Genomic DNA, 56,258 nt, shown 5'->3' on the forward strand with positions numbered 1-56,258 from the left:
CATCATCTTCCATACGGTCCGGCACGTGCTGTTGGGGCGGGGTGCTCGGTAGCCAGGTTCAGTAGTAGGCGTTGATGACCATCCGCGGCCTCCGGTTGTCGGGGGAGGCCGGGATGCCAAGGGTGGGTAGCCATGGATTGGGATGGGCGAGGGGGTCGGAACATGGTGGGCATGGACGTGGACGCACCGTTCTCAGAGCAGTGGAGCCAGGACGACGCGCGCAACAAGCAGCAGGGCGTGGAGCGCAACGAGCTGCTGCAGGCGCCGAAGAACCGTCCCACGCGCATCGTCGCGATGGGCGGCGGTACGGGCCTGCCCATGGTGCTCAAGGGGCTGGCCCGCCGAGCGGCCCCCAAGGGCGGCCAGCCAGGCGTGGACATCACCGCGGTCGTGGCGATGAGCGACGACGGCGGCAGCTCCGGCCGCCTGCGCCGCCAGCACGGCGCGCTGCCTCCGGGTGACATCCGCAACTGCCTGGTGGCGCTCGCGGGCGGCAAGAGCGCGCTGAAGGACGTGTTCCAGTACCGCTTCGGCGGCGCGAAGGGCCTCGCCGGCCACGCGGTGGGCAACCTGCTCATCGCCGCGCTCGCGGAGCTGAAGGGCGACTTCCTGGAGGCGGTGCGGCTGTCCGGGGAGCTGTTGGGCGCGAAGGGCCAGGTGCTGCCCAGCACGCTCGCGTCGGTGCAGCTCGTCGCGCAGATGCATGACGACACGGAGGTCGTGGGCGAGCGCAACATCTGCCGCGCCCAGGGCCGGGTGCGCCGCGTGTCGCTCAGCCCCCGTTCTCCGCCGCCGGTGGACGGCCTGCTGGAGGCCATCTATTCGGCGGACCTCATCGCCATCGGGCCGGGGTCGCTGTACTCGAGCGTGCTGCCCAACCTGCTGGTGGACGGCGTGGCCCAGGCGCTGAAGGAGACGCGCGCGCTGAAGGTCATGGTGGCCAACCTGATGACCCAGCCGGGTGAGACGGACGGCATGAACTGCCTGGACCACGTGCAGGCCGTCATCGACCACGTGGGGCCGGTGCTGGACGCGGTGCTCGTCAACGGCCGGGCGCCCTCGGATGAGTCCATCCAGCGCTATGCGCGCAAGGGCTCCTTCATGGTCACGGCGGAGACGCGGGAGCTCTTGTCCTCCGGCGTGATTCCGGTGCAGGCGGACCTCCTCAAGGAAGGTTCCAAGATCCGACACGACAGCCGCAAGGTCGCTGCCTGCCTGCTGAAGATGGCGCGCAGCGGGTTGTAGGCCGCGCCGCCCATCACCACCTTGGGGCCCTCTCACATGGAAGCCATTCAACTTTCGGCCGCCTCCCAGGTCGTGGAAGTCAACGACCGGGCGGTCTTCATGTCCCTGGAAGCCGAGTGGAACCAGCTCGTGGAGACGACCTCCCACGAGCTGTTCTACCGGCACGAGTTCCTGCGGCTGTGGCTGGACAACTTCGCCGCCGGGGCACGCATGCGCGTGCTGCTCTTGCGCAGTGAGGATGGAACGCTCACCGCCGCGCTGCCGCTGGTGGAGGAGCGCACGTCGATGTACGGCGTGCCCGTCCGTCAGCTCACCTCCGCTGCCAACGCGCACTCCTGCCGCTTCGACATGCTGGCGCGGGAGCCGGATGCCGCGGCCCAGGCCTTCCTCGCGCACCTGCGCGCGACGGGCGGCTGGGACGTGCTGCGGCTGACGGACGTGCCGGACGGTGGCGCGGGCTTCCGCCTGCTGGAGGCCGCGAAGCAGGGCGGTCTGCCGGTGGGCGAGTGGGAGTCATTGCAGTCGCCCTATGTGCCGCTGCCCGCGAAGAAGGACGCGTACTTCGCGAAGCTGCCGTCCAAGTTCAAGGCCAACTGCCGCCGCCGGCGCCGCAAGCTGGAGGAGCGGGGCAAGGTCACCTTCGAGCGCGTCTCCGGCGGGTTGGATTTGGAGGGCACGCTGGAGGAGGGGCTGCTCCTGGAGCAGAGCGGCTGGAAGGGCGCGAATGGCACGGCCATGGCGCAGGACGCGAAGACGCGCGGCTTCTACACGGAGCTGGCGCGGGACTCGGCCTACCGCGACCGGCTGGCGCTGTACTTCCTGCGCGTGGACGGGCGCGCGGTGGCGTTCCAGTACGGCCTGGAGTTTGGCGGGCGCTACTTCCTGCTGAAGCCCGGCTACGACGAGTCCTTGAAGGAATGCAGCCCGGGGCAGCTCCTGATGGAGGAGGTGCTGGCGGACTGCCTGGACCGGGGGCTCACCGAGTTCGATTTCCTGGGGCCGGACATGGTGTGGAAGCGCGACTGGACGGATCAGGTCCGCCGGCACACCTGGCTCTACGTGTTCAACGACACCGCCTTCGGCCGGGCCCTGTGCGCGGCGAAGTTCCGGTGGGTACCGGCGGCGAAAGAGGTGGTGGCGCGATGGAAGAAGTGAAGACGACCGAGAAGATGTTCGTGCCGTCCCTGCCCACGCTGTGGCCGGGCATGCTGATGGCCCCGCCGCGTCCGGGGGCGCTGCCGCCGTTCTCGTCTCCCAACGCGCGGTACTTCTACTTCGCGCGCAACGCCGTCTGGCTGACCATCAAGATGCTGCGCCTGGATGGCGGCGAGGTGCTGATGCCCGCCTACCACCACGGCGTGGAGGTGGAGGCGGTGGTGGACGCGGGCGCCATTCCGCGCTTCTACCGCGTGGGCAGCCGCTGGGACGTGGACGTGGCGGACGTGGCGAAGCGGATTACTCCGAAGACGCGCGCGCTCTACCTCATCCACTACGCGGGCTTCCCGGGGCCGGTGGACGCCATGCGCAAGCTGGCGGACGAGCACGGCATCCCGCTGATTGAGGACTGCGCGCTGTCGCTCCTGTCGTCGGACGGCGCGACGCCGCTGGGCACCACGGGCGACGTGGGCATCTTCTGCCTCTACAAGACCCTTCCGGTACCCAATGGGGGTGCGCTGGTCGTCAACGGCAAGCGCGCGTACAGCCTGCCGGAGCCGCCAGCGCCGCCCTTGGCGTCCACCTTCAGCCACACCGTGTCCGCGCTGCTGCAGAACCTGGAGCTGCGCGGTGGGACGGTGGGCCGGGGGCTGCGCGGCCTGGTCCGTTCGGTGGGGCACGGCACGGTGAAGGCCGCGAGCATCGAGCGGGTGGCCACGGGCACGCAGCACTTCGACCGGAGGCACGTGGACCTGGGCATGAGCCCGCTGACGAAGCGGATTGCCCTGGCGCAGGACCTGGAGTCCATCGTCGAGGCACGCCGCCGCAACTACTTCCTCCTGCTGGGCCGGCTGCGCGACGTGTCGCCGCCGCTCTTCAACCAGCTGCCCGCGGGCGTCAGCCCCCTGTTCTACCCGATGGTGGTGCAGGACAAGGAGCTGCTGTTGGCGAAGCTGCGTGAGAAGGGCATCGACGCCATCGACTTCTGGAAGCGCTTCCATCCCGCGTGTGACCCGTCGGAGTTCCCGGAGGTCGCGCAGCTGCGGCGCACCATTCTGGAGATTCCCTGCCACCAGGACCTGTCGCCGGAGGTCATGGGGCAGGTGGCGGACGTGGTCCGGGAGGCGCTGAAGTCCGAGCGCCGGCCGAGCAAGCGCGCGTCGTGAGGGAACAGGAGCTGGCTCCCGGGTTGCAATGGTCCCCGGGGGCCGTGGCAGTGCTTCGGGAAAGGCATCAGGGTGACGCGGTGATCCGCGAAGACGAGTTGACGTCGGGGCCGAGGTTGACGCCGCGGCTGGACGTGGCGGCGGTGGGCAGTGCCTCGCGGCTGGCGGGGATGCGGGCGGAGTGGAACTCGCTGCTGGACGCGAGCACGGCCGGTCCGTTCAACGCATGGGAGTGGCTGTATCCGTGGTGCCGGCGCATCGCGCCCGACGTGCGGCCGCTGGTGCTGACGGCGCGCGACAGGCTGGGCACGCTGGTGGGCCTGTTGCCGCTGGGCCTGGAGCACCGCTGGGTGAACGGCGTGCCGGTGCGGCGCCTGGGCTTCCTGGGTGAGACGCACGTGGGCAGCGACTACCTGGACGTGGTGGCGCGCAAGGGCCGCGAGGCGGAGGTGTCCCGGGCGTTCTTCAACGTGCTCCAGGGGCTGCGCGACGAGTGGGACGTGCTGGATTTGACGGACCTGCGTGAGGGTTCGACGACGCTCGGCGTGGCGCGCGAGGTGTTTGGCGACGTGCGCGTGACGGAGCGCTACGTGTGCCCGTACGAGACGCTGGTGCCGGGCGAGCCGTTCGACGCGTTCCTCAAGCGCACGGGGCGCCGGGACAACTACCTGCGCCGGCGCAAGTGGCTGGAGAAGCAGGACGGCTACCGCATCGAGCGCACGGACGCGCCGGGCGCGCTTGCCGGGCCGATGACGGACTTCTTCCGGCTGCATGCGCTGCGCTGGTCCTCGGATGGCGGTTCGCAGGGCATCAAGGGCGCAGGGGTGGAGGCGTTCCACCGGGACGCGACGCAGTGGCTCGCGGAGCGGGGCCGGCTGCGGATGTACACGATGAAGGTGGGCGGCCAGGCGGTGGCGTCCGTGTACGGCATCCTGCATGGCCAGACGTTCGTGTACTTCCAGTCCGGCTATGACCCGGCGTGGCGCAACCGCAGCGTGGGCCTGGTGCTGGTGGGCGAGACGTTCAAGGACGCCATCGAGATGGGGCTGACGGAGTACGACTTCCTGCGAGGCACGGAGACGTACAAGTCCGACTGGGTGACGAAGCAACGCCAGACGGTGTCCCTGCGCGCGCACGGCGCGGGCTTCACGGGCACGTGGTTCACGCGTTCCGAGGAGTGGGCCCGCCAGACGCGCAACGCGGTGAAGGGCGTGCTGTCGGATGAGCTGGTGGAGAAGGTGCGCCGGTTCCGCCGGCGGAAGGCCGCGGTGAGTTGACGCTCGGGGGCGGCGCGGCGGATCCTGGCGGGTGCCATGGAGAAACTGCGCTGCGCCGTCTTGGATGACTATCAGGGTGTTTCCACGCGGCTCGCGGATTGGTCTTCCGTGAGCGGACAGGTCGAGGTGACGGTGTTCCGCGAGCACTTCTCCGGTGAGGAGGAGTTGGTCGCGGCGCTGTCTCCGTTCGACCTGCTCGTCGTCATGCGGGAGCGCACGCCGTTCCCGAAGGCGCTCCTTGAACGGCTGCCACGGCTGCGGCTGCTGGTGACGACGGGGATGCGGAATGCGTCCATCGACGTGGCCGCGGCCACCGCGCGCGGCGTGACGGTGTGCGGGACCGCGAGCGCGACCGAGCCTCCCGTGGAGCTGACCTGGGCGTTGATATTGGCGCTGGCGAGGAACGTGGTGGGGGAGAGCACCGCGTTCCGGCAGGGCGGCCCGTGGCAACACTCCGTGGGCGTGGATCTGCACGGGAGGCGGCTGGGGCTCCTGGGCCTGGGGAAGATTGGGAGCCGGGTGGCCCGCGTGGGTGCGGCGTTCGGGATGGACGTGGTCGCGTGGAGTCCGAACCTCACGGATGCGAGGGCCGCGGAGGTGGGCGTGACGCGGGCCGTGTCGAAGGAGTCGCTCCTGGAGACGAGCGACTTCGTGTCCATCCACCTGGTGCTGGGGGAGCGTTCGCGGGGGCTGGTGGGCCGCGCGGAGCTCGCGAGGATGCGGCCCACGGCGTATCTCATCAACACGTCGCGCGCGGCCATCGTGGATCAGACGGCGCTCGTTGAGGCGCTCCAGCAGGGTGTCATCGCGGGCGCGGCGGTGGATGTCTTTGAAACAGAGCCGGTGCCCGCGGACGACGTGCTGAGGACGCTGCCGAACCTGCTCGCGACGCCGCACCTGGGCTACGTGTCCCAGGGGAACTACACGACGTACTTCCGTGAAGCCGTGGAGGACATCCGCGCGTTCCTCAAGGGCGAGCCCATCCGAAGGCTGGGGTAGGGCTCAGGGAGGGTTTCTGGAAGTTCCAGTCCCCGCCGTACTCAAACACGACCCGGTACACCATTGCCCTGGCCCGCTGCACGTGCGGCGCGGGCCAGTCGGTCCGCGCAGGCCGCGAGCCCGAACAGCACGTAGAAGTGCACGGCCACCAGGAAGCCCGCGAAGAGACAGGACACCAGGTGGCCCACCACCGCCGCAGCGAGCGCCCGCACCAGCCAGCCGCGCTCCTTGTCTCGCGCAAGCGTCCACAACGGCCCCAGCGCCGCTCCGATGAAGGACAGGAAGATCGCCAGACCTATGAAGCCCAGGTCTGAGATGACCTGGAGGAAGACATTGTGCGCGGCGTACACCCGTGTCTGGCCCGGAGGGCCATATATCCGCCACGCATAGGGGAAGGTGCCCGCGCCCACGCCTAGCAGCGGGTGCTCCACGCTCACCCGGGAGGCCACCGTCCAGGCCCCCACGCGGCTCATCGCCGAGGCATCCTCCTCATAGGTGCCCACCGTGCGCGTGCGGTTCCAGAAGCTCTCCGGGGAGAGCAGCAGCATGGCCCCCGCCGCCACCAGCACCACCAGCGTGCGGGCCAGGTTCCGCTCCAGCAGCACCCACGTGCCCGCGGCGGCCACCAGCCCGAGGAAGCCGCCGCGCGAGTAGCTCAGCACCATGGCGGTGATGGCGAGCGCCGCCGCGAGGCCGCACGTCAGCCGTACCAGCAAGGTGCTCTGCTTTCGCACGAGGAAGGCCACCGCCAGGGGCACGATGATGCCCACGCTCATCGCCATCCGGTTGGGGTCCGCGTACACGCCCACCCAGCGCGAGCGGTAGCCCTCCACCAGGTCCACCCCCGCCTGGTGCCAGGCGATGACTCCGCGCGAGGTGAAGAGCGAGCCCAGGATGAGCGCGAGGCAGGCCCACAGCAGCCGCCGCTCCGTCGTCACCAGGTTCACCAGCGTCAGGTAGACGAGCACCCACTTGAGGAGCTCCACCGCGGTGAACTCCGTGGCGTCCAGGTACAGCGACCAGCTCAGCGAGGCGAACACCAGGCCACAGAAGGTGAGCAGCAGCAGCCCGCGATATCCGTCCACATGCCACAGCTTCTCCCGGCGGCCCACGCGCCCGATCAGCATCAGCCCGGTGGACAGCGCTGACAGCAACAGGGCCGGACGGAACTGGGCGAGCCCCGGAATCCACTCACCAGGGCTGATGTAGATGGCGGCCAGGAACGCGAGCAGGAATCCGAAGGACCAGCGACCCTGACTCCGCACTGCCTTGCTTCCCGTTCCCATCCCCGCACCTCCCCCTTGTGGAGCCAGCTCGCCGGCACCGCACGGCGAGCACCCTCACTTCCGGACGTGACTGCCCGAAAGGCGGTTCCTCCCCCGACACTCTTCATTGCCCGACGCGAGGCATGCCGGCGGACGGTCTCTCGTCACTCCCCCCGGGGCCTCTTGCTCGCGGCGGAATCATCCGCGCGGCCCTGCTGTCCCTACTCACTCAGTTTCCGCTTTCCAACAGGGTCCTCGCATGCGTCTCCGATTGACTACTCTCCTGCTGTCCACCTCGGTCCTGCTTGCCTCCGCTTGTGGCGGGGGTACTTCGTCTGGACCGCAAAGCCCCGCTGGTTCCGGGGACACGGCCTCTCCAGGCTACACTCCGACGGACGGGGCGCCGGGCGCTTCCCCGTCTCCCACGCCAGAAGCGTCCGAGACTCCAGAGCCGACCAGCTACGCGCATGAGTGGGTGGTGAGCCCCACGGGTGATGACGCGGCGGCCGGCACCGAGTCGGCTCCCGTGCGAACCCTCGCCAAGGCCCTCACCCTCGCCGGGCCGGGCGATCGCATCCGGGCGCTCGCCGGCACCTACGCCGAGCGGGTCCTCATCACCGGCAACGTCCGTGCCGGCACGGCCGAGGCGCCCATCACCCTCGAGGGCGTGGACACGCCGCACATCGTCCCGGGCTCCGCGCAGGGCGCGCTCGTCGTCGTGGAGCGGCCCCATTGGCGCATCAAGGGCTTCGACATCGACGTGCAGAACAAGCCCTCCTTCGCCGTGGCCTTCTCCGGTGACACCGAGGGCACCGTGCTCTCCAACTCGGAGGTCCACAACGCCCAGTACGGCGCCGGAATCAGTTTCCACAATGGTGCTCACGGGGCCACTCTCGAGAAGAACCACATCCACCACATCTCCATCCCGAACAAGGATGGTCACGGGGTGATGATCCAGCCCACGGCGCGCAACATCACCGTGCGCGACAATGTCATTCATGACAATTCAGGGGACTCCATTCAGTGCTACAGCACGGATGGCTCCGACCCCAGTGCACCCGCGGATGGATTGCTCATCGAAGGCAACGACCTGTACGGCAATATCGAGCAATCGATTGACATCAAGACCTGCTACAACGTCACCGTCCGCCACAACAAGATGCACAAGGCCCGCCGCCATCCGACGCTCGGAGGCAATGGCGCCATGGTGGTGCACCTGTCGGCCCGGGACGTCCTCATCGAGGAGAATGACTTCTATGACGCGGGTCTGGCCATCGGCGTGGGTGGCAACCGCTTCGGCCCGTACCCCTCGGGCATCGTCATCCGCCGCAATCGCATCCGGGACATGATCACCGAGGGCGGCATGACAGGCGGGGGCTTGCAGATGGCGGTCTCCACCGGGACCCAGGTGGTGAACAACACCTTCACCCGGTTGCAGGGTCCGGCGATCATCATGGGCAGCGGCGATGGCGGGCCCACCGAGAACATGGTGGTGAAGAACAACATCATCGACGCGGCCCAGGCGATGCAGGTGGGGAGCCAGTCGCCCGGGCTGACGACGGGCAACAATCTCTACCAGCCCGGAGCCACCTTCCTCAAGGCGGGCGCGGCCCTCAATCTCTCTCAATGGCAGGCGCAGGGCCAGGATGGCAACTCGCGTGAGGATGCGGCCCTGGTCGACCCGGATACCCTGTCGCCCGGGCCCGCCGCCGTCGACCGCGGCGAGCACCTGGACTTCGAGGCAACTTGTGGTGCGGGGCCGGACATTGGCGCGGTGGAGTCCGGCTGCTGATGCGCAGCCTTCATCCGTGGAACTTGCGAAGCGCCGGTCCTGAACTCATCTCAGGGAATGGGGAGTGGGCTGTTCGCTGACGGTGAGCGAGCAGGGGGAGCGAGGCCTCGGACCGGGGCCTCGCGCGCGCATTCCGTCCGGAAGGACGGGTGCGAGGGGGAGGGCGTATGAAGGGGCTTCGCATCGCGCTGCTGATAAGCATGGCTCCACGCAAGCAGGGCTCGTTGGAGGACTGGATTCACGCTTTCTGCTGGGAGGCCGCGCGGCGCGGTCACCAGGTGGATGTCTGGCTTCACCAGCCCATGCTTCCGTCCTTCGTCACGGAGCTGAAGGCGAGTGGCGCGCGGGTGGATGACCTGGGGGAGTTCGAGCGCTCAGGGCTGGTCAGCATGACGCGGCGTCTGGCGGGTCATGACGTCATCCACCTCAACTTCCTGGCCCCGCGCAGCAGCATCGCGATGGCGGCCTACGCGGCGTGGCCCTCCCAGGTGTTGTACACGGCCCACTCGGACCTCATCGACAAGGCCGAGAACGTGGTGCGCCGGAGCCTGCGCTGGGTGGTGAACCAGGCCACCATGGTCCGCGTGCACAGCCTGGCTGGTGTCTCCGAGCACGTGCGCGTCAAGGAGGGCCGGCGCTTCGGGCTCCATCCCCACCGCTCCCGCACCATTTTCAATGGCGTGGACACCCGGCGCTTCCATCCCCGCGCGCGCTCGCGGCCCGAGGGGAAGGTGGAGCTCATCACCATCGCCAACCTCGTGGAGAGCAAGGGCGTGCACCACCTCTTGGGGGCGCTCGGACGCCTGCGCTCGCCCCGGGGGCGCCTGCGCGTCGTCGGAGATGGTCCGGCGCAGCAGTCCCTTCGTGTGCTCGCGGTACAGCTCGGCCTCCAGCACCAGACGGAGTTCCTGGGGCTGCGCAGCGACGTCCAGGACCTGCTCGGAACGTCGGACATCTGCATCCAGCCCTCGCTGGTGGAGGCCTTCGGTCTCACCGTCGCGGAAGCCATGGCCTGCGGCTGCGCCGTGGTGGCCTCACGGGTCGGCGGCATCCCCGAGCTCATTCATCACGGCAGGACCGGTCTGCTGGTGGAGCCCGGAGACGAGGCCGGCTTCGCCGCCGCGCTCGAATGCCTGCTGGACGACCCGGTATCGAGGTATCAGCTCGGTGCTGCCGCACGCCAGCGGGCCTGCGAAGCCTTCGAGCTCTCCAGCGCCGTGCGCCGTCACGTGGACTGGTGCGAGGACGCCGCCGGGTATGTCTCCCGGGCTCGCGTCCGGCGCACCCCCGCTTCGTTTCTCCCCAAAGCCTATCTCATGCATCCTGAGACAGCCGGGTGAGCTGGCGCCCGGGGGGCGCTCCGGCCCCTTCCGTGCGGACGGCTACTGCTGGCCCGCTTCCGCGCGCAGCTGGGCGATGGCGGGGGCCAGCTGCGGGGGCTGCATGTTCTTGGGCACTTCCACCGTGAAGCGTTCGAAGTGCTCCAGCGCGCCGGCCTTGTCGCCGCGGCGCAGCGACAGGCTGCCCAGGAAGATGAGCGCCTCCTGCGCGTCCGGCCACGTGTCCACCAGCTCCGTCAGCTCCTGCTCCGCGCCCTGCAGGTCGCCCTGCGACGCCGCGCGCAGCACGCCCCGGTGCACCCGCAGCTCCACGTTGAACGGATCCACCGCCAGGCCCTTCAGCGTCACCTTCAGCGCTTCGTCGAACTGCTGCTGACGGATGAGCTCGTGGCTCAGCATCGACGCGGCCTCCACGTCGCCCGGGTTCGACGCCAGCCGCTGGCGCGCCTGCTCCAGCTCGTCGTTCATCTCGGGCATCTGCTGCATCTGCTGCTGGGCCATGCCCGGCGGCGTCGCGCCCGTGCCCATCTGGCCCTCCTCACGCGGCTTCTGCTCGGAGACGAGCAGGTAGCCCAGCCCTCCGAAGAAGACCACCACGCCCGCCCCCCACATCGCGCCCACCATCTGCGGGTTGCGCGAAGCCCAACCCGTGGGCGCCGGCACGTTGCGCGCGGGCGCCTTCACTCCCGCCGCCTGCCGCTTCTGGTGCTCGTCCTTCGCGCGCAGCGCCGCGGCCGCTTCCTTCTCCAGCCGCGCCTTCTCCGCCGTGTAGTGCTCCGCGGTGAAGTGGTGCTTCTCCGCCTCCAGCGTGCGCAGCTGCTCGATGAGCGACTGCGCCCGCTGCGCCAGGTCGTCCGCCGTGCCGTCCGCCTTCGTCGTGGTGTCCTGCGGCAGCGCGCTCCCCGTCTTCATCTTCATGTAGAGGAGCCACACGGCCGCCAGCACGAAGGCGACCGACAGGACGATGATTCCGGGCAACCAGTTGGTGGGCTCGGGCTGCATGGCTTAGCGCTCCAGCTCCCGGCGCACGGCCTGGAGGTAGGGGTCCGCATCGTCCGTGGACGGCGCGGGCGTGGAAGGGGAGGGGACCGGCGCGGCTTCCGCGGGCGCGGCGCCCTCGGGCAATGGCTGACGCTGCTTCAGGATGACGAAGAGGCCGCCCAGCACCAGCGCGACGGGCCCCAGCCACACGAACCAGTTGAAGCCCTCCGCGCGCGGCTCCAGCAGCACCCACTCGCCGTAGCGCGCCACGAAGTAGTCGACGATTTCGGTGTCCGTCTTTCCGTCGGAGACCAGCTCGCGCACCTTGTCCAGCTGCGCGCGCGCCATGGACGACGGGCTGTCCGCGACCGACAGGCCCTGGCACACCGCGCAGCGCAGCTTCTTCGCCAGCTGCTGCACCCGCGCCTCCTGGGCCGGCGCGAGCGGATCACTCGCGGCCTGCTGCGGCGCGAACTGCCCCGTGGCAAGGCTCAGGGCGAGGGTCAACGAGACGAGGACGGCATTCATCGGGGGCTCCAGCGGGGGCCGTCCCTAACTACCGCCCCCTGACGGGTATTGCACACGGAATCCTGGGCCGCACGCCCGCCGCCCGGGCAGCCCTTCCGACTGAAGCCGGCAGCCTAGCCCCGATAGCCCGAGTCGGGCTCGGTCTCCAGGTCCTGGTCCGGGTCGTAGGGGTCGTCCTCTGGCGGCAGGAACTCGGCCGGCTCGTCGCGGCCCAGCGCCTGGCGCACGGCATGGAAGCCCACCGCCCCCAGGCCCAGGAGGAACGCGATGGGGCCCACCGCGAGCTTCACCCCCACGAGCGCCCAGAGCAGGCTCACGCTCACCGCGCCCACCGGCGCCCACTTGAGGAGGGCCGGGCGCTCCACGTCCGGCCGCAGCGCCGCGAGCACGAGCACCGACAGGAGCACCAGCAGCGGCAGCTCCGACACCGGCAGGTCCCAACCCGAGCGCGACGCGACGCCGGCCCCCGCGCTGTAGAGCGAGTCGTCCGAGGGCCGCGTCGTGGGAATCACGCGCAGCTCGGACGGCACGCCACGCACGCTGCCCGGCACCGGCGCGTTGTCCGGCACGGGCGAGCCGTCCGCCATCACCTTGCCCCACGGCAGGAAGAGCGCCACCACGCACACCGCCACGCCCGCCAGCGCCAGCACCCGGGGGAAGCCCAGGAGCGAGCGCAGGTCGAAGTGGCGCGCCACGCCGTCCGGCTCCGCGATGACCAGCCGGTACTGCTCCACGGCGATGAGCGCCGTCCCCGCCGCCCAGATGGGGAAGAGCAGGTTGAAGCCGGAGAGCAGCCGCACCGACAGCGCCACCAGCAGCAGCGTGAACGCGGCGGGGATTTCCGGCCGCATCAGCACCAGCGGCACGGAGTCCACCCAGCCGGGCGCGTTGCCGTCGCGGCGCAGCTCCCTCGCGACGAGCGCCACGCTGCCCACCAGCGACAGCAAGGCCCCCAGCACGCCCACGCTGGGGAAGAAGGGCAGGATGGACAGCACCAGCGAGAACGCCACCAGCCCCACGCCCAACACGCTCTGTGAGTGGCCCGGCACGTCCTTCAGCCAGCGGGGGCCCGTGTACGGATCCTCGTCCTCGTAGGCGTCCTCCGGCGGAGGCTGTGCCTTGGAGCCGCGCGGGGGCGGAGCGCCGCTGCCCTGTCGCCGGGCCTCCTCCTCCTCGTCCAGGATCTCCGCCGCGTAGGCCGGCTCGGACATGGGACGGCTGGGGCGGTTGCTCCTGGCGCTGCTGGCACGGGGCGGGGGCGCGGGACGCGCGGGCATCTTCGCGCCGCAGTTCTCGCAGTACATCAGGCGGACGTCCGCCGCGCTTTCACCGCACTCGGGGCACTGCATGGGGAGCCCACCTCGCTGGAGCAGGGGCCGGGGGAAGCCCTCGCGAACGACGCCGACAGCAGGGACTTACTACGGATTCCAGGGCCCCCGCGAGGCGGCCCCGGGACGCCCTCTCGGGCTCACGGGTGCCTGCCTTCCAAGCGGGCGGAGTTGACTCAGTCCCGGCGCGAGGTTTCCGCCGTCGGACGGGCCGCGGGCTGGGTCAGCTCCTGCACCCGGGTGGCCAGCGTCTTCGGGTCGATGGGGCCCACGTGCTTGCCGCGGATGATGCCCTGCGCGTCGATGAAGTACGTCTCCGGCACGCCCGCGACGCCGTAGTCCACTGCCATGCGCGAGCGTTCATCCATCAGCTGCGGGAAGCTCGCGCCCATGCGGCGCAGGAAGTCGCGCGCGTTGGGCTCCGTGTCCTCGAAGACGACGCCCATGAACACGGCCTGGGCGCCCAGCTCGCGCGCGCCCCACTCGAGCACCGGGTGCTCGTACTTGCAGGGCCCGCACCACGACGCCCAGAAGTTGATGACCACCGGGCGGCCCTTCAGGTCCGCCATCGTCACGGCGTCGCCGCCGTCCAGCGGCTTGAGCGTGAAGGCCGGAGCGGCCGCGCCCTTCAGCATGAAGGGCACCTCGTGCGGATCCCGCCCGAAGCCCTGGAAGAGGACGAAGAGCAGCGCCGCCCCCACCGCGGCGAACACCAGGGGAAGCCGCCAGCGCTTCACGCCGCACCCCGCTCGGCGTCCGTGCCCGGCAGGGGAGGCGACGCGCCCACCGTCGGCGCGTCCGCGCGAAGCACCGCCGCCCGGCGCGCAGGCCATACGGCGATGAGCGTGCCCAGCATCAGGAGCGGCAGGCTGTACCAGATCCATCCCACCAGCGGGAACACCCAGACGTTGAAGCTCGCCGTGCCCGTCGTCTCGCTGAAGGCCATCAGCGAGATGTACAGGTCCTCCTTCGGCGACTCACGCACCGCGGGCGTGCCCACGGGGTCCGTGCTCCGCTCGTAGTAGTTCATGCGCGGGCGCACCTCCGTCACGTCGCCGTTGGGCGCCGTCACCTCCAGGCGCGCGGCGACGTAGGTGCGGTGCGGCTCCTCGCCACTGGACAGGCCCAGGTACTTCAGCTGGTAGCCGTCCAGCATCATCGTGCCGTCCTTCTTCAGCGTGCCGGACGTGTGCTTCACGTACGCGCTGGAGGCCGCCACGGCGACGATGATGAGCACGATGCCCAGGTGCACCACGTAGCCGCCGAAGCGCCGGCGCGACTTGCTCGTCGCGGTGGTCAGCGCCGTGACGAAGCCTTCCTTGCGCTCGGTCATGCGCACGCGCACCGGCACCACCAGCTCGCGCAGGGTGATGAGGGTGACGAAGCCCGCCAGGCCGAACGTGAGCAGCGGGTACACACCGCGCAGCCCCGCCGCGTAGCAGGCGATGGTGATGGCCACGCCCACCGCCGCGGGGATGAGGAACTGCCGGCGCAGCGTGGCCTTGTCCGGCGTGCCCCACGGCAGCACCGGGCCCACACCCATGAGGAAGAGCACCGCGATGCCGCCCGGCACCGCCATCTTGTTGAAGTACGGCTCACCCACGCTCACGCGGATGCCGCGCACGGCCTCCGACACCAGCGGGTAGAGCGTGCCCAGCAGCACCGTGAAGGTGATGGCCACGAACACCAGGTTGTTCACCAGGATGCTCGCCTCGCGCGACATCAGCGACGAGAGCCGGCCCTCCGGCGCCAGCAGGTGGCCGCGCGTGGCCAAGAGGCCAATGCACACCACCAGCAGGACGGCGATGAAGACGAGGAACGTGGGCCCGATGTCCGACTGGGTGAACGAGTGCACCGAGTTGAAGATGCCGGAGCGGGTCATGAACGTGCCCAGGATGGTGAGCACGAACGACGCCAGCGCGAGGCTCAGCGTCCACAGCTTCAGCATCCGCTTGCGCTCCTGCACCATGGTGGAGTGCATGAACGCCGTCGCGGTCAGCCACGGCAGGAACGACGCGTTCTCCACCGGATCCCACGCCCAGTAGCCGCCCCAGCCCAGCACGGCGTACGCCCACCACGAGCCCAGCACGATGCCCAGCGTGAGGAACATCCACGCGATGAGCGTCCAGCGCCGCAGGGGCGCCATCCACGCTTCACCAATCTCCCCGCGCAAGAGGCCCGCCACGGCGACGCCGAACGGCACCGTCATGCCCACGTAGCCCGCGTAGAGCATGGGCGGGTGGATGATCATCAGGAAGTGGTTCTGCAGCAGCGGGTTGGGGCCCGGACCGTCCGCCGGCACCGGCGACACGGCGCCCCAGGGGTTGGCGGGGCCCGCGATGAGGAAGGCGAAGAAGACGCCCACGGCCAGCATGGTGCCCAGCGCCAGCTGCATGTAGCGCGCGTGCTCCTTGCGGTGCACCCAGGCGAACGCCGCCAGGTACACGCCCATGATGAGGCCCCAGAAGAGGATGGAGCCTTCCAGCGCGCTCCACAGCGACACGATGGTGTAGATGAGCGGCGTCGCGCGGCTGCCCACCTGGGCCACGTACTTCACGCTGAAGTCGTGGTTGATGAGCGCTTCCACCATCACCAGGTTGCTGCCGATCATGCACGCGGCGAAGCCCCACACCGCGCGCAGCACCCAGGGGTAGCTGGCGTCGTTGCGGCGCATGCCGCCCACCAGTCCCAGGATGGCGCCGAAGGCGGCGAAGGCCAGGCCCGCGAGGACCAGCCCATAGCCCAGCATTCCGTTCACGGCGCCCCCGGCGGCGTCGCGGTCGCGGTGGTGGCGCCTTCAGCCAGCGTGTCCTGCCACTTGCGCGGCTCCTCGCCTTCCTTGGGCGCGCGGTACTCGTTGGAGTGGTTCACCATCAGCCGGTTGGACGTGAAGACGCCGGACTTGTCGTAGGTGCCCTCCACCACGACGCCGATCTTCTCGCGGAACATCTGCGGGGGCGTCTCCAGCGAGCGCACGTGCACGCTCTTCGCGTCCGCGTCCGGGCCGTCCGCCACGCGGAAGTCCAGCGTGGTGTGGCCTTCATTCCACTGGATGCTGCCCGGCTGCACCACGCCGCCCAGGCGGATGGTGGCCGTGTAGGCCTTGTCCCCGTTGGAGAGCAGCTCCGACGGGCTCCAGTAGTAGACGAGGTTGTCCCCGATGTTGCCAAAGGCGATGAAGCCAAGGCCGGCGCCGGCGAAGAGCAGGGCTCCCAGCGCGATGAGGCGGTTGCGGTTGACGGGCGTCATGGGCTCACTCCTTCGAATCGGCAGCGGCGCGGGGACGGCGCGCCCAGAGGGACACCGAGTAGAGCACGAAGGCGGCCACGGTGATGCCGTAGCAGGCCCACACATAGCCCCAGCCACCCTGGAGGCGGCCACTGCCCACCTGGGCCAGCAGCATCAGCGACGTCAGCGAGGTCATGTTCAGGCCACCTTCGAGGAATGGGTCGCGCGCTGCGCGGGGTCATCCGAGGGCAGCGCGTCCGGCAGCGCCACCTCCGCCTGCCGCTCCGCGAGCGCGGAGCGGTAGCGGTGCACCATGAAGACGATGAGCAGCGCCAGCATGCCGAACGCCGACACGCGCAGGGGCAGCACCATCTGCGGGTCCACCGTCTTGGGGCTGGACTGCACCTGGTGGAGGCTGCGCCACCAGCGCACGGAGAACCACACGATGGGCAGGTTGATGGCCCCGATGATGGCCACCACCGCGCTCCACACCGCGCGCTTCTCCGGGTCCTCCACGAAGCGCCGCAGCACCAGGTAGCCCGTGTAGGACACCAGCAGGATGGCCTCCGACGTCAGGCGCGGGTCCCAGGACCAGTACACGCCCCAGGTGGGGCGGCCCCAGATGGAGCCCGTAATCATGCCCAGCGTGCCGAAGAGCAGGCCGACCTCCGCGGAGGCCTCCGCCATCGCGTCCGTCTTCCACGACTGACGCAGCAGGTACGTCACCGCGGCCACGAAGTTGATGAACATGGCCATCATGGCCATCCACTGGAGCGGCACGTGGACGTACATGATGCGCTGTACTTCGCCCATCTCCCGGTCCGGCGGCGCCCACGCGAGGCCCAGCCACCAGCCCGCGCCCAGCAGCGCCAGCGTCACCGCCGGCAGGCCAAACTTGACGAACTTGTTCATCCTTCAGTCCTCGATGACCCGGGGAAACAGCACGAAGCCCACGCCCCAGTAAATCAGATTGAACCCCAGCAGAAGCCCCTGCCATGAGCCCAGCTGCTGCATCGGGTCACCCTGGAGTACGAGCGTGGTGCCCTTGGCGGCGGAGAGGAGGGCTGGGATGACGAGCGGGAACAATAGCAGAGGAAGCAGCACATCCCGGGCCCGGGCATTGCTGGAGATGGCCGCGTACACGGTCCCTGGGGCGCTGAGCGCCAGGCTGCCCAGGACCAGGATGCCCGCCAGGTCACCGAACCCGGTGACGATGCGCACGCCATACAGGGCCACCATCACCGGCACCAGCACCACCGCCAGCGCCAGGAGCAGCAGGGCGTTGCCCAGCGCCTTGGACAGGAAGATGGCGCGAGCGTCCGCCGGGGCCAGCCGCACGCCGTCCAGGCAGGCGTTCTCCGTCTCCACGCGGAAGGACTCGCCCAGGGACAGCACGCTGGCGAAGAGGATGGCCAGCCACAGGTAGCCGCCCGCGTTGCGCTCCAGGAGCTTCGTGTCCGGGCCCAGCGCGAAGGAGAAGAGCAGCAGCGTGGCCATGGCGAAGAACACCAGCGCGTTGAGCCGCGCGCGGGTGCGCCATTCGATGAGCAGGTCCTTGCGCATGAGGACGAGCGTCGTCGTCAGCAGGCCCGGGCGGCGCTTCGTGTTCGGGGGGCTCATGCCGCCACCGCCCGGCCGTCCTGCAGGTGCAGCCGTTCCTCGCACAGGCTCAGGCCCTGTTCGATGAGGTGCGTGGCCAGCACCACCGTGGTTCCGCCCGCCTTCAATTCCGCGATGACGCCCTCCATGTCCTGGATGCCCGCCGGGTCCAGCTCACCGAAGGGCTCGTCCAGGAGCGCCAGGGCGGGGGCCTTCATCAGGAGCCGCGCGATGGCCAGGCGCTTGCGCATGCCCGCGCTGAAGCCTCGCACCGGGCTGTCCGTGCGGCGGGTGAGGCCCACCCGGTTGAGCAGCGCGTCCGCGACGTCCCGCGGCGCGTCCACGCCCAAGAGGCGCCCCAGCACCATCAGGTTCTGCTGCGCGGTGAGGTCCTCATAGAGGAAGCTGGCGTGGGACAGGAGCGCCACGTCGTGGCGCACGGCTTCACGGTCCTTCACGGCGTCCCGGCCCAGCACCTCCACGCGGCCCGCGGTGGGACCGAGCGCGGTGGCGACGAGGCGCAGGAGCGTCGTCTTCCCGGAGCCATTGTGACCGGTGAGCAGCAGCGAACGGCCGGCGGGCAGCGCGTAGGTGAGCCGCGCCAGCGCCCACCGTCGTCCATAGCGCTTGCTCACGTCATGGAGGGCGAGCGCGGGCGCTGATCCAGAGGGGAGAGGGGGCATCGGCGGGCCGTTTCGTAGCCTTAAACCCCGTTGTTCACCAGTGAAACCCCTGGGGTCGCCCGCCGGAGGACAAGAAGTTTTTACGCCTGCTTCTTCCGCCGCTTTCGCCGGGGGACTGAAAGGTTTTCGCCACGGGTGGGCGCGCGACTGCCCTGGTACACCCAGGTACGACCTCCAGAGGGGCGTTCCTGCCCTCGGGGGCACGGGGTTTCCTGGGGTTACGGGGGATTTCCACCATCTTCCTGCCCTGGCATCCAGCATGCAAACAGGCGGCGCGGGGCCCGGTCCATTGGGGGGAGCGGGCAGACGGCGAAAGCCGCGAGGGAGGCGTGATGGCAGGCAGGGTGTTGCGGCGGGCGGCGAAGGCGGCGGCGGCGGGGTTCCTCCACTACAGCGGGGCGCGCAAGGCGATGGCGGCGTACCGCCGTTCGCAGTCTGGGGGCCGGCGCATCCTCATCGTGAGCTACCACCGCGTGGTGAGCGACTTCACCGGGGAGCTGCAGCGCTCCATCCCGGGGCTGCTCATCTCCCAGGAGACGTTCCGCCGTCACCTGGAGCAGGCGCACGCGGCGGGCTTCGAGCTGGCGAGCATTGGCGACGCGGTGGACGTGATGGCGGGCCGCCGCACCGCGAAGAAGGACCTGTTCGTGGTGACGTTCGACGACGGCTACCGCGACGTGTACCGGTACGCGTACCCGGTGCTGAAGCAGATGGGCGTGCCAGCCATCACCTACCTGCCCACCGCGTTCATCAACACGGACAAGCGCTTCAACCACGACCGGCTGTTCCACCTGCTGCGCCGCGTGCAGGAGCGCCGCTTCCGTCCGGACTACGACACCATGCCCAGCCCGTCGGTGGCGCTGCTGGGGCCCATCCTCACCGGGCAGAAGACGACGTCCGCGGCGCTGGACGACTTCATCGGCGAGCACCCGACGCGCGTGCTCACCGACATCATCGACTCGCTGGAGCAGCAGCTGGGCGGCGGCGCGGACCTGGTGCCGGAGCAGGGCGACGTCATGAACTGGGACGAGGTGCGCCAGATGGCGCGCGACGGCTTCGAGTTCGGCGCGCACACGCTGGGCCACACGGTGCTGACGCTGGAGCCCACGGAGGTGGTGGAGAAGGAGATCCTGGAGTCCAAGCAGACCATCGAGCGCGAGGTCGGCGTCCAGGTGAAGGACTTCGCGTACTGCAACGGCTGGTACTCGGATGAGATGATCCGCGTGCTCAACCAGAACGGGTTCCGCTCCGGCGTCACCACGGAGGACCTGCCCAACCGCGTGGGCGGCGACCCGTTCGCCCTCAAGCGCAAGGTGATGTGGGAGAACTTCAGCCTGGGGATGATGGGGGACTACTCGTCGGCGCTCACGGTGTGCCAGTTCGATGACTGCTTCGGCGTGCTGGGCATGAGCCACCCGGTGCTGGGTCACCGGCCGCACATCCTGGCCCCGATGAACAACACCAACGTGCTCGTCCAGGAGCTGGACGCGACGCTCGCGAAGGCGACGCCGGTGGAAGTCGTGGACGTGACAACGCCGGTGAACGCGACGGACTCGCGGGTTGCGGTGGCGGTGACGGGTGCGCAGGTCGTGGATGCGCCGAACGTGGCCCTTGCCCCGGAGGCGGCGCAGCCGGAGGAGCTCCAGTGAGTGCGTCACCCAAGCCGGCCCCGACCCCGTCGTTCCTGGGGCGGGCCGGCCCGTTGGTGTTGGCCCGGTTGTTCACCGCCGGGCTGACGCTGTCCATTCCGCTCGTGCTCGCCCGGGTGCTTCACCTGGACGAGTACGGCACCTACTACCAGCTGTTCCTCATCGCCACGACGCTGTCGTACGTGCTGCCGTTCGGCGTGGCGCAGAGCCTCTACTACTTCCTGCCCCGCGCGGAGGCGAAGCGGCCCTACCTGGGGCACGCGCTGCTCTTCGTGACGGGCGCGGGCGTCGTGGCGGCGGGGCTGGTGTGGGCCTTCCTGGGCCACGTGGCGGCCTACTTCAACAACCCGGCGCTGATGGAGCACCGCGCGGCGCTGGCGCTCTACACGGCGTTCTTCCTGGGCAGCTTCCCGCTGGAGATTTCGCTCACCAGCCAGGGGAAGACGAAGGCGTCCGCGGTGGTGTACCTGGCGTCGGACGCGGTGCGTTCCGGCGTGATGGTGCTGCCGCCGCTGTTGGGCTTCTCCCTGCACGGGATGATGATCGCCGTGGCCTGCTTCGCGGGCCTGCGCTACGTGGCCGCGTGGTTGGTGTCCCTGCGCGGGTCCACCGGGCCGCTGGTGGACTGGAAGCTGTTCAAGGAGCAGCTGGTGTACGCGGCGCCCTTCGGCGCGGCGATGTGCCTGGCCATCCCCCAGCAGAACGCGCACATGTACGCGGTGGCGGGCGTGGTGGCCCCGGCGGTGTACGCGCTCTACCGGGTGGGCTGCTTCCAGCTGCCGGTGGTGGACCTGCTCTACACGCCCACCAGCGAGGTGCTGATGGTGCGCCTGGGCGAGCTGGAGCGCGAGGGCCGGCTGGAGGAGGGCGTGGAGGCCTTCCGGGAGGCGGCCGGCAAGCTGGCGTACGTGTTCCTGCCGTTCGCGGCGTTCCTCTTCGCGGCGGCGCCGGAGTTCGTGGGGGCCATGTTCGGCCAGAAGTTCCTGCCCGCGGTCCCCATCTTCCGGGTGAGCGTGCTGGGCGTGGTGCTGTCGATCCTGCCCATGGACGGGACGCTCCGGGCCCGGGGACAGACGCGGGCCATCTTCACGTCGTACCTGGTGAAGGCGGTGGTGACGGTGCCGCTGCTCTGGGTGGGCGTGAAGCACTTCGGGATGATGGGCGGCATCGCGTCCTGGGCGCTGGCGGAGATGGTGGGCAAGGGCATGCTGCTCATCCGCGTGCCCCGCGCGCTGTCCACGCCCGAGCGGAAGCTGGGGCTCAAGGACGTCATCCCGTGGCGGGAGCTGGCGCAGGCGTCGCTGGCGGCGTTCGCGGCGGGCGGGAGCATCTTCCTGCTGCGCTCCGGCGTGCATGACACGTGGGTGAACCTGCCCACGGGCTTCCTGTGGCGGGTGCTGCCGCTGGTGGTGGCGGGGCTGCTCTTCGTGGTGGGGTACGTGGGGGGCCTGTATGCGCAAGGCGTTCGCCCGTGGAGCGCATTGCAGTCCCTCCGTCCCCGCCGGGCGGGCTGATTCACCGTCGGGTAGTGCACGCGTGGGGGGCACTTCCCTCCCTACGCGTGGGTACCTACCTTCCAGGCGTCACGGAGTTCGGGTGAGGGCGAGGAGAGGCGTGATGGGATTCGACGCGATGACGTTGTACCGGATGGCGCATGGGCTGAAGAAGCGGGGGGTGCCGTTGCTGCCCGCCGTTCTGCGCAAGGCCATCTACTACCTGCACAGCTCCTACATCCCCGAGGACGCGGAGCTGGGCGAGGGGACGCAGCTGGGCTACGGCGGCATCGGCGTGGTCATCCACAAGGCGGCGAAGGTGGGCCGTCACGTCCTCATCTCTCAACAGGTCACGATTGGCGGACGCTCCGGGCTGGAGGGCGCGCCGGTGATTGGCGACTACGTGCGCATCGGCGCGGGCGCCAAGGTGCTGGGCAACATCCACGTGGGCGACTTCGCGGTGATTGGCGCCAACGCGGTGGTGGTGAAGGACGTGCCTTCGGGCGCGGTGGTCGCGGGCGTGCCCGCGAAGGTCATCCGCCAGGACGCGGATCCGCTCACCACGTACCAGCGTGAGATGGGCCTGTTGCCCACGCGGACGCCGCCGAAGCTCACCCAGGTCCCACGCCCCTCCGCGCAGGTTTCCGCGCGCTAGGCACTTCGCTTCGTTGAAGAAGGGGCTTCCTTCATGCGCGTGCTGCTCGTCGGGGACTACCCGCCGCCGTACGGGGGCGTGGCCATCCACGTCCGTCAACTCCATCAATTTCTGCGCGACCGCGGGGTCGAGGCGAAGGTGCTCGATATCGGGAAGGGTGGCCGGCCGGCTCCGGACGTCCTCCCCGTTCACGGCGCCGCCGCCTTCGGCCTTCGGCTCGCGGGATTCACCTCCGCGGGCTGGACGGTCCACCTGCACACCAGCGGCAACAACCCGAAGGCGTGGGTGCTGGCGGCGCTGGTGGGCACCATGCCCGGGCCGCGCTCGCCGCGTGTCATCACTCTGCACTCGGGGCTGATTCCGGACTACCTGGCGGAGTCCCAGGCCCGGCGCGTGTTCGCGCGCTCGGCGCTGGCGGGCTACGCGCGGGTGGTGGCGGTGTCCCCGGCGGTGCGCGACGCGGTGGTCGCGTGCGGTGTGCCGGAGGAGAAGGTCGTGGTGCATCCGGCCTTCTGCGGTTCGCAGGTGCGGCCCGGTCCGGTGACGCCGGAGGTGGAGGCCGCGCGGGCCCGGCGACGTCCGCTGCTCGCGATGGCGCACCACCCTTCGCCCGTGTACGGGCGCAAGCAGATGTTCCGCGCGCTGAAGCTCGTGGCGGAAGAGCACCCGGGCGTGGGCCTGGCGCTGTTCGGCCCGGGCACGCGCTCCGAGGAGTTCATCCGCGACGCGCGCGAGCTGGGCGTGGCGGGGCTGCTGGAGGACCTGGGCGAGCTGGAGCACGCGAAGGCGCTGGGGCTCCTGTCCCAGAGCGATGTCTTCATCCGGCCCACGACGCACGACGGGGACTCCATCTCCGTGCGCGAGGCGCTGGCGCTGGGCGTGCCGTGCGTGGCCAGCGACGTGTGCGCTCGGCCGGAGGGCACGCGGTTGTTCAAGGCCGGGGATGAGCGGGCGCTGGCGCAGGCGGTGCGCGACGCGCTGGCGGCGGGCCCGGCGAAGGTGACGGCTCCGGATGCGGGGCCGGTGATGCTGGACATGTACGCGGAGTTGCTGCCGTCCGGCATGGCAGGTGCAGGAACCGTGAACGCGGCGTGACGGAGTGGGGACGGGTTGGGGCGCCTTCGAGTGAGAGGGCGCGCTTCAGGGCTTTCAGCACGGAACTTTTGACTTCAGGAGAAGACGATGCGGCGCAGTGAAGAGATGGACCTGTCGAAGCGGGCCCTTCGTGGGCGGGACCTGGTGGTGTTCTCCAACGACTGGGACGGGGATCCGCTGTCGAAGGTCCACATCATGCGGATCCTCTCGCGGGACAACCGAGTGCTGTGGGTGAACAGCATCGGCAACCGCGCGCCCAAGGCGAACGCGCACGACGCGCAGCGGATCATCAAGAAGCTGAAGACGTTCACCCAGGGCATCAAGGAAGTGGAGCCCAACCTCCACGTGCTGGCGCCGCTGGCGATTCCGTTCTACGGCTCGGAGACGGTGCGCCAGGCGAACCGCCACCTGCTGCGGCTCCAGGTGTTGCGCGCGATGAAGCAGTTGAAGTTCGAGCGCCCCATCTCCTGGAGCTTCCTGCCCGCGTCCGCGCCGGTGTCCGGCACGCTGGGCGAGGACTTCGTCGTGTACCACTGCGTGGACGAGTTCTCCGCGTTCAGCGACACGAACGGCAAGCACATCGCGGAGCTGGAGGAGCGCCTCTTGCGCCGCGCGGACATGTGCATCACGTCCGCGGAGCGCCTGTATGAGAACAAGAAGCGCGTGAACCCTCGCACGGTGCTGGTGCGCCACGGCACGGACCACGCGCACTTCGTGAAGGCGTGCGACCCGGCCACGAAGATTCCGGAGGACATCGCGAAGCTGCCCAAGCCCATCATCGGCTTCTTCGGGCTGGTGGCGGACTGGATTGATCAGGACGCCATCATCGCGTGCGCGAAGGCGCACCCGGAGGGCTCGGTGGTCATCGTGGGCAAGACGACGCCGGACTGCGATGACAGCCGCCTGCGCGCGGTGCCCAACATCCACATGCTGGGGCGCAAGCCGTACGCGGACCTGCCGGGCTACAACAAGGCGTTCGACGTGGCGCTCAACCCGTTCGTCATCAACGAGCTGACGCTGAACTCCAACCCGCTGAAGGTGCGCGAGTACCTGGCGTCCGGCCTGCCGGTGGTGTCGTCGGATCTGCCGGAGGTCCGCAAGGTGGGCCTGTGCCGCATCGCGACCACGCCCGAGGACTACGTGAAGCAGGTCAACGCGGCGCTGGCGGACAACCCGGGCCCGAACCGGGAGCGCGCGGAGAAGATCTTCCACGAGAGCTGGGAGGCGCGCGTGGCGGAGATCCGTCAGCACGTGGGTGAGGCGATGCTCGCGGCGGGCAAGAAGCTGTAGGTCCGGTCCGGTACCGGGCGACAAGGAGGCGCGGGTCCGGAGCGTGTGAGCGCCCCGGGCACCGCGCCTTCGTCATTCGCGTCAGGGCAAGGCGTTGGCTTCCTTGTCACGCGGACTGGCAATCACCGCGAACGCGGCGGGCCGAGGGTATCCAGTTGTGCAGGTACTCATTCAGCTTGCACTCCAGCGCCTCCGCGAGCGTGCTTGCCCGGGGCAGCCAGGCCACGGTGAAGCGACCATCGAGGCCCGTGCGCCGGATCTTGTCCAGCCACTCCGTCACGCAGCGCTCCGGGTAGCCCGCCGTCAGCGCTGCCTCGAAGATCAACGCGTACTCGTGCATCAGCCACGTGCTGAAGACGATGGGGTCGTCGGAGCTCACGGCGATGGGCACCGGTGGCACGCTCCCCTGGGGCTCGGGTGGGTGGAGGCGCAGAATCGGGTGGTTGCGCAAATCCATCATGTCCCCGATCAACAGGTTGCTGGAGGGGTTCACCTCCACGACCACCTGCCGCATGCTCACGGCGCGCCGCAGCGCGTTCTGCACCGCATAGAGGGCCGCCAGTTCCGAGTCGTCCAGGGTGATGTCCACCGGCTGCTGCCCGCGCTGGAAGACCTGCTCATCCTCGCGGTAGGCGCGCAACAGCCGGCGCACCAGCGGGAGGTTGCGCACCTCCTCGTCGTTGAGCCGGTCCACGGCGTGGTTGAAGCCGTCCAGGGTGCCTTCCGCCACATGCGCCTCTGGATGGCACATGAGCCGGTGCAGCACGTGGTGCGTCTCGGCGAGCACCGGGGGCTCATAGTCGTGGCGACATCCAAAGACGTTGGCAGCCAGCTCGCGGATGGCGTTCTCCACCTGCTCGGGTCGTCCCGGGGGCGCCTCCGCTCGGAGGTCAGGGGGAATGCGGTAGCTGCTGTACAGTCGCCACTCGAAAACGAGGTCCCACAGTCGCTCCTCGGCTGTCATCATCACCGACCCTGTGGACTCCGCCCACAGCCGCGGCTCGATGCCCAGCGCCGTGGCGTGCCCCAGGCGACTGCCGGAGGCGACCATCAGGTACTGCAGACACTCGAAGATGCGGCGCAGGCCCTCCATGAGATGGCGGAAGTCCTCGCCCACGTGGGCCGTGAGCCGCAGGGGCGGCGGATGCTGGGCGTGGTGCATGGCCGCGGGCGTTGTCGCCGCCACGTTCGCCTCCCAGTGGATGTGGTGGTAGATGGGCACCAGCACCCAGGTGGGCACGCCGAGTTCCACGGAGGCCACATCCAGGCCGCGCAGCAGCCATAGCACCAACGGCACGTCGCGCAGCAGTTTCACCAGCGCGCGGGCCTTCACCACCTGCTTGTCGAAGTAGTCCGCGTAGCGGCCCCCCATGCGGATTCCTTCGCGGGGGTGGGGCTCGGCGAACGTCTGCCGGTGGCCCGCGGGCGGCGCTCCGCTTGCCCAGCGGTTGTCCGGGTCGCGCTCCTTGACGAAGTGGATGATGACACCGAACTCGGGCTCATGCTGACCGGGGCTGGGGTCCCTGGAGTGTCCAATCACCTGCCGCCAGGAATGGGTGAGCGACAGCAGGTCCCTGGCCAGCTCGAAGGGCGTGTCCCGAGGCGTGATGCGTGCCTCCAGGGCGCGAAGGGGACGACCCCGGCCCGCCACCTGGAAGGACATCTCGGAGCGCACGTCCCGCAGCGGATCGCGTGCCCAACCCAGCCTGTCGTTGAAGCGAACGAACCACTGCAGTCCCGCCGTCATGGGCCGCTGCACCACGGTGCGGTAGTAGATGCAGCGCACCCTCAGTGCCTGCCAGAAGATCCGTGGGAAGAGGAGGTCCTCCCTGTCCTCCCGAGGCTCCTTCTCACGCGCATCAAGGTAGTTCAGGCCGTGGCGCATCAGCCACCGCTCCCCGCCGTTGGGATCATCCAGATTCAGTCGCACGGCGATGGGATCGCAGAGCTGCCACACCTCCCGCAGCGTCTGAGGCCGCTGATCGGGCAGGGTGCTGCCCACGGGGTGGAGTGCCATGTACAGGCCATGCAAGGCATGGAACCTGGGGAGCTGCTCCGAATCGCCACGAGCGAGGGCCTGGAGCGTCCGTGCCAGGATGTAGAGCAGGTTGCCGGGCCAGCCCCGAGACCCGGTCCGCGCATCCAGGAATTTTTGGAGTGTCTTGAAGCGGCAGCCGGTGTGACGGCTGAGCATGTACTCGGCGAGCACGCAGCGGGCGATGGCCGCGGCCAACAACCAGCGCAGCAGCAGCTTGCCGTCCTTGACTGGCAGGGCGGGGCTCTCCGCCGCTGTCTCCTGGAGCATGGGGTCCGCCAGCTTCGCCAGCAGCGAGGCCCAGAGGAGGGGGAAGTCCATGCTCGCGCCGATGTGCTGGTGGATCTCCGCCACCCCGGCGTCCTCCAGGGACTGCATCAACGGAGGGGATTCCAGGCGCACCTCGATAGGAGGCGGCTCCTCCGGAATGGCGGCCAGCAGCAGATCCTCCGGGAGCGCGAAGGTGAGCCAGCGGTAGTGGCTGGACGCATCGAAGGCGTTGGCGTCGCTGCGCCATTCGAGCCAGGTGATGCCGGGGCGGGACTTGAGGAAGCCACGGGCCAGGTTGGTCAGGTACAGCCGCATGGAGACGTGCCGCTGCGTGGACACCCGCCGGCGTCCGGGTTCGTCGCCAAACCAGAAGAAGTCACGCGCGAGCACGAGCCGGTCCAGGGACCAGCCGCTCGCGTGTTCCGACAGCGTGTGCTCGCACTCCCGCCACAACTTCAGGGTCCGGTTGGGCTGGCGCTCGCCCTTGTCCAGGTTGGGGTTGAGATGCACCATCGCGCTCTCGAAGGCCGTCATGCTGACGAGGGGGAAGCTGGCGACCTCCGCCCGCACGTAGGCCTCGACGACGCGCCGGGGCATCAGGGGGATGCCGGGCGTGGAACCGGCGGCCCTCATGGCTTTCCCCTGACGAGGCCGGCGTGCGCGCGCGTCATCACTTCCCAGTCCGTGCACGCCTTCAACCACCACCTGCGCAGGGCGAGGCGTCCCTGTGTGTCGCCACTGAACTCCGCCTCGAGTGCCTGGACATCCTGGGAATCGCGCAGCGTCTCGCGAATCAACATGGAGCGGAGGCTGTCGATGAAGGGCCAGCTGTTCCGCCAGTGGTTCTTCCAGAGCTCGGTACTGGCGAGCTTCTCTCGCAGGCGCAGGTGCTCCAGGCAGAACGGCGGGAGGAACTCGGGGTGCAGCATCAAGGGAACGTCCTGGTCAAGCCAGGTCAGCGCCATCCGACGCCTGCCGTAGGAGGCCGCGCCCCGGGAGTCTCGGTAGAGCTTGTCGAGTCCGTCCTTGACGTAGTCCAGATAGCTCGTGACCTCCTCCTCCCTGAAATCATACGGCCTGTCCTTTGGGGCCTCGTCTCTGAGGGGCATCACCCTGCCGAGAGGCTGTTCGCCCTTCTTGTTGCGCACCTCCCAGTTCCACCCGCCTCGCCCGGTTCCCGCCACCGACCGGATGTTGTCGAGCCACGCGGCCAGCACGAACACGAAGCGGAAGGCCGCAAAGCGCTGGCGGTCGGAGACGTCTTCTTCCTCGGGAGTGAAGAGAAAGCGGGTGCGGTACAGGAACGCCTTCCACTGTGTGGCGAAGATGGAGAAGTCGATAAAGGTGTCCCACCTGGGTGGAATCCACCAGAAGCCAAGCCGGGTCACGCCAAGGCTCGGGAGCTTCGCCGTGTGCAAGGTCACTGCCATCGCGGGAGTGGTGCCCAGCGACGTTTCGTCGCCGTTGAGCACTCGCCGATCGTTGCAGAGCACGAGCAGGTCGTGCAGCACCATGTACCAGCCGGCGACCTGCGCTGGCAGGGGTACATTGCGCCCGGGGCTGGCCGCGTCGTGCAGCTCGAGGATGTCGTCCTTCAGGTACCGCAGGTGCAGCTCGCTGCGCAGCAATTGCGCTTCGGACTCCGACGCCTGGGCGGTCCCTCCTGGTGAAGGCTTCTCCAAATCGTTCCAATCCGGGAACCACTCCAGCATGTCGGACAGCGTGGTGACCTTCTTCCGGCGCACGGGATTGCCGGTGAGGTCGAGGATGATGCGGTCCTCGTCATCGGAGCGAAGGATTCGGTTGTGCAACTGCTCGGTGGCCCAGGCTGGCAGCTCGCTCTCGTCAATGGCGGAGCGGAGCATGGTCGCCGCCAGCTTGATGGACAGCTCCGAGCAGAAGAGGCAGTGCTGCTCATTGTGCTTGTGGGCGTGCTGCTCTTTCTGCTGGACGCGAAGTCGGGCGGCCTGCCAGAGGTCCAGTGCTCCGCGCGCCGAAAGATTGAGGGCGAGCCGGCCCGCATGGGTGAAGACGGGGTTCTTGCGGTGCGCACGCGGCGTGGGCGCTCCCATTTGAGACTGCAGGCGCACGACGACCTCCACCAGCTCCTCACTCACGGGCCCCCTTGCGTCGCTCAGTTGCCGCTGGATGTCGAAGAGGAACGTGCCGCCCACATCCACCGGCAGAACGGACGCGCCCTCCGCGTTCTGGGCACTCTCCGCGGCGCCAGCTGCCTTCATCGCCACCTTTCGTTCGTCCGTCTCTTCCGCCTCCGCCCCTGTGTCCTGGGTTGCGTCTGGCGCAGGGGCCTCGCCGTGCTCCTCCGCCAGGAATTTGCGGTAGGTCTTCAGGAGCTCGGCGCCCTCGTTGTCGCGCCCCTGGAGCTGCTTTTCGATGTCGAAGAGATCCGCGAGGCTCCTCAACCCATCCTCCTGCCCGGCCTTTCCCGGAAGCGGGAGCGCCTCGAGGAAGGTCCAGAGCGGTTCGTGCTCTGCCTGGGTCGTCAGGAGGCGGGGAGCGACCGTGAAGCGCCACACCTCTTCGGGGGGGACCGGCTCGATCTTGATTTGATGCGCGGACGGCAGCACCCGGTGCATGGCGGCGGCGGCCTGGCGCCGTGCGATAGAGAGCGCATCCTCCTCGCCTCGCAGGTCCATCGGGAGATGGGAGAAGTCGGTGAGTTCCTTAAGGAAGGTTCGCTCCAGGAAGAGCTGGAACTCCTGCCGTCCCGCGGCGAGGACGAACCACAGCCGTTGGTTGGCCACCATCCGTATCAACTTGATGATGGAGGCGAGGTGCTGCGTGCTGCGATCCACGTTGTCGATGGGCAGCACCAGCAGGAGCTTCTTCTTCGTTGTGTGCCCGAACCTCCGCGCGGCCATCAACTTGGAGACGCTCTCCATGGCAGAGAAGAAGTCGTCTCGGAAGGTGGTGTAGATTTCGGCGGACTTGACATCCTGGGACGCGCCCTGGAGCGCATCCTGGGCGCGGCGATCCGCCCACATGAAGGTCGCGTCCTGGATGAGCTTGTCGATCTTGCCGTACGGGTCATGGAGGCCCTCCTCAAGCAGCGAGGGTGCGGCCCATCGGTCCTTCCGGTGGTGGTCCCGGTCAATGGCCTCACGCGCGCATACCAGCAGCGTGGCCAGCAGATTGGCCGCTCCCCCATTGGGCAGCGGCTCAACGTCGAGGGGCGGCAGCCAGACGAGGCTCTCCTGGAGCTCTTCGAGCTTTTGGCAGATGACGCGCAGCGGTTGCGGCATCGGCTCATCTCTGCGTGAGCCGAAGCCGAGGAACGCCCGCGGATCGCGCAGGGCCTGGTCGAGCGTCAGCAGGATGGTGGTCTTCCCGTAGCCCCGGTCGCCGGCAACGAGGACGCTCGTGGCGAGCTGATCCTTGACCCGCTTCTCATCGCAGGAAGACTCGTCGTTCGAACGAGAGGACTCTTCCTTGCCCTCATGCTTCCCGACGGCGGTGTGCAGCCAGTTGATGAGTTCTTCGGTGGCGAACCGGGTCACCGGCAGCAGGTCATCCCATCCGAGCGCGGTGGCTTCCGGACGGGGGCCGAACTCCGCCCCCGAACGCGCGATGAGCTCCGGGTTCGTGGCGGGTGGTTTTCGTGGAAGTGTCGGTGCCATTGCTGCTCCCCCTTCAAAGGCTTGCGCACAGCGCGCTTCCTGTGAAGTGAGGAGCCGTGTTTGAGGTGTGAATGGACTGGAGCCGGAGCGGAAGTCGGCCTGTCTGCCTCAGGTCGTTTCCCCGGTCTTGCCAAACCGGACCGACCAGACGCGGAAGTCCGACCCGACGAAGCAGAGCACGAGCACGCCCATGACCCAGCGCAGGCTGTGAGCGGGGTCGAGCCACAGCACCACCGCCAGGGCGACCGCGAGATTCCAACCCAGGCTGGAGAGATTCCACAGATAGAGGGAGAGCTGGCTTTCCTCCCGCTTGTATGGGGCCTTGCTCCCGTCCCTCGTCTCCGCTGGTGGCTTCGGAGGCTCATGGAGAAAGAGCCACGACACCAGCGCACCGTAGAAGTGGGTCACCCAATCCCTCTTTGGCCTATGGGGCTCGCGCTTCCGGTCCATCCAATGGCCCAGGCAGGGTCGCTGAACGCGCTGTCCTGTGTGCCTTGGCCCTGGGCCTCAAGGAGCGCGGAGGCTTTGACCTGGTTCCCGAGCGACTATGGCGCGAGCGTGGAATGAAGCTGATTGCCCCGCATCGCCGAGGGCGTAAGACGAAGCCCCTGGATGGGCATGAGCTGCGCTCCACCTCGCCTGCATCCTCATCCTCTTGAGGCAATTCTGAGACCGGCTCTATTTCTGAACAGGGACCCAACCGCTGGCATGGGCTACCAGCGCGTTGTCCTTGAGGGGGCGGCAACGTTTGCTTGCAGCGCAGGAATGGTTGAGGCAATGCCGCCTCGGCGTGGCGACTCCTGAACGCATGTCTGATTTCGCAAAGCCGTCAATGCATCGTCAGTGAAAGCATGCTCGCCCTCAGGCGCGGCCCGTCACGTGGCGCTCCAGCAGGGCGTAGCGGCGGGCGAGGCGGGTGTAATCGGCGGGGCGGATGGGAGTGCGCTCCCGCGTGCGCAGGAGGTCTTCTTTCGCGTCCAGGTAGTCGCGCGCGGGCACGCCGCAGGTCTCTTCCAAGAGGCGCGCGGCCTCCACGTCTGGCAGGGACGGGGCGATGCCCAGGCGCTCGTGCATCAGGCGTCGCAGGCCGGTGTCGAGCTCCGGCAGCAGCTCCGCCTCCACCTTCGCGCGGCGCATGAGCCAGCCCAGGGAGCGCACGTACTCGCGCGACGAGCGGTGCCGCTCCACGCGCACGGGCCGGGGTGCGCCGAAGCGCGTGCCTCGGGAGACGACGTAGACGAGCCCCACGGCGAGGCTCTGCGCGATGAAGACCCAGAGGCCCTGGGACAGGGGCGGGCGGGTGATGACGGCGTGGTGGAACTCGTCGAAGCGCAGGGGGCCGCGCGCGGCGAGCACATCCCAGAGGCGCAGGTTGTCGAGCAGCTCCAGGCGCCGGTTCTCCGCGAGGTCCGGGCCCGCGGCGACGTAGACCTCGCCCTGGCCCAGGCCCCAGCGCCACAGCACGCCCGCGCCGCCCAGGCCCGCCAACGGCACCGCGTCCTCGTGTTCCACCCGCAGGCTCCGGTCCCGGGCCACGCGCAGGAGCGACAGGTCGCGCAGCACGCCCGCGGGCAGCCACACGTCCACGGTGACGCCAGCGGGATCCACCCACTCGGAGGCAAGGCCCTGGTGGTTCGTGCCGGGCAGCGGGCCGGAGACGATGTGCAGCCAGTCCTCCATGCCCGGCTGGTGTTCGCCCAGCGCATGCGGAGACAGGTACACCAGCGTGCCGCCGTCCCGGACGAAGCGCTCCAGCGCGGCGACTTCTTCCTTCGTCACGGGCTGGGCTTGCGGCGCGGCGATGACCAGCGTGCGCGTGCCGGCGGGAATCGAGTCCAGGGACGACGTCTGCGCGCTGACGTCCCGTCCGCGTTCCTGCAAGTAGACGAAGAGGGCCTTGAGTCCCAGTGGGCCCGGGTTCGTGATGGACGGCACGGGGGAATCCGGCGGGGCCTCGTGCGAGGCAAGGCCCACCGCCAGCGCCACGGCGATCATCAAGCCCAGGACGACCGCGACGCGCGTGTTCCTCACGGCCGGACCTCCGCGAGCGAGCCGTGCAGCTGCTCCACGGACTCCACGAAGCGAGTGGCCTCTTCGCGCGACACCGGCTCCAGCGAATAGAAGGCCCGGTCGTACCAGCCGACCAGCCGCTCCACTTCACCGGTCACGCGCGCGGGGGCGCCTCGCGTGGGCAGCTCCGCGGCGAGCTCGCGGTTCGTCTTCACGCGGTCCGGCCGCGCCAGCTTGCGCTGCTCCAGCGTGGACAGCAGGCCCAGCAAACCCTCGCGAATGGCCTCGCGCGCGTCCTCCGTCTCCAGCGCGGTGCGCGCCCGGCCCAGGTGTTCTCCGGGCGTGTCCAGCTCCAGGGGCGCGGCTTCGCCCTCCGCTCCTGGCGCGGTGACGGTCTTCTTGCCGCGTCTCCAGCGCACGCGCAGCACGCCGAACAACACCACCGCCAGCGCCACGCCCAGCATCACCGCGCGCGTGGCCACCGCGAAGCCCTGCGCGCCCCGGGATTCGAAGAGGCCCTCCAGCCAGTTCTGGAGCTCGCGCAGGAGGCGCGTCAGCAGGTCGCTGTTGCGCTGCCGGGCTCTCGCGAACTCCGGCCGGTCGAGGATGGCGCGCAGCCGCTCCGGTTCGCTCGTTACGCCGGGCGACACGGCCGGCTCCGCGTCCAGGGCGCACACGGCCTCCAGGTACACGGTGAGCTGCGTGGCGCGCTCGGGCGCCGTCTGTCCGGAGGTTCCGGGCGGCAGGGGCACGCCGTCCAGCGCCTCCACCAGCCGGTTCACCTCCGCGTTGAACGCATCCGGCCGCGAGCGCGCCGTGTCCTCGAGCCGGCGCGACACGGCCTCCCGGTCAGCGCACGGGGGCAGGGCGGTCAGCAGGAGGAGCAGGGGCAGGGCGGGCACGGGTTGTCAGGGGGACGGCGTCGCCGGCTCCGCGGTCGCGATCCGCCGCTCCAGGTCCAGGCCCTCGCGGCGCACGCGCATGTCCACGTAGAAGAACGCGGACACCACGAAGCTCAGCGGCGTGAAGAAGGACTGCCCCACCACCTGCAACAGCTCCGCGGGGACGAGCAGCGCCTGCGGAATGGCCGCCTGGGCCGCCGGATCAAACAGGTTGCCACCATAGGCGAGCCGGACGATCCACGCGGGCAGCCCCGACACCAGGCTCACCGCGATGAGGATTCCGCCCACCACGGTGGACAGCACCATGGCCCGCACCGTGCCCCGGCCCATGAAGCCCGGCTCGACGCGGCCCTTCAGCAGGGCGCCGGAGCGCTTGAAGGCCGCCCACGCACCCACGTCCTCCATGGCCAGCACCGGCGGCAGGAGCATGAATCGCAGGAAGTACCAGAGCACCGCCGCCAGCGCGCCCAGGCCCAGCACGATGGCGCCAATGATGATCAACGCGATGCTCAGCGCCGTTCCTCCGCCAGTGCCCTTGCCGGTGACGGCCGCGACCACGCCCAGCCCCATGACGAGCGAGCCGGGCAGGCACAAGAGGAGCGTCACCCCCGCGGCCCACACGATGGACAGCAGATAGGTCGCGGTCAGGGTGCCCAGGCGCGACACGGCCCGCCGCAGACCTTCCGAGGGCCGCACCGGTTCACCCAGCCGCGCGGGAATCACGTACCGGGCCGCCGCCGTGGTGGCCACCCAGAAGTTCCACACGAGGAACACGTACAGCACGAGCATCAGCCCCAGCATGATGCCGGACTGGGTCAAGGCCTGCGTGGGCTCCGCGCCCGAGGGAGCCTTGCCCAGCCCGGGCAGCACGCCCACCGTGCGCGTCATCGCGACGGTGAACGCCTTGACCGCGATGTAGTTGAGCAGGTCGAACCCCAGGACCAGCACGAACAGGGGCTTCAGGTGCGCGCGCCAGAACGTCGCCGCACGGTCGATGATTTCTCCGATGGCGAGGGGGCGCAGCTCAACGGAGGTCGGGGAGGGCGTCACGGCCGCGCAGCATAGCGCCGCCTCAGTCGCGCGGGGGCCGGCATGCGTCCAGCAGCGCGCCGGCCGCCGCGCGCGGATCCTCCGCCTCCAGCACGGCGGAGATGACCGCGACACCCCAGGCCCCCGGCACCTCCCGAGCCCGCTCCGGCGTCATCCCCCCCAGCGCCAGGGCAGGGCAGGGCAGCCGCTCCGCGAGCCCCCTGAATCCATGAGGCCCCAGCGTGTCGCGCGTATCCCCCGGCTTGGACCCCGGAGCGAACACGGGGCTCACCAGCGCCAGGTCCGCGCCCACCGCGCCTTCCGCCTCACGCGCGTCATGCACCGCCACGCTCACCCACCGGTCCGCGGGCAGGAACGGGCGCACGTCGCGGGGCGAAGGGCCGGACGCGGGCAGATGCAGGTGCGCGCCCACGAGCAGCGCGACATCCAGCCGGCCGTTCACGAACAGCGTCCGGCCCCGGCACACCTCCGCCAGGAGCCGAGCCTCCTCCAGGAACAGCCGCCCGGAAGACTCCGGGTGACGGTGCTGCACGGCGACGTCCGGCCCCGCCTCCAGCGCCCGCTCCAGCGCGGTCAACAACCGCGCCCGGGGCAGCCGCCAGTCCGTGATGACCACGAGGCGGGGCAGGGCGGGCACCGCTACTCCACGAGCCCTTCGATGGGGCTGGACGCGGAGCCGTACGCCTTGCGCGGGATGCGGCCCGCCAGGTACGCGTCGCGGCCGGCCTCCACCGCCTTCTTCATGGCCACGGCCATGCGCACCGGATCCTTCGCGCCCGCGATGGCGGTGTTCATGAGCAGCGCGTCCACGCCCAGCTCCATCGCGATGGCCGCGTCGGACGCCGTGCCCACGCCCGCGTCCACGATGACCGGCACCTTCACCACCTCGCGGATGAGCCGCAGGTTGTGCGGGTTGCGGATGCCCAGCCCGCTGCCGATGGGCGCCGCCAGCGGCATCACCGCCGCGCAGCCCGCGTCCTCCAGCTTGCGCGCGGTGATGGGGTCGTCGCTGGTGTACGGGAGCACCGTGAAGCCTTCCTTCACCAGGATGCGCGCGGCCTTCACCGTCTCCTCGACGTCCGGGTAGAGCGTCTTCTCGTCGCCAAGCACTTCCAGCTTCACCCACTTGCTCATGCCCAGCTCTTCCGCCAGCCGGCACGTGCGCACCGCGTCCTCGGCCGTGTAGCAGAGCGCCGTGTTGGGCAGGAGGCGCATCTTGTTGCGGTCGATCCAGTTCATCAGCGACGCCTCGCCCGTCGCCTTCAGGTCCAACCGCCGCACCGCCACCGTGACGAGCTCCGCGCCCGACGCTTCGTGGCACTGCTTCATCACCTCGTGGCTGGGGTACTTCCCCGTGCCGACGATGAGCCGCGAGGTGAACGTCACCCCCGCCAGCGTGAAAGGCTTGTCCGCGATGCCGCTCATGACCGTCTCCTCTCCAGGGCCTGCGCTCACCCGCCACCCACGAAGGTGACGATCTCCACCCGGTCCCCGTCCTGGAGCCGGTGCTCGGGGTGACGGGCGCGGCGCACCACCTCCGCGTTCACCTCCACCGCCACCCCCGGGCCGCTGCCCAGCTCCAACAGCGCCAGCAGGGACGAAAGGGTGCTGCCCTCCGGCAGCGTCCGCGCTTCTCCGTTGACCCACACGTTCACGGCCTCACGGCTCCTTCCGGCCCCCTTCAGACGGGACCCGCCGGTGCCAGTACAAGGGCGGTTCTGCCCTGTCAACGCACAGCCTCCCCCACGCAACAGACCTGCTTCAGCGCACGGGAACGGATTTTTCGCGCTCGTTTGCGTTTTGTTCCGCTTCCCCAGCAGGCGGGCGGCCAGGGCCTCCCTCGTGCGCGGGCCGCCCCTGCTCATGCCGCTACGCGTTGCCAAGCGCTGTGCAGGTACGGGGGGAGCGACCAGTTTCTGCCCAACGCCGGGGAACAAATCACCGGCACTCAAGAACACACTCACAGGGGGCGGTCACACATGCGGAAGCTCATGATTGCGGTGACGGCGGTCGCGGGTCTGACGATGGTCACCGGCTGCAAGAGGGATGATGTCCAGGCCCAGCGCGAGGATGTCGCCGAGGCCCGTCAGGAAGCGGCGCAGGAGAAGGCGGAGGCGCGTCAGGACGAGAGCCAGGAGCTGGCGGCGACGCAGCAGGACGCCAACGAGGACATCGCGGAGGCCCGTCAGGACGCGAACGACAAGATCGCCAGCGCCAACGAGGACGTGCGCGACGAGGAGCAGGACCTGGCCGAGGCCCAGGCCAACCGGAACGAGGACCTGGCCGAGGGCGGCTCCGGCATGGCCGGCACCACCAGCGCCGCGGCGGCGACCACCGTCAACGGCCGCGTGCTGTCCAAGTCCGGTGACACGCTGACGCTGGTGGACAGCACCAACAAGGAACTGAAGATCAAGACCAACGACAAGACCGCGGTGATGGACAACGGCAGCCGCGCGGTGAAGCTGGACGACATCAAGGAAGGCTCGCAGGTGCGCGCCTCCTACGTGATGGACGGCAAGGACATGGTCGCTCGCGACGTGACCCTGGTGGCGCCCATCAAGAAGATGGACAAGTAATCCCCGCGCCTCACGCGCACCTGTCCTTCACGGACTGGGGAAATACTTGAAGGCGGCGGCTCCCACCCTCGCGGTGGGGGCCGTTTCCTTTTTAGTCGGGGAGATGCCCGGTGGGGTCGGATGGGGATGTCTGACCCGGGTGGTAGGACGCGGGCGTGAGGAGTTCCTCATGCCTTCCCACCCCCGGGAAGCGCCTCTTCGTCAGGAGCGTCACCCACGATGGCCACCCATCCCCCCGCTTCCTCCGCGTCCCGGCCCTTCATCCTCTTCACCACCGGGGCCACGTCCTATGAGCTGGTGCGCTACCTGGGGTCGCGCGCCGGAGGGGAGCTGCTGCTCGCCCGCCGGCACTACGCGCGCACGCCGGGCGGACTGGTGCTCATCAAGCGCCTGCGCGACGTGACGGATGACGTGGCGCGGGCGCGGCTGCGGGAAGAGGTGAAGCTGCTCATGCGGCTGTCCCACCCGGCCATCGCGCCGGTGTACCTGGTGCGGGTGCATGACGGCGCGCCCCACCTGGTGACGGAGTACGTGGACGGGCCGTGCCTGGAGACTCTGTCCAGCTTCGCGGCGCTGCGGCGGCGGCCCTTCTCGGAGGCGTTCGCCGCGTACGTGGGCGCGGAGGTGGCGGACGCGCTCCACCACGCCCATGCGCTGGAGGACGCGCGCGGCCTGCCCGTGGGCGTGGTCCACCGCGACATCAGTCCCCGCTCCCTGCGCGTGGACGTGCACGGGCGGGTGCGGCTGTCGGACTTCGCGCTCGCGTGGTCGCGGATGCCCGGGCGCGTGGTGACGGAGCCGGGGCTCGTGCGCGGGGACGTGGCCTATGCCTCGCCAGAGGCGCTGGAGGGCCTGCCGCTGGATGGCCGCGCGGACCTGTTCTCCCTGGGGATGGTGCTGCTGGAGCTGCTCACCGGACTGCACCTGCTGGACCTGGACGACGTGGAGCGCGCCGCGCAGCAGGCCCAGCCCGTGCCCGGAACGCGCGGGCTGTGCGCGGAGACGCCCAGCTGGCTCCCCGCGCCGCTGATGGCCGCGCGCATGGCGTGCCTGACGCCCGCGCACGTGGAGCAGGCCACGCGGGGGCTGTCTCCGGGCATGCGGGCGGTGCTCCAGCGGGTGCTCCAGCGCGACCGCGACCTGCGCTTCCAGACGGGCGCGGAGCTGCGGGACGCGCTCCGGGGCCTGCTGAACGCGGAGGGGCGGCCCTATGGTCCCCCTGAAGCGCTGCGCGAAGTGGCTGAGGTGCGCACGGACGCGCTCGTGGACCCGGCCGGGGCGGCGGAAGCGGGGCTTCCGCTGGAGGACGACCTCTGGGACGGCTGCGATGACGACGGCGCGGAGTGGACGTGAGGCGTGACAGCGGGAGGTCCCGGGGCGCTTGTCATCGCGGGAGGCCGTGACGAAGACTGCTGGCATGGGTGACGTGAAGGAGCTGCACCGCCAGTGGTGCATCGCGGATGGACACGCGGATTCACTGATGTGGAACCGCGACCTGTGCGAACGGTCGACGGAGGGACACGTGGACTTCCCCCGCCTGCGCGAGGCGGGGGTGAAGCTGCAGTGCTTCACGCTGGTGACCCGGGGCTTCCCGTTCATTGGCGGCTTCCCGCTGTTCGCCGCGTGGCGCAAGTGGCCCCGCGAGGCGCGCGGCAGCGAGTGGACGCGCGCGCTCTGGCAGATTGAAAGGCTGGATGCCTTCTGCGCCCGCTCCGGGGACACCGTGCGCGTCGCCACCACGGGGGCGGGGCTGGAGGACAACCTCGCGCACGGGCGGCTGTCGGCGGTGCTGGGCGTGGAGGGTGGCCACGCGATTGAAGGTCAGGTGGAGAGGCTGGCGGAGCTGCACCGGCGCGGGGTGCGCTTCATGGGGCTCACGCACCTGTCCAACAACGACCTGGGCGGTTCGTCGTTTCCCATGATGGGCAACCGGGGACTGACGCCGCTGGGGAACCAGGTGATGGAGGAGATGGCCCGCCTGGGGATGAGCGTGGACGTGGCGCACGCCTCCGAACAGACGCTCACGGACCTCTTCGCGCACCCCACGGTGCGCTACTTCTGCTCGCACACCGGCGTGCGCGCGGCGGGCGGCGGCTGGCGCAACCTGTCCGACGCGGCCCTGCGCACCATCGCCCAGCGCGGTGGCGTGGTGGGCATCATCCTGGCGCCGGTGTACCTGGGCGGCGACACGTGGGACGACGTGGTCCGCCACGTGGAGCACGCCGTGGACGTCATGGGGGAGGAGGGCGTGGGCGTGGGCAGCGACTACGACGGCATGGTGGCGCTGCCCCGGGGCATGCGGGACGTGACGGATCTGCCCCGCCTCACGGAGGCACTGCTCAAACGACACCCGGAGTCCTGGGTGGAACGTGTGATGGGTGGCAACTTCCGGCGTTACTTTCGCGAGACGCTCGGCGGCGGTTGACAGCGAAAAACCTGTCGAAAAGAGTCGCCGGCACCCATGAACCGTCTCCCCCTCGCGCTCTTGTCCCTCGTCGGTTTCTTCCTTCTTTCCGGCTGTGGCGGGCCGGGTTCGGGCGACTCGTGTGACGGCGGCGACTACGTGTGCCAGGACGACGCGCAGGCCCTGGAGTGCCGCAACGGCACCTGGCGCCCGCTCGCGTGCCGGGGGCCGCTGGGCTGCCGGGAGCTGGCGGACAGCGTCCGGTGCGACACGTCCCTCAACCAGGAGAACGACGGGTGCGCCATGGACGCGGAGGACAAGGGCGTTTGCAGCCCGAACGGCGCCGCGCTCCTCACGTGCAAGCAGGGCGTGCTGGTGAAGACGGCGGATTGCTCGTCGTGCGCCGTGCAGGACTCGCAGGTCGTCTGCCAGCCGTGAGCCTCAGCGCTCCGGTTCCCCTCCGGACCTGGGCGGGGAACCGGGAGGTGGCGCGGGCAGGTATCCGCCCGCGGCCATGCGCTTCGCGGACCGTTCGTACATGGCCGGTGAGAGGCCCTGGACGCCGGTGCCGTCAATCCACCGGTTGTAGAAGTTGAAGAGGGCGCAGACGGAGACCGCGTCGTAGACGGCCTCGTCCGACCAGCCGGCCGCCCTCAGGCGCTCCACGTCCTCGCGGCGCACGTCTCCGGGCGCGTCGTTGAGTTGGTCCACGAAGGCGAACAGCGCCTTCTCGGCCTCCGGGATGGGGGCCGTCTTCACGTCGTCCAGCACCGCCTGGACGTGCTCCTTGCTGCCCAGCAATTCCGCCGCGACCGCGGCGTGAGAGCCCGTTCAAAATACGCAGGCGTTGCGCCGCGACGTGTACGCGGCGATGAGCTCCCGCAGTCCTGCCGACAGCGGGGACGGGCCGCGCATCACCTCGTGGGTGAAGGCGGACAGCGCGTCCGTCATGCGCGGCTTGAACGCGAACAGGTGCCAGATGCCCGGCGGTGTCATGCCCCCGGCCCGCGCCATGGCGATCATCTTCCCGTAGTGCCCGTCGGACTCGTGCGACTCGACGTCGGGCAGGTACATGTTGTCCGGAGCGGGGGACTTCATCATCGCGCACTTCCCTGGCTAAAGGACGGGGACGCCGCCCATCAGGCCAGCGACGCGAGGAAGCTGTCCAGCACCGAGTTGAACGCCTCTGGCTGTTCCTGGTTGGGCAGGTGCGCCGCGCTGGGGATGACCTCCAGCCGCGCGCCCTGCACCAGGTCCGCCATCTGCTTCGCCTTCGCCAGCGGCGTCACGGTGTCGTGCTCGCCCACCACGACCAGCGCGGGCCCCGCGTAGCGCGCGAGCAGATCCTTGCTGTCCAGCCGCAGCGCCATGCCCCGCTGCGCGGCGGCGATGGACTCCGGCGACACGGACAGCCCCAGCTTCGTCACCTCGCGGCCCACCGGTGAACCCGGCCCCGCGTGGACCAGCTTGGGCACCAGCCCTTGGACGACGGACGCCGTGCCTTCCTTCAGTGCCTGCTGCGCGGTGGCCTCGCGCTTGTCCTTCCCGGCGGCGTCGTCCGCGGTGCACTGCGTGTCCGAAAGCACCAGTCCGCGCACCCGGCCCGGGTCCTCGCGCAGGAGCGCCAGGGCCGCGTAGCCGCCCATGGACACGCCGCCCACCACCGCCGTGTCGATGTTCAGCGCGTCCAGCAGCGCGAGCGCGTCCTGCGCCAGCTTGCGCATCTCCGTGGGGCCTTCACCCAGCCGGCTCTGTCCGAAGCCGCGCAGGTCCGGCACGAGGAAGCGGTAGCGCCCGGACAGCGCGGCCACCTGTTGGTCGAACGCGGAGCCATCCATCGGGAAGGCGTGCATGAGCAGCACCGGCAACCCCTGGCCCACGTCCCGGTAGTGCAGCGGAATCCCATCCACGGCGACTGTCAGCATGCGTGCCTCCTCGCGGCCCGTCGCAGGGGGCGGCGTCAGATCCACTTCTTGTACTTGAACCAGCCGACGAGCCCCAGGGGGAAGCCCACCATGGTCACCCACATGGCGGCGTACCAGAGCGGTCCCGTCAACTGTTCGAAGTTCTGCCCGAAGAAGCCCACGATGAAGGACAGGGGCAGGAAGAGGGTGGCGAAGATGGTGAGCTGCTTGCTGATGTCGTTGGTGCGCTGGGCCACCACGGACAGGTAGCCGTCCATCACGTTGCCCACGACGTCGCGGCTGGCGTCGATCTGCTCGTAGAGCCGCACCAGGTGGTCGTAGACGTCGCGGAAGTACAGCGTCGTCTTCTCCTGAATCTGCGGGATGCCCCGGCGCGACAGCATGCCCACCACGTCCCGCTGTGGAGACAGCACGCGGCGCAGCGTCACCAGCGCGCGCTTGAGCTGGAAGATGCGCTGCAGGTGCTCCGGATCCGGCTCCGCGAAGATGGCGTCCTCCAGGTCGTCCAGCCGGTCGCTGAAGTCGTCCATGATGGGGAACTGCGCGTCCACGAGCGCGTCCGCGAGCAGGTAGAGGATGACGTCCACGCCCCGGCCCAGGGTGCCCGAGGGGTCGTCCTTCACGCGGCGCAGGACGGCGTCATGGCTGGGCAGGCGCAGCGCGTGCACGCTGATGAGCCAGTCCTGCGCGAGGAAGAAGTGATGCTCGTGCAGCGTGAGCTCCGTGACGTCCGGACCGCAGCTGAAGCCCTGCAACACGATGAACTGGTGGTGTGGGTATTCCTCCAGCTTGGGCCGCTGGTCCAGGTGCAGGCAGTCCTCCACGGCCAGCCGGTGAAGCTGGAAGCGCTCGGCCAGGCGGCCCAGCACCTCCGCGTTCGGCTCCAGGACGTCGATCCACTTGGGCCCCGGCCGGTCGAGCAGTTCCTCGCCCCCCGAGACAGCCCTGCCGTCTTCCCACAGACAGACCTGGATCATTTCCGTGGACTCCCCGGCCCACCCCTCGGGCCCGGGACGCTTGCTAGAACTCCCCGGACGCGATGTCGAGCGGTAGAGTGGGGTCAACGTGTCCGCTGCCGCCGAGAATCCACCGCCGGCCTCCCTGACCCCGAGGCTCGAACAAATCCTCCAGTCGCTGCCCGACCGCGCCTTCTCCGCGCGGCTTCGAGCGGTGTATCTCGCCGCGGCCCAGGCCATCTCCCGGCTGAGCGACCTGGACCTGGTGAAGTATGAGACGCCCGTCGTCGACGCCAGCCCCGACCTGTCGCTGTGGGAGGAGATGGCGCCCGTCATCCGCGACACGGTGATGGACGTCAACGCGCTGCTCAACGTCATCCGGGAGCAGTTCCCCGGTACGCCGCAGCCGGCCGCGTCCCGCAAGGGCCCCGCGGACGTGCCCGCCATACTCCAGGAGGGCATGGCCAGTCTGGCCCAGAGCATCACCCAGCTGGGTGAAGCCATGCGCAACCCGTCCGTGGTGAGCGACCGCTGGCAGCTGTTGGCGGAAATCCAACGTTTCCGGTCCGACTACCGCGAACAGATGAGCCAGCTCGTCTTCGAGTCCGCGAGCACCTTCGGCGAGGTGTCGCGCGCCCAGGTGGTGCCCGGCTACGAGGCGGAGGTGAAGGCGGCCGTCACGGTGCGCGCCATCACGTCCGACCTGTCGCGCATCGTCACGGCGCGGCTCAACAAGGTGCGCGACGCGAAGCCGGAGGAGGTGCTGTGGAACGCGCAGCAGCTCCAGACGGAGCTGGACGCCTTTGGCCGCACCGCCGCGTACCGGAACCTGCGCGCGCAGGACAAGCGCCACATCGTGGAGGCCCGCGCGGAGATTGGCGCGCTCGCGCTCGAGTCCTCCCCCGAGCAGGGACGGCTGCTGGCGGTGACGGAAGGGCTGGAGGAGCTGGTGCGGAGCCTGTCCGCGGTGAACCAGCGCCAGCTGCTCATCCTCCACGACCGCGAGGTGTGGGCCGCGTGCGGCGTGCGCCTGGAGCGCGCGCTGGCCCAGTCCACGAAGGATCCGGTCGCGTCCGCGAAGGCGCTGGCGGAGGCCGCGGCCAGCGCGCAGTCGCTCTACGGTCGGGACCCCACCATGGACGCGTTCCTGCGCAAGGCGCGCAAGCTGAAGCTCGCCACGCTCACGGGCCCGGAGCTGCTCTCCACCATCGAGTCCTTCCAGTCCCAGCTCGCGCAACTGGACGTGATGTGACGACAGTGAATGTGAAGGCCGTGGAGCCGCGCCCCCTGCGGCAGGCGGACCTGTCCGGCGTGCAGGGCGTCTTCACCGACGTGGATGGCACGCTGACGACGGGCCACAAGCTGCGCAGCCAGACGGTGCGCTCCCTGGAGCAGCTGGCCGCGTCCGGCCTGCGCGTGGTGCTGGTGAGCGGCCGTCCGGCGGGGTGGGGCGAGGCGTGGGCCCGCCAGCTCCCCGTGGACGGCGTCGTCGTGGAGAACGGCGGGCTGTTCTTCCTCAAGGGGGCCAGGGGGAAGCTGCGCAAGGTGTACCTGGAGCCGCCCGCCCAGCGCGTGGCGAACCGCCAGCGCCTGGAGAAGGAGGTCGAGCGAGTGCTCGCCCAGGTGCCCGGTGCCCGCCTGTCCGTGGACAGCCGCTACACGGAAGTGGACCTGGCGGTGGACTACAACGAGGAGGCCCGGCTGGGCGACGAAGGGGCCTCCCGCATCGAGTCGCTGCTGCGGGCCCGGGGCGTGACGGCGGTGCGTTCGTCCGTCCACGTCAACTGCTGGCTGGGCCGCTTCGACAAGCTCTCCGCGTCGCACCGCTTCGCCAGGGTGGCGTGGGGCGAGAAGCTGGACCCCGCGGACGGCCGGTACGTGTACGCGGGGGATTCTTTCAACGACGCTCCGATGTTCCAGGCGTTCAAGCTGGGCGTGGGCGTGGCCAACGTGCGCGCGGTGCTGGATCGCATCGACGCGCCGCCGGCCTTCATCACCCGGGCGCCCGAGGGGCGGGGCTTCGAGGAGCTGGCTCGCGCCCTCCTCGCCCGCCGCCGGACGGCCCGCAGTCGAGGAGTTTCAACGTGAATGTCGTGAAGCTGGAGCTGGCCCGAGGCCTGGGGCGTCACCTGCGTGCGGGGCACCCGTGGGTGTTCCGCAAGGCCCTGGAGCACATGCCGCGGATTCCGGCCGGCAGTGTGGTGGACCTGACGGAGAACGGGAAGTTCGTCGCGCGCGGGTACTACGATCCGCACTCGGCCATCGCGGTGCGCGTGCTCACGCGGGACTCGCGCGAGACGGTGGATTCGCGCTTCATCACCCAGCGCGTGCAGCGGGCCCTGGCCGCGCGCACGGCGCTCATCGACCTGAAGGACACGGACAGCTACCGCCTCATCCACGGCGAGGGCGACGGCCTGCCCGGCGTGGTGGTGGACCTGTACGCGGGCTGGGCGGTGATGAAGCTGTACTCCGCGGGCCTCACCCCGTATCGCCCCCTCATCGTGGAGGCGCTGAAGGCGGGCGTCCCGGGGCTGAAGGGCATCCTCGGCCGCGACGAGGTGGGGCGCGACGACGTGGAGGAGGACGACGGTCGCGGCAGCGGGAAGATGCTGTGGGGCGAGGAGGCCCCGGAGCTCATCCCCATCCGCGAGCGCGGCGCCACCTTCCTGGTGGACGCGTGGAAGGGACAGAAGACGGGCTTCTTCCTGGATCAGCGTGAGAACCGCTACCTCATCCGCCGGCTGGGGCAGGGGAGGGACGTGCTCAACTGCTTCAGCTTCAGCGGCGGCTTCTCCGTGAACGCGGCGCTGGGCGGGGCCAACAGCGTCTTCTCCGTGGATCAGGACCCGGAGGCCATCGCCCTGGCGCGGGAGAACTTCACGCGCAACGGGCTGCCGGCGGCGAAGCACGACTTCCTCGCGGCGGACGTGTTCGCGCTCATCCAGTCGTTCAAGGAGGAGGGCCGCACGTTCGACCTCATCATCCTGGACCCGCCCGCCTTCGCGAAGAGCCAGCGCGCGGTGGAGGCGGCCGTGGACGGCTACGCGTCCCTCAACCGGCAGGCCCTGGCGCTCCTGCGTCCCGGCGGCCTGCTGGCCACGGCGTCGTGCTCCGCGCGCGTGACAGGGGACATGTTCATGGGCGCCGTGCGCGAAGCGGGCTTCAAGGCCGGCGTGGACCTGGCGCTGGTGGAGGAGCGCTACCAGCCGCCGGACCACCCCGTGCGCCTGCAGTTCCCTGAAGGGAAGTACCTCAAGTTCTACGTGATGCAGTCGGTGTAGCGGCTTTGCCCGGCCCGGGGCGCGCCTGAAACAAGGCGCGCCTCCAGTGGTGCTCGGGAACGCTCAGGTGCCGAAGACCTTGTGGGCCACGCGGTCCAGCACGTCCTTGCCCCAGACGACGCTGGCCTTGCCCAGCCGGTCCAGGTCGCGGGTGAACTCGCGGCCGTCCGGCACGACTTCGTAGGTACGGGTCAGGAAGAGATTGCCGGTGTCGGGCTCGAAGTCGACGTTGCCGCCGCCCGTGTCCGTGCCTTCTTCCTGCTGCTGCTGGAAGCCCTCGATGATGCCGGGCTTGGGTGCTTCGCGGAACCGGTAGATGAGGGCGCTGCACTTGAGCGCGGGCGGGGACTCGACGTGCTCGAAGGCGTACTGGCCTTCGCCGTTCATCATGCCGCCCAGCCCCTGCTCGTTGAGGCCCTCGGTGACGCCAGCGCCCTGGGTCTGGAGGTACCACTTCACCAGCTGCCGGGCCGCGTCGCGCGTCATCGGGCCCCCCGCGGGCGGCGCGGGACGCGCCAGGCCCATGGAGGACAGCAGCCACTGAATCTTGCTGGAGAACGTGCTGATCACTTCGCGGGGATGACGCGATCCGCGACGCGGTTGAACACCTCGTCGCCCCACACGAGGCTGGCTTCCACGAGCCGGTCCACGTCTTCCTTGAACTGCTGCTCCGACGGCACCACGCCGTACGTGCGGCTCAGGAAGAGGGACTTGTTCTCGGTCTCGTAGTCCACCTTGCCGCCGCCGGCGTCCGTGCCCTTCTTCTCTTCGTCACGGAACCCGTCGATGACGCCCGGCCGGGGCGCGTCGCGGAAGCGGTAGATGAGGGCGCTGCACTTCAGCGCCCCCGAGTCCTTCACGTGTTCGAAGTAGACCTGCGCGTCGCCAAGCGCGGCGCCGCCAAATCCCTTCGCGTTCAGCCCGGAGGCCTGCGCATCGCCTCCGTGGCCCCGGATGAATGACTGCACCAGTCGCTGGGCTTCTTCGAGCGTCATACGTGCAGTCATACCAGTCCGGACCCTGGATTAGAACTAGCCGGCGCGAGCCTGGTCGAACGGGACGCGCTGGTTGAGGTACGTGTCGTTGATGTTGTGCGCGCCGGAGAAGATGCTCTTCTCGGAGAAGTAGCGGATCTTCGCGTCCTTGCCGGCGTGCTTGAGCAGGTCCAGGGGGCCCTTGCCGCTGGTGCCCAGGCCGAACAGGCCCGGCACGGGGTCCTTGTCGTTGACGTAGTGGACGTACTTGGGGCCGTCCGGGTAGGTCGCCGCCGCGGCGCCGAAGGTCTCCACGGAGACCTTGCCCAGCTTCTCCTGCACCTGGGCGGGGGACAGCCCGTCTTCGATGCGCAGCCGCTTGGCCACGTCGTTCAGCGCGCGGCTGGTGATGAGGCCACCCTGGCTGTGCGCCATCAGGTGCACGTCACGGCCGGCCTTCAGCTCCGAGTAGAGCGAGTCCGCCAGCGTGTCCACGGCCGGGTTCTTGCCCTTGTCCATCTTGTCCGTGATGCACTGGCCCAGGTCCTTGAAGAAGCCCTCGGTGGAGTTGTGGATACCGATGGTCTTCTGGCCCGTCTTGTCCGCGATGGCCTGCATCGTGGTCTCCTGGCCCGCCTTGTCCGTCATCATCCCGTTCACGTAGATGATGGTGCCCGGCTGCTTCACGCCGCCCTTGGGCTCGTAGGCCGGGATCTGGCTCAGCGGGGTGCTGGCGTCGAAGGCCTGCCCGCCCTTGCCCATGATCTTGCCGTCATAGGCCTTGTCCTTCGCGCCCGCCGGAGCGGTGAACACGGCCGCGGGGGCCGCGGTGCGCACCGCGCTGTTCGACGCCTTGGTGTCGAAGCCGTCCTTCACGGTGTTGGCCGGCTTCGCCGTGGCCGGGGTGGCCGTCTTGGCCGGAGCGGCCGCGCCGGTCGTCCCCGAGGTCGTGGTGGTGCGCGCGATGTTGTTGTTGGAGGTGCGCCCGATGGTTCCCATGGCTTGAGGCTCCTGCGGTGTGCGGATTTTTGAAGGGGGAAGGGAAAGCTTGCTGCGTTGATCCATTCTCACCCGAAGCGCCGAAAAGTTGCGAGCAGGTCACGGAATGTGTGCAACGCGCTGCGGCACAGGCCGTCCGGGAGGGGACGCCGGACGGGAATCCAGCCCGGGCGCACCGGCAGGACGGCTTAAGGTGGGGGCATGGTCCAGAAAGGTCAGTTCCTGGAGCGCTCCACGCTCATCCCCGTGGGTTCGGACGGCACGGTGATGGAGGGCACGGTGCACCGGGGCCAGAAGTCGCCGCCGCTGCTCATCCTTCCGCCCCGGCCGGAAGAAGGGGGCGGGATGGATCACGTCCTGGCGGCGGAGCTGGCCTTCGCGGTGGCGCGGGCGGGCTTTCCCACCCTGCGCTTCAACCACCGGGGCGTGGGGGCCAGCCAGGGCGTCCGGGGCACCGGCGGGGCGCTGGTGGAGGACGCGGAGGCGGCGATGCGGGTGGCGCTGGAGAACGCGGGCACGACGGCGCTCGCGGTGGCGTCGCTGCACGGCGGGGCCCGGGTGGCGTTGGCGCTCCAGGAGCGGCACCCGGCCGTGGGCGGACTGTGTCTGGTGGCGCCGGATGTGGACCCGCTGTCACTCGTGCGACTGTCGTGTCCGCTGCTGGTGATCGTGGGGGCGGAAGACACCCGGGTGCCCCGGGCGGCGCTGGCCGCGGCTGTCGCGGAGGCCGGGGGCGATTTAGAGGTCATCGACGATGACGGGGCGACCTTCCATCGCAACCTTCCCCAGGTGGGGCGGGCGGCGGCGGCATGGCTCCAGCGCCTGTCGGGCGGGTAGGGCGTTGGCGTGCAAACCGTTGGACTTCTTCACCTTTCTTCATCCCCGGTGCCTTGCACGGCTGGCCGGGGGGCGGACAGACTGAAAGCGCAGACCCAATCGTCCCGCCGTGCGTTCGTAGTGGGTCTTCGAGGCGTCTTCGTTCAAGGAGTGTCCCGATGCGGATGAGGCGATGGAACGTGGTTCTCGCGGCGCTGGCCCTGTCGGCCTCGGCGTGTGCTTCCGCGTCGCGGGAGCCGGAGGCCCCGGCCGGGCAGGACCTGGCGGCCGCGCAGGCGGAGGTGTCCCGAGCGGTGGCGGAGGGCTCGGACGACGTGGTGTCCGGCGCCATCGTGGTGGACTTCAAGGACGGCACCACCAAGGAGCAGTTCGACGCCTGGGAGCAGGAGTGGGGCGTGGACCTGGAGTTCAACTCCCTGGAGGGCCCGCGCACGGGTGTCACGCTGGCGGTGGGCGTGGACGGGGTGGAGGACGTGCTCCAGCGCATCCGCCAGAACCCGGCGGTGGAGTCCGCCGAGCCGCTCATGCAGGTGCGCACCAGCTACACGCCGAACGACCCCCAGTTCGAGTCCCAGTGGAACCTCCGGATGATCGACATGCCGAAGGCCTGGGACGGAAACCGGGGCAAGGGCGTGGTGGTGGCGGTCATCGACACGGGCATCGCCTACGAGGACCACGACGACTTCAAGCAGGTGCCGGACCTGAAGGGCGTGTCGTTCGTGAAGGGCTATGACTTCGTCAACGACGACGAGCACGCCAACGACGACCACGGCCACGGCACGCACGTGGCGGGCACCATCGCGCAGGCCACCAACAACGGCGAGGGCGTGGCGGGCGTGGCGTTCGACGCGACGCTGATGCCGCTCAAGGTGCTGAACCACTTCGGCAGCGGCACCTCCGCGGACATCGCGGACGCCATCCGCTTCGCGGCGGACCACGACGCGAAGGTCATCAACATGTCGCTGGGCGGTGGCCTGTATTCGCAGGTCATGGCCAGCGCGGTTGACTACGCGCGCAAGAAGGGCGTCACCGTGGTGGCCGCGGCGGGCAACACCGGGCGCGGCAAGGTGGAGTTCCCCGCGGCCTACCCGGGCGCGGTGGCGGTGAGCGCGGTCGGCCCATCCGGCACGCGCGCGCCGTACTCGTCCTACGGCAAGGAGCTGGACATCGCGGCGCCCGGTGGTGACAAGAGCCGGGGCGATACGGGCGGCATCCTTCAGAACACCATCGACCCGCGCGACCCGTCCCGCTCCATCTACGCCTGGTACCAGGGCACCAGCATGGCCGCGCCGCACGTGGCCGCCGTCGCCGCGATGCTCTACGGCGCGGGCGCCACCACGCCGGACGAGGTGGAGCAGGCGCTCTACACCGGCGCCAAGGCGGCGGAGAACCAGGCCTGGACGGAGGAGTACGGCCACGGCGTCCTCAACGCGAATGCTTCGCTGAAGGCCTTCAACGGCGCTTCGCCCCGGTGGCCGTCGTTGGGCTGGGCCGCGGCGCTGCTCGCGCTGGTGCTACTCACGCTGCGCGGCCGCGAGCGTCCGGGCTACCTCAACGTGCTCTTCCGCCCGGCGTTCCTCGTGCCGCTGGTGCTCTCCACGGTGGGCTTCTTCTTCCTGCGCACCTGGTTCGCGGGCGCGGCGGGCGCGGCGCAGGACGTGGTGAGCGTGGCGTCGCTGCCCATCCCGGACTGGCAGCGGATCATCTTCGGCCGGGGCGCGGTGAACCCGCTGTTCTACAGCGCGCTCATTCCCCTGGTGCTGTCGCTGCCGGCCATCGCGTGGCGGGGCTTCCGGCCGGCGGTGGGCGGCCTGGCGTTGGGCTTCGCGGGTTTCCTGGCCTACGCGGCGTGGGTGGGCGCTCCGGCGCTGGCGTGGATGCCCTTCACCTTCCTGGCGAAGCCGTGGCTGGGCTTCAACACGGTGGTGTGCCTCGTCATCGCCCGCGCGATGCTCAAGCGGGAGGACGCATGAAGCTCTCCGGCACGGTGCAGTACCGGGACCTGGAGGGCGGCGTGTGGGTCCTGAAGGCTGACGACGGCCGGACGTACCAGCTCGCGGGCGGTGACCGGAAGATCAAGAAGGACGGTCAGCGCATCTCCGCCGAGGGCAGCATCCAGCGCGACGCCGTCACCACCGCCATGGTGGGGCCGGTGTTCCACGTCAGCTCGTACAAGGAGGAGTGACGGGGTGCCCGGGGGGGAGCCTTCCCTCCGGGCCTCAGAGGCGGATCTCGGGCTTGCTCTTGCTCTTGGCTTTGAGCTTGCCCTTGCCCTTGCCCTTGCCGGGGCCATACGCCTCCGACTGCCGGAGGCGCTCCTCTTCATAGGCCTCCATGGGCACCTCGCCCTTGCGCACGGCCTCGCGGAGCTGCCGCATGGCCTTTCGCTCGGCCTGGAGCGCCGGGTCCGCGTCCTTGGGCAGCGGATCCACCGGGTGCTGGACGTCGTAGACGCTCAGCGACACGCCTCGCCCATCCACGAGTCCCAGTCCCACCAGGGACAGCGTGGCCGCTGTCACCCAGGGCAGCAACTGGAGCGCGAAGAGGGGCACGGGCTTCGTGGCGCGCACCTCCTCGTCGCCGGGCGGACTGCCGCGTCCCCACACGGAAGGGAAGTGCCGGGACGCGGCGCGCAGGCCCAGGAGCGCCGTCCAGCCCACCAGCGCCAGCCCCAGCACGGCGCGCCAATCCGTCACATCGTCCGGCGCGCCATCCTTCGCGAGCCCCGAGTGCGTGGCGATGAGGAACAGCGCCGACGACACGATGTTGTTGGCCGCATGCGCCGCGATGCCCGGCCACAGCGAGCCGGTGCGCCAGAAGAGCCAGCCGAACAGCAGTCCCAGCTCCGTCCGGGCGAGGAAGCCCACCGGATCCAGGTGGAACGCGCTGAACACCACGGACGAAATGATCAACGCGCGCCAGGGGGACGCGGGGGCCGGAGGCGTCAGGGAGCGCTGGAAGAGGCCGCGGAAGAAGACCTCCTCGCACAGCGGCGCGGCCACGGACACGCCGCCCAGCAGCAGCGCCAGCTCCACTGGCGACTGGCCTTCGAAGAGGCGCGAGGCGTCGAACATCTCCCGCAGCCACGCGGGGGCCACCCGCTGCGCGAGGAACTGCACGGGCACCACCACGGCGACGAAGTTGGCCACGCCCAGCAGGAAGCCGAACAGGGTGGGAGCGCCCAGGAACGGCGAGAGGCCCACGTACGCGGCGGGCCGGTACCCTGAGCGGCGCACCATGATCCACGCGAGGCCCAGGAAGAGGAACACCTCCGTGAACCACACGCCGAAGGCGGGGTTGAGCAGCTGGGTGACGGCGCCCACCGACACGAAGAGCCCGAAGGCCAGGGACGCGGCGAGCACGGGGTGGGGCGGCGTCAGCGGCGCGGGGGCCTCCGCAGGCCGCGGGTCGCTGGAAGGGGATGCTTCGTCCACCGTGTCGTCTCCTGCCCCCTCTCCGCCAGGCGGAGAGGGGTGGGATGCCGCGTTCGCTTCGAGGCGCTACGAGGAGCTTCGTCAGGCCCGGTGGAGGTAGCCGCGGATCTCCTCCGCGAGCGGGTTCTTCCGGGGAAGCTCCGCCGCCGCGGCCGGGTCACCCAGCCGCAGCTTCTTGTCCTCTTCCACGAGGATGCGCTGATCCAACAGGTACTCCACCGCGTTCTCCAGCGTCGTCTTCGCCAGCGACTCGGCGGCGGTGATGCGGCCGGCGTTGTACTCGCCGCGCCCCGTCTCCAGCGCCAGCTTGACGAACGTCTTGCGGTCGGTGGCCACGCCCGCTGCCACGTCCGGCAACGTCATGGCGGCCAGCAGGTAGGCTTCCAGGAAGTCGCGCAGCAGGTCCGCCAGGAACTCCAGATCCGGCTGGGCATGGGCCTCCGGCGCGCGCGTGAGCGTGTCCCCGTCGTGGATGACCAGGCCCATGCGCACGAGCCGCTCCACGCACTCGGCGAAGATGGTGTCGAACGACGCGCCCACCCGGTAGATGAACTCCACCTTGAAGAGGCGCGACAGGAACAGCGCGCGGGCCTTCACGGTGTCGTACGGCGCGGGCGTGCCCGCGAGCAGCGCGTTGGCCACCAGGCTGCGCGCGGCCACCAGGTTCATCAGCGTGTTCTTGTAGAAGGACATCTCCGGACGGCGCGAGTCCTCCACCTGATAGCTGACCTCACCGCGCGCCTCCTGCGTGCGCACCATCTCGTCGGAGATGAACTCGCGCATCGCGTCCTGGATGGGGCCCAGCGTCTCCGGGTTGCTCGGCGCGTTGGCCAGCTCCTTGGACAGCCGTGCGCCGTCCTCGGAGGCAATGCGGCGCAGCAGGCTGATCCGGTCCGTGAGCTCGCGCTGGGTGAGGCCGCGCCGGCGGTGGGCCAGGAGCGACGCGCTCACCAGCGCGTGCGGCGTGACGGTGGACACCTTGCTGATGCCGTACATCACGCGGTTGCCCAGCGCGCGCACCAGGCCCTTCTTCTGCTCGTCCGTCACCGGCTCCTGCGGCGACAGGCCACGCGCCTTCATGAACTCCACCAGCGACAGCGGCTCGTCGAAGGTGAGGTGAATGCGGCCGTAGCGCGCGGCCAGCACCTTGGGCGCGCTCAAGAGGGCCTTCAGGTCCTCCGGCTTCTTCTCCCCGCCGGCCAACTCCTTCGAGTAGCTGTCGGACTCCACCACCTTCTCGTAGTCGATGGAGACGGGCACGAAGTAGAGGTCGTTGCGCGCGCCGTCCAGCACCGCTTCGACCTGCCACGTGAGCATGCCCAGCTTGGGCGTGAGCAGCTTGCCCGTGCGCGAGCGGCCACCCTCCGGGAAGAACTCCTGGTGGAGGCCGTCATGCACCAGCTTCTTGATGTACGCCTTGAAGGACGCGGCGTAGACCTTGTCGCCCTTGAACGAGCGGCGCAGGAAGAACGCGCCGCAGCGGCGGAACAGCACGCCCAGGGGCCAGAACGACAGGTTCGCGCCCGCGGCCACCAGCGGCGCGGTGTAGCCCCGGTTCCAGAGCACCCAGCTCATCACCAGGTAGTCCACGTGGCTCTTGTGGCTGGGGCAGAGCACCACCGGCGCCTTGCCCGCGGCCTTGAGCGCGCGGTGCAGCCCGGCTTCGTCCACGCCGATGCCGTCGTAGATGCGGTTGAACACCCACTCCAGCACCGGCGCGATGAGCGCCAGCACGGACGGGTTGGGCTTGGCCGCGATGGCCTCCAGGTTGCGCTGGGCCTCGCGATACACGCTCGAGGGCTTACGGCCCGTGGCGGCGGCGTGCTCGTCCAGCACCTTGCGCAACTGGCGGTCGCGCAGTGTCTCCTCGATGAGCCGGTCCGTGGGCTTCTGCGGCGGGCCGAACACCGCGCGCGTCTCACGCGCGAGGAACACGTGCAACGTGCTGCGCACCTTGCGCGCCAGCACCTCGTCGCTGATGCCCGGGTTCTCCTCGATGAAGCGGCGCAGGTCGATGGGCTCTCCCACGCGGAACTGCGCGCGCTTGTAGTTGCGGAAGAACGCCACCATGGAGTGCACGAAGCCCGGCGCCTCCGGGCTTCCGAACAGCGCGTCGCGCCAGCCCGGCTTGAGCTTCGCGGGGCGCTTCTCCCAGACGAACAGCTCCGGCACCAGGAACACCGGTCGCTCGGAGCCGCGCGCCAGCCGCACCAGCTCAGGGAAGGGGTCCTCGCGCGTCTCCTTGCCGGAGGCGTGCAGGAGCGCCGTGCGGCGCAGGAACACCAGGCCGCTGCCGCCCTGCTCGCGGGCGTAGCGGAAGCGCTCCTCCACCGCGCCGCCCTGCGCCGTCTGGCGCCAGGGTTTGGTGAACCACGGACGCAGGTTCACCACCGCGCGGATGGGCGGCATGGCCCGCCGGACCATGGCCCACGCGATGTAGAGGAAGTTGATCCACGCAGTGGTGCGCATGACGTGCACCACGAAGCCCCGGGCGCTGAGCGCGCGCAGCTCGTTCTCGGCCTCCGGCGGGAAGTGCACCCCGTCGAAGTACCGAGCCCCGAGCACCCGGGACATGGGACCGAATTCCTCCTTCAAAGCCTCTCCTTGCGTCGCGGTCTGCGCCAGCGCCGTGTCCATCGCAGCCCCCCAGGCTACATGTTTTCCGGCGTCGGGATGCCCAGCAAGGTGAGCCCCGCCGCCAACGTGATTCGTGTCGCGTCCGTGAGCGCCAACCGGGCCGCGCGCACCGCGTCATTCCCCTCCACGAGGATGCGCTTGTCGCGGTCCTTGTTGCCGGCCGTGTAGTAGCGGCTGTACGCCGCCGCCACGTCCAGGAGCAGCCGCGCCACCAGGCTGGGCTCGTACTGCTCCGCCGCCGCCTTCACCGTGTCCGGCAGCCGCATCAGCTCACGCACCAGCGCCTGCTCCTCCGGGAGCGTGAGCAGCGCCGGATCATACGCAGTGGGCACGCCGCCGCCCTTGCGCAGCACGTTCGCGCTCCGGGCGTGCGCGTACTGGAGATAGGGCCCCGTGTGCCCCTCCAGGCTCGTCACCTCGTCCCAGTCGAAGGTGTAGTCGCTGGCGCGGTTGTGCTTCAGGTCGCCGAAGACGATGGCGCCCAGGCCGATCTGCTCCGACAGGGCGTCCGCGTCGGCCGTCTCCAGGTTGCCCTGCGCGACGTTCTCCTTCACGCGCTGGAGCACGCGCTCCTTCGCCTCGTCCAGGACCTGATCCAGCTCCACCACCTGGCCCTTGCGCGTGCTCATGCCGTGGATGCGGCCGAACGGCACGTGCACGCACTTGTCCGCCCACGGCTGGCCCATCTCCTTCAGGGTGCGGAACACCTGCCGGAAGTGCAGCGCCTGGTCCTGCGCGACGACGTAGAGCGACTTGTCGAAGTTGAAGCGCGCGTGCCGGTCCTCGGCGGCGGCCAGGTCGCGCGTGGCGTAGAGCGTGCTGCCGTCGTTCTTCTTGAGCAGCACGGGCGGTTCGCCGTCCGCGTAGGGCATGTCCACGATGATGGCGCCCTGGGACTCCTTCACGCCGGGCTTCTTCGCGATCTGGTCGATGACCGCGTCCATCTTGCCCTGGTAGCGGCTCTCGCCCTCGATGTGCTCGAAGTCGATGCCCATGCGCGCGTAGACGCGCTTGAAGCCCTTGAGGCTCGTCTCCCGGAACTGGTTCCAGAGCTTCATCGCCTCCGGCTCGCCCGCCTCCATGCGGCGGAAGAACTCGCGGGCCTTCTCGTCGAAGGCCGGGTCTTCACCGGCGCGCTTGTTGGCCTGCACGTAGACCTGGACCAGATGCGCCATGTCCTCCCGGAGTTCCTCCTTGCCGAACTCCTGGAAGCCCACGGCGACGAGGCCGAACTGCTTGCCCCAGTCACCCAGGTAGTTGATGCCCTCCACGCGCCAGCCCAGCGCGCGGTACAGGTTCGCGATGCAGTGGCCCAGGAACGTGGTGCGGATGTGATGGAAGCCAATGGGCTTGGCGATGTTGGGCGACGAGTAGTCGATGACCACCGTCTTGCCCTTGCCGTCCTCCGCGTCGCTGCCGTAGGCGAGCCCCGCCAGGCGCACGCCGTCGATGACCTCCTGGGTGAAGGGGAGGGGAAGGAAGCGCGCGTTGACGTACGGGCCCACGGCCTTGACCTCCAGGCCGGGGACCTGGAGCGCCTGCGCCAACTGCGCGGCGATGGC

General features: G+C 69.6%; 53 protein-coding genes (2 of these 53 cut by a window edge). 23 read left to right on the forward strand and 30 right to left on the reverse strand.

Annotation, left to right across the window (positions count from 1 at the left end; genetic code table 11):
- The 6 genes from exoE to D7X30_RS19540 all read left to right on the forward strand — a co-directional run.
- Positions 1 to 52: the 3' portion of a polyisoprenyl-phosphate hexose-1-phosphate transferase ExoE gene (exoE, locus tag D7X30_RS19515; protein WP_120564434.1), read on the forward strand. Its footprint begins 1,316 nt before the window's first position; the window shows 52 of its 1,368 coding nt (coding positions 1,317–1,368); the start codon falls outside the window, past its left edge; it ends in the stop codon at positions 50 to 52.
- 110 nt (positions 53 to 162) lie between these two features.
- Positions 163 to 1,245, forward strand: a complete 1,083-nt coding sequence (gene yvcK / locus D7X30_RS19520; protein ID WP_120564435.1) for a gluconeogenesis factor YvcK family protein — start codon at positions 163 to 165, stop codon at positions 1,243 to 1,245.
- A 36-nt stretch (positions 1,246 to 1,281) separates the two neighbouring features.
- On the forward strand, positions 1,282 to 2,400 hold the full coding sequence (locus D7X30_RS19525; RefSeq protein ID WP_120564436.1) for a GNAT family N-acetyltransferase: 1,119 nt from the start codon (positions 1,282 to 1,284) through the stop codon (positions 2,398 to 2,400).
- Positions 2,388 to 3,566, forward strand: a complete 1,179-nt coding sequence (locus D7X30_RS19530; protein ID WP_199724435.1) for a DegT/DnrJ/EryC1/StrS family aminotransferase — start codon at positions 2,388 to 2,390, stop codon at positions 3,564 to 3,566. Before D7X30_RS19525 ends, D7X30_RS19530 begins: the two co-directional genes overlap by 13 nt.
- Before the next feature lie 80 nt (positions 3,567 to 3,646).
- The gene (locus tag D7X30_RS19535) at positions 3,647 to 4,843 is read left to right on the forward strand and encodes a GNAT family N-acetyltransferase (RefSeq protein WP_120564438.1); all 1,197 of its coding nucleotides are present in this window, start codon (positions 3,647 to 3,649) and stop codon (positions 4,841 to 4,843) included.
- 36 nt (positions 4,844 to 4,879) lie between these two features.
- A complete protein-coding gene (locus D7X30_RS19540; protein ID WP_120564439.1) occupies positions 4,880 to 5,842 on the forward strand; it encodes a D-2-hydroxyacid dehydrogenase family protein in 963 nt (320 codons plus the stop codon).
- A 41-nt stretch (positions 5,843 to 5,883) separates the two neighbouring features.
- On the opposite strand, the gene D7X30_RS19545 is transcribed toward D7X30_RS19540, so the two are convergent.
- Positions 5,884 to 7,128, reverse strand: coding sequence for an O-antigen ligase (locus tag D7X30_RS19545; protein ID WP_120564440.1), 1,245 nt, complete (start codon positions 7,126 to 7,128; stop codon positions 5,884 to 5,886).
- Between the two features lie 457 nt (positions 7,129 to 7,585).
- Between D7X30_RS19545 and D7X30_RS19550 the strand changes: the two genes are divergently transcribed.
- Both D7X30_RS19550 and D7X30_RS19555 read left to right on the forward strand, forming a co-directional pair.
- On the forward strand, positions 7,586 to 8,899 hold the full coding sequence (locus D7X30_RS19550) for a nitrous oxide reductase family maturation protein NosD (RefSeq protein ID WP_158619300.1): 1,314 nt from the start codon (positions 7,586 to 7,588) through the stop codon (positions 8,897 to 8,899).
- Positions 8,900 to 9,066: 167 nt separating this feature from the next.
- Positions 9,067 to 10,239, forward strand: coding sequence for a glycosyltransferase family 4 protein (locus D7X30_RS19555; RefSeq protein ID WP_120564442.1), 1,173 nt, complete (start codon positions 9,067 to 9,069; stop codon positions 10,237 to 10,239).
- Positions 10,240 to 10,281: 42 nt separating this feature from the next.
- On the opposite strand, the gene D7X30_RS19560 is transcribed toward D7X30_RS19555, so the two are convergent.
- From D7X30_RS19560 to ccmA, 10 genes are all read right to left on the reverse strand, one after another.
- On the reverse strand, positions 10,282 to 11,241 hold the full coding sequence (locus D7X30_RS19560) for a tetratricopeptide repeat protein (RefSeq protein ID WP_120564443.1): 960 nt from the start codon (positions 11,239 to 11,241) through the stop codon (positions 10,282 to 10,284).
- Between the two features lie 3 nt (positions 11,242 to 11,244).
- Positions 11,245 to 11,748, reverse strand: a complete 504-nt coding sequence (locus D7X30_RS19565; protein WP_120564444.1) for a cytochrome c-type biogenesis protein — start codon at positions 11,746 to 11,748, stop codon at positions 11,245 to 11,247.
- A 113-nt stretch (positions 11,749 to 11,861) separates the two neighbouring features.
- On the reverse strand, positions 11,862 to 13,097 hold the full coding sequence (locus D7X30_RS19570; protein WP_147443247.1) for a zinc ribbon domain-containing protein: 1,236 nt from the start codon (positions 13,095 to 13,097) through the stop codon (positions 11,862 to 11,864).
- Positions 13,098 to 13,252: 155 nt separating this feature from the next.
- Complete coding sequence (locus tag D7X30_RS19575; RefSeq protein ID WP_120564446.1) at positions 13,253 to 13,813, reverse strand: redoxin domain-containing protein; 561 nt, start codon at positions 13,811 to 13,813, stop codon at positions 13,253 to 13,255.
- A complete protein-coding gene (locus D7X30_RS19580; protein WP_120564447.1) occupies positions 13,810 to 15,834 on the reverse strand; it encodes a heme lyase CcmF/NrfE family subunit in 2,025 nt (674 codons plus the stop codon). Before D7X30_RS19580 ends, D7X30_RS19575 begins: the two co-directional genes overlap by 4 nt.
- Positions 15,831 to 16,325, reverse strand: a complete 495-nt coding sequence (locus D7X30_RS19585; protein WP_120548240.1) for a cytochrome c maturation protein CcmE — start codon at positions 16,323 to 16,325, stop codon at positions 15,831 to 15,833. Before D7X30_RS19585 ends, D7X30_RS19580 begins: the two co-directional genes overlap by 4 nt.
- A 4-nt stretch (positions 16,326 to 16,329) precedes the next feature.
- Positions 16,330 to 16,500 (reverse strand): hypothetical protein, encoded by a 171-nt coding sequence (locus tag D7X30_RS42340; RefSeq protein WP_199724437.1) that lies wholly within the window; start codon positions 16,498 to 16,500, stop codon positions 16,330 to 16,332.
- Positions 16,501 to 16,502: 2 nt separating this feature from the next.
- A complete protein-coding gene (gene ccsA / locus D7X30_RS19590) occupies positions 16,503 to 17,216 on the reverse strand; it encodes a cytochrome c biogenesis protein CcsA (protein ID WP_120564448.1) in 714 nt (237 codons plus the stop codon).
- A gap of 3 nt (positions 17,217 to 17,219) precedes the next feature.
- Complete coding sequence (locus tag D7X30_RS19595) at positions 17,220 to 17,924, reverse strand: heme exporter protein CcmB (RefSeq protein ID WP_120564449.1); 705 nt, start codon at positions 17,922 to 17,924, stop codon at positions 17,220 to 17,222.
- Positions 17,921 to 18,586, reverse strand: a complete 666-nt coding sequence (gene ccmA / locus D7X30_RS19600) for a heme ABC exporter ATP-binding protein CcmA (RefSeq protein ID WP_120564450.1) — start codon at positions 18,584 to 18,586, stop codon at positions 17,921 to 17,923. The genes D7X30_RS19595 and ccmA overlap by 4 nt, the downstream gene beginning before the upstream one ends.
- Before the next feature lie 410 nt (positions 18,587 to 18,996).
- Here ccmA and D7X30_RS19605 point away from each other — a divergent pair, with 410 nt between their 5' ends.
- The 5 genes from D7X30_RS19605 to exoP all read left to right on the forward strand — a co-directional run bounded on the left by D7X30_RS19605 (position 18,997) and on the right by exoP (position 24,768).
- Positions 18,997 to 20,235, forward strand: a complete 1,239-nt coding sequence (locus D7X30_RS19605; protein ID WP_233591673.1) for a polysaccharide deacetylase family protein — start codon at positions 18,997 to 18,999, stop codon at positions 20,233 to 20,235.
- Complete coding sequence (locus tag D7X30_RS19610; RefSeq protein ID WP_120564452.1) at positions 20,232 to 21,749, forward strand: lipopolysaccharide biosynthesis protein; 1,518 nt, start codon at positions 20,232 to 20,234, stop codon at positions 21,747 to 21,749. Before D7X30_RS19605 ends, D7X30_RS19610 begins: the two co-directional genes overlap by 4 nt.
- 103 nt (positions 21,750 to 21,852) lie before the next feature.
- On the forward strand, positions 21,853 to 22,383 hold the full coding sequence (locus D7X30_RS19615) for a serine O-acetyltransferase (RefSeq protein ID WP_120564453.1): 531 nt from the start codon (positions 21,853 to 21,855) through the stop codon (positions 22,381 to 22,383).
- Between the two features lie 33 nt (positions 22,384 to 22,416).
- Positions 22,417 to 23,478: a glycosyltransferase family 4 protein gene (locus tag D7X30_RS19620; RefSeq protein WP_120564454.1), complete on the forward strand. Its 1,062-nt coding sequence runs from the start codon at positions 22,417 to 22,419 to the stop codon at positions 23,476 to 23,478.
- An 87-nt stretch (positions 23,479 to 23,565) separates the two neighbouring features.
- A complete protein-coding gene (exoP, locus tag D7X30_RS19625) occupies positions 23,566 to 24,768 on the forward strand; it encodes a spore coat polysaccharide biosynthesis glycosyltransferase ExoP (RefSeq protein ID WP_120564455.1) in 1,203 nt (400 codons plus the stop codon).
- Between the two features lie 106 nt (positions 24,769 to 24,874).
- On the opposite strand, the gene D7X30_RS19630 is transcribed toward exoP, so the two are convergent.
- From D7X30_RS19630 to thiS, 9 genes are all read right to left on the reverse strand, one after another.
- Entirely contained in the window at positions 24,875 to 27,706 is a 2,832-nt protein-coding gene (locus D7X30_RS19630; RefSeq protein ID WP_120564456.1) for a hypothetical protein, read from the reverse strand.
- Positions 27,703 to 30,711 carry a hypothetical protein gene (locus D7X30_RS19635; protein WP_120564457.1) on the reverse strand — a complete coding sequence of 1,003 codons (3,009 nt, stop codon included), beginning with the start codon at positions 30,709 to 30,711 and terminating at the stop codon, positions 27,703 to 27,705. The genes D7X30_RS19630 and D7X30_RS19635 overlap by 4 nt, the downstream gene beginning before the upstream one ends.
- Before the next feature lie 108 nt (positions 30,712 to 30,819).
- Positions 30,820 to 31,119, reverse strand: a complete 300-nt coding sequence (locus D7X30_RS19640; RefSeq protein WP_120564458.1) for a hypothetical protein — start codon at positions 31,117 to 31,119, stop codon at positions 30,820 to 30,822.
- Positions 31,120 to 31,572: 453 nt separating this feature from the next.
- A complete protein-coding gene (locus D7X30_RS19645) occupies positions 31,573 to 32,742 on the reverse strand; it encodes a DUF4350 domain-containing protein (protein ID WP_120564459.1) in 1,170 nt (389 codons plus the stop codon).
- Positions 32,739 to 33,623 (reverse strand): DUF4129 domain-containing protein, encoded by an 885-nt coding sequence (locus D7X30_RS19650; protein WP_120564460.1) that lies wholly within the window; start codon positions 33,621 to 33,623, stop codon positions 32,739 to 32,741. The genes D7X30_RS19645 and D7X30_RS19650 overlap by 4 nt, the downstream gene beginning before the upstream one ends.
- A 6-nt stretch (positions 33,624 to 33,629) precedes the next feature.
- Positions 33,630 to 34,673 (reverse strand): hypothetical protein, encoded by a 1,044-nt coding sequence (locus D7X30_RS19655; protein ID WP_120564461.1) that lies wholly within the window; start codon positions 34,671 to 34,673, stop codon positions 33,630 to 33,632.
- A 22-nt stretch (positions 34,674 to 34,695) separates the two neighbouring features.
- Positions 34,696 to 35,310 carry a thiamine phosphate synthase gene (locus D7X30_RS19660; protein WP_120564462.1) on the reverse strand — a complete coding sequence of 205 codons (615 nt, stop codon included), beginning with the start codon at positions 35,308 to 35,310 and terminating at the stop codon, positions 34,696 to 34,698.
- 2 nt (positions 35,311 to 35,312) lie between these two features.
- Positions 35,313 to 36,098 carry a thiazole synthase gene (locus D7X30_RS19665; RefSeq protein ID WP_014395830.1) on the reverse strand — a complete coding sequence of 262 codons (786 nt, stop codon included), beginning with the start codon at positions 36,096 to 36,098 and terminating at the stop codon, positions 35,313 to 35,315.
- A 26-nt stretch (positions 36,099 to 36,124) separates the two neighbouring features.
- Complete coding sequence (gene thiS / locus D7X30_RS19670) at positions 36,125 to 36,328, reverse strand: sulfur carrier protein ThiS (protein WP_120530083.1); 204 nt, start codon at positions 36,326 to 36,328, stop codon at positions 36,125 to 36,127.
- 324 nt (positions 36,329 to 36,652) lie between these two features.
- Here thiS and D7X30_RS19675 point away from each other — a divergent pair, with 324 nt between their 5' ends.
- The 4 genes from D7X30_RS19675 to D7X30_RS19690 all read left to right on the forward strand — a co-directional run bounded on the left by D7X30_RS19675 (position 36,653) and on the right by D7X30_RS19690 (position 40,091).
- Complete coding sequence (locus D7X30_RS19675) at positions 36,653 to 37,249, forward strand: hypothetical protein (RefSeq protein ID WP_120564463.1); 597 nt, start codon at positions 36,653 to 36,655, stop codon at positions 37,247 to 37,249.
- Between the two features lie 219 nt (positions 37,250 to 37,468).
- Entirely contained in the window at positions 37,469 to 38,602 is a 1,134-nt protein-coding gene (locus D7X30_RS19680; RefSeq protein WP_120564464.1) for a serine/threonine-protein kinase, read from the forward strand.
- Positions 38,603 to 38,666: 64 nt separating this feature from the next.
- Positions 38,667 to 39,674 carry a dipeptidase gene (locus D7X30_RS19685; protein ID WP_120564465.1) on the forward strand — a complete coding sequence of 336 codons (1,008 nt, stop codon included), beginning with the start codon at positions 38,667 to 38,669 and terminating at the stop codon, positions 39,672 to 39,674.
- Positions 39,675 to 39,710: 36 nt separating this feature from the next.
- Positions 39,711 to 40,091 (forward strand): hypothetical protein, encoded by a 381-nt coding sequence (locus D7X30_RS19690; protein ID WP_120564466.1) that lies wholly within the window; start codon positions 39,711 to 39,713, stop codon positions 40,089 to 40,091.
- A 3-nt stretch (positions 40,092 to 40,094) separates the two neighbouring features.
- Here the strand turns inward: D7X30_RS19690 and D7X30_RS19695 are convergent, their stop codons facing one another.
- From D7X30_RS19695 to D7X30_RS19710, 4 genes are read right to left on the reverse strand one after another with little or no spacing between them, the layout of a single operon-like run.
- Entirely contained in the window at positions 40,095 to 40,454 is a 360-nt protein-coding gene (locus D7X30_RS19695) for a carboxymuconolactone decarboxylase family protein (RefSeq protein WP_120564467.1), read from the reverse strand.
- A gap of 30 nt (positions 40,455 to 40,484) precedes the next feature.
- Positions 40,485 to 40,754 (reverse strand): peroxidase, encoded by a 270-nt coding sequence (locus tag D7X30_RS19700; protein ID WP_120564468.1) that lies wholly within the window; start codon positions 40,752 to 40,754, stop codon positions 40,485 to 40,487.
- Positions 40,755 to 40,792: 38 nt separating this feature from the next.
- Positions 40,793 to 41,578, reverse strand: coding sequence for an alpha/beta fold hydrolase (locus D7X30_RS19705; protein WP_120564469.1), 786 nt, complete (start codon positions 41,576 to 41,578; stop codon positions 40,793 to 40,795).
- A 35-nt stretch (positions 41,579 to 41,613) separates the two neighbouring features.
- On the reverse strand, positions 41,614 to 42,555 hold the full coding sequence (locus D7X30_RS19710) for a magnesium transporter CorA family protein (RefSeq protein ID WP_120564470.1): 942 nt from the start codon (positions 42,553 to 42,555) through the stop codon (positions 41,614 to 41,616).
- An 88-nt stretch (positions 42,556 to 42,643) separates the two neighbouring features.
- Between D7X30_RS19710 and D7X30_RS19715 the strand changes: the two genes are divergently transcribed.
- The 3 genes from D7X30_RS19715 to D7X30_RS19725 are packed head-to-tail and all read left to right on the forward strand — an operon-like array spanning position 42,644 to position 45,815.
- The gene (locus D7X30_RS19715) at positions 42,644 to 43,786 is read left to right on the forward strand and encodes a hypothetical protein (protein ID WP_120564471.1); all 1,143 of its coding nucleotides are present in this window, start codon (positions 42,644 to 42,646) and stop codon (positions 43,784 to 43,786) included.
- Entirely contained in the window at positions 43,783 to 44,622 is an 840-nt protein-coding gene (locus tag D7X30_RS19720) for an HAD-IIB family hydrolase (RefSeq protein WP_120564472.1), read from the forward strand. The genes D7X30_RS19715 and D7X30_RS19720 overlap by 4 nt, the downstream gene beginning before the upstream one ends.
- Positions 44,619 to 45,815, forward strand: coding sequence for a class I SAM-dependent rRNA methyltransferase (locus tag D7X30_RS19725; protein WP_120564473.1), 1,197 nt, complete (start codon positions 44,619 to 44,621; stop codon positions 45,813 to 45,815). The genes D7X30_RS19720 and D7X30_RS19725 overlap by 4 nt, the downstream gene beginning before the upstream one ends.
- A 63-nt stretch (positions 45,816 to 45,878) precedes the next feature.
- On the opposite strand, the gene D7X30_RS19730 is transcribed toward D7X30_RS19725, so the two are convergent.
- Genes D7X30_RS19730 through D7X30_RS19740 form a run of 3 tightly spaced genes read right to left on the reverse strand, consistent with a single transcriptional unit; the run spans position 45,879 to position 47,788 of the window.
- Entirely contained in the window at positions 45,879 to 46,385 is a 507-nt protein-coding gene (locus tag D7X30_RS19730) for a hypothetical protein (protein ID WP_233591664.1), read from the reverse strand.
- Entirely contained in the window at positions 46,382 to 46,810 is a 429-nt protein-coding gene (locus D7X30_RS19735; RefSeq protein ID WP_120564474.1) for a hypothetical protein, read from the reverse strand. Before D7X30_RS19735 ends, D7X30_RS19730 begins: the two co-directional genes overlap by 4 nt.
- Positions 46,811 to 46,846: 36 nt before the next feature.
- On the reverse strand, positions 46,847 to 47,788 hold the full coding sequence (locus D7X30_RS19740) for a hypothetical protein (RefSeq protein ID WP_120564475.1): 942 nt from the start codon (positions 47,786 to 47,788) through the stop codon (positions 46,847 to 46,849).
- A gap of 201 nt (positions 47,789 to 47,989) precedes the next feature.
- Here D7X30_RS19740 and D7X30_RS19745 point away from each other — a divergent pair, with 201 nt between their 5' ends.
- The 3 genes from D7X30_RS19745 (at position 47,990) to D7X30_RS19755 (ending at position 50,810) form a co-directional block, all read left to right on the forward strand.
- Positions 47,990 to 48,625: a serine aminopeptidase domain-containing protein gene (locus tag D7X30_RS19745; protein WP_120564476.1), complete on the forward strand. Its 636-nt coding sequence runs from the start codon at positions 47,990 to 47,992 to the stop codon at positions 48,623 to 48,625.
- Between the two features lie 158 nt (positions 48,626 to 48,783).
- On the forward strand, positions 48,784 to 50,598 hold the full coding sequence (locus D7X30_RS19750) for a S8 family serine peptidase (protein WP_120564477.1): 1,815 nt from the start codon (positions 48,784 to 48,786) through the stop codon (positions 50,596 to 50,598).
- Positions 50,595 to 50,810, forward strand: a complete 216-nt coding sequence (locus D7X30_RS19755; protein WP_120564478.1) for a DUF5818 domain-containing protein — start codon at positions 50,595 to 50,597, stop codon at positions 50,808 to 50,810. The genes D7X30_RS19750 and D7X30_RS19755 overlap by 4 nt, the downstream gene beginning before the upstream one ends.
- Positions 50,811 to 50,844: 34 nt before the next feature.
- Here D7X30_RS19755 and D7X30_RS19760 read toward each other — a convergent pair whose 3' ends face one another.
- The 3 genes from D7X30_RS19760 to argS all read right to left on the reverse strand — a co-directional run.
- Positions 50,845 to 52,059, reverse strand: a complete 1,215-nt coding sequence (locus D7X30_RS19760; protein WP_233591665.1) for a type II CAAX endopeptidase family protein — start codon at positions 52,057 to 52,059, stop codon at positions 50,845 to 50,847.
- A gap of 81 nt (positions 52,060 to 52,140) precedes the next feature.
- A complete protein-coding gene (locus D7X30_RS19765) occupies positions 52,141 to 54,696 on the reverse strand; it encodes a 1-acyl-sn-glycerol-3-phosphate acyltransferase (RefSeq protein WP_120564479.1) in 2,556 nt (851 codons plus the stop codon).
- 14 nt (positions 54,697 to 54,710) lie between these two features.
- Positions 54,711 to 56,258 carry the 3' portion of an arginine--tRNA ligase gene (gene argS / locus D7X30_RS19770; RefSeq protein ID WP_120564480.1) on the reverse strand. Its footprint extends 174 nt past the window's final position, so the window shows 1,548 of its 1,722 coding nt (coding positions 175–1,722); its start codon lies off the right edge, out of view; it ends in the stop codon at positions 54,711 to 54,713.

The organism is Corallococcus sp. AB011P, from assembly GCF_003611605.1.
Classification (GTDB): domain Bacteria; phylum Myxococcota; class Myxococcia; order Myxococcales; family Myxococcaceae; genus Corallococcus; species Corallococcus coralloides.

What these genes read in the sequence shown, in the direction of transcription:
- D7X30_RS19620 (WP_120564454.1), top strand. Translation starts at nt 22,417, where the DNA reads ATGCGCGTGCTGCTCGTCGGGGACTACCCGCCGCCGTACGGGGGCGTG.
- D7X30_RS19525 (WP_120564436.1), top strand. Translation starts at nt 1,282, where the DNA reads ATGGAAGCCATTCAACTTTCGGCCGCCTCCCAGGTCGTGGAAGTCAAC.
- D7X30_RS19710 (WP_120564470.1), bottom strand. Translation starts at nt 42,555, where the DNA reads ATGATCCAGGTCTGTCTGTGGGAAGACGGCAGGGCTGTCTCGGGGGGC.
- D7X30_RS19560 (WP_120564443.1), bottom strand. Translation starts at nt 11,241, where the DNA reads ATGCAGCCCGAGCCCACCAACTGGTTGCCCGGAATCATCGTCCTGTCG.
- D7X30_RS19705 (WP_120564469.1), bottom strand. Translation starts at nt 41,578, where the DNA reads ATGCTGACAGTCGCCGTGGATGGGATTCCGCTGCACTACCGGGACGTG.
- D7X30_RS42340 (WP_199724437.1), bottom strand. Translation starts at nt 16,500, where the DNA reads ATGACCTCGCTGACGTCGCTGATGCTGCTGGCCCAGGTGGGCAGTGGC.
- D7X30_RS19605 (WP_233591673.1), top strand. Translation starts at nt 18,997, where the DNA reads ATGGCGGCGTACCGCCGTTCGCAGTCTGGGGGCCGGCGCATCCTCATC.
- D7X30_RS19530 (WP_199724435.1), top strand. Translation starts at nt 2,388, where the DNA reads ATGGAAGAAGTGAAGACGACCGAGAAGATGTTCGTGCCGTCCCTGCCC.
- exoP (WP_120564455.1), top strand. Translation starts at nt 23,566, where the DNA reads ATGCGGCGCAGTGAAGAGATGGACCTGTCGAAGCGGGCCCTTCGTGGG.
- D7X30_RS19750 (WP_120564477.1), top strand. Translation starts at nt 48,784, where the DNA reads ATGCGGATGAGGCGATGGAACGTGGTTCTCGCGGCGCTGGCCCTGTCG.
- D7X30_RS19635 (WP_120564457.1), bottom strand. Translation starts at nt 30,711, where the DNA reads ATGGCACCGACACTTCCACGAAAACCACCCGCCACGAACCCGGAGCTC.
- D7X30_RS19565 (WP_120564444.1), bottom strand. Translation starts at nt 11,748, where the DNA reads ATGAATGCCGTCCTCGTCTCGTTGACCCTCGCCCTGAGCCTTGCCACG.
- D7X30_RS19700 (WP_120564468.1), bottom strand. Translation starts at nt 40,754, where the DNA reads ATGATGAAGTCCCCCGCTCCGGACAACATGTACCTGCCCGACGTCGAG.
- D7X30_RS19540 (WP_120564439.1), top strand. Translation starts at nt 4,880, where the DNA reads ATGGAGAAACTGCGCTGCGCCGTCTTGGATGACTATCAGGGTGTTTCC.
- D7X30_RS19545 (WP_120564440.1), bottom strand. Translation starts at nt 7,128, where the DNA reads ATGGGAACGGGAAGCAAGGCAGTGCGGAGTCAGGGTCGCTGGTCCTTC.
- D7X30_RS19745 (WP_120564476.1), top strand. Translation starts at nt 47,990, where the DNA reads ATGGTCCAGAAAGGTCAGTTCCTGGAGCGCTCCACGCTCATCCCCGTG.
- D7X30_RS19665 (WP_014395830.1), bottom strand. Translation starts at nt 36,098, where the DNA reads ATGAGCGGCATCGCGGACAAGCCTTTCACGCTGGCGGGGGTGACGTTC.
- D7X30_RS19680 (WP_120564464.1), top strand. Translation starts at nt 37,469, where the DNA reads ATGGCCACCCATCCCCCCGCTTCCTCCGCGTCCCGGCCCTTCATCCTC.
- ccmA (WP_120564450.1), bottom strand. Translation starts at nt 18,586, where the DNA reads ATGCCCCCTCTCCCCTCTGGATCAGCGCCCGCGCTCGCCCTCCATGAC.
- D7X30_RS19595 (WP_120564449.1), bottom strand. Translation starts at nt 17,924, where the DNA reads ATGAGCCCCCCGAACACGAAGCGCCGCCCGGGCCTGCTGACGACGACG.
- D7X30_RS19690 (WP_120564466.1), top strand. Translation starts at nt 39,711, where the DNA reads ATGAACCGTCTCCCCCTCGCGCTCTTGTCCCTCGTCGGTTTCTTCCTT.
- D7X30_RS19630 (WP_120564456.1), bottom strand. Translation starts at nt 27,706, where the DNA reads ATGAGGGCCGCCGGTTCCACGCCCGGCATCCCCCTGATGCCCCGGCGC.
- D7X30_RS19570 (WP_147443247.1), bottom strand. Translation starts at nt 13,097, where the DNA reads ATGCAGTGCCCCGAGTGCGGTGAAAGCGCGGCGGACGTCCGCCTGATG.
- D7X30_RS19685 (WP_120564465.1), top strand. Translation starts at nt 38,667, where the DNA reads ATGGGTGACGTGAAGGAGCTGCACCGCCAGTGGTGCATCGCGGATGGA.
- D7X30_RS19585 (WP_120548240.1), bottom strand. Translation starts at nt 16,325, where the DNA reads ATGACGCCCGTCAACCGCAACCGCCTCATCGCGCTGGGAGCCCTGCTC.
- D7X30_RS19675 (WP_120564463.1), top strand. Translation starts at nt 36,653, where the DNA reads ATGCGGAAGCTCATGATTGCGGTGACGGCGGTCGCGGGTCTGACGATG.
- yvcK (WP_120564435.1), top strand. Translation starts at nt 163, where the DNA reads ATGGTGGGCATGGACGTGGACGCACCGTTCTCAGAGCAGTGGAGCCAG.
- ccsA (WP_120564448.1), bottom strand. Translation starts at nt 17,216, where the DNA reads ATGAACAAGTTCGTCAAGTTTGGCCTGCCGGCGGTGACGCTGGCGCTG.
- D7X30_RS19765 (WP_120564479.1), bottom strand. Translation starts at nt 54,696, where the DNA reads ATGGACACGGCGCTGGCGCAGACCGCGACGCAAGGAGAGGCTTTGAAG.
- D7X30_RS19735 (WP_120564474.1), bottom strand. Translation starts at nt 46,810, where the DNA reads ATGACGCTCGAAGAAGCCCAGCGACTGGTGCAGTCATTCATCCGGGGC.
- D7X30_RS19555 (WP_120564442.1), top strand. Translation starts at nt 9,067, where the DNA reads ATGAAGGGGCTTCGCATCGCGCTGCTGATAAGCATGGCTCCACGCAAG.
- D7X30_RS19755 (WP_120564478.1), top strand. Translation starts at nt 50,595, where the DNA reads ATGAAGCTCTCCGGCACGGTGCAGTACCGGGACCTGGAGGGCGGCGTG.
- D7X30_RS19740 (WP_120564475.1), bottom strand. Translation starts at nt 47,788, where the DNA reads ATGGGAACCATCGGGCGCACCTCCAACAACAACATCGCGCGCACCACC.
- D7X30_RS19615 (WP_120564453.1), top strand. Translation starts at nt 21,853, where the DNA reads ATGGGATTCGACGCGATGACGTTGTACCGGATGGCGCATGGGCTGAAG.